Below are 57,249 nucleotides of genomic sequence, written 5' to 3'. Positions count from 1 at the left end.
CTGCAGCGAGATCGCTACCCGCGTGGCCCGGGCGTGGGCGATGGTGTTGCTGACCAGCTCGCGCAGCACGCGCGTCAGGGCCGACCACTGCACCACCGTCAGCTCCGAGTCGCGGTCGAACTGCGTGTGCCAGTCCAGCGCGACGTTGGCGATCTGCAGGCGCTGTTGCACGTCGGCCTTCCATTCGGCGGCGGCGTGGGACAGGCGGTGGCTGCTGACCGCGAGGCCGCGCGTGAGCGTCTTCAGGTCCTGCAGCGTGTGGCGGATGTAGTCCTCCTGCTCCGGGCTCTGCGCTTGGTACATCAAGGTCAGCAGCCGCGCGCCGATGTCGTCGTGCAGGTCCTGCGCCAGGCGACTGCGCTCCTCGCTGCGGCCGCGCTCGACGGCCTGGTCGAAGGCGACCGCGCGCTTGAGCTGCTCGACGATGCGGTCCGCGAGCCGCGCGTCCTCTCGCGTGAACAGGCGCCGGCCGCGTTGCGAGTAGCGCAGCACCAGCGTCTCGTCGGCGCGGCCGCTGATGCGGCTGAGGTCGGGCACCGGCACGGTCAGCGCCGAGCCGTCGCCGCTGGCGCGTGCGTGCGTGGTCGACTTCGGCGCGACCGCCGCTTCCAGCGGCTCGAACAGCTCGCGCAGCAGGCTCAGCAGCGAGATCGACGCGCGTTCGGGGTGGGCCTCGACCTCGCGTGCCATGCGGTACAGCCGTTCGAACAGGCGCTCCATCGTGACCATGCCGGTCCCGCGCAGGTGGTTCAGCAGCCACTGCCGCACGCTGACGTACAGGCCGATCGACAGGAACACCGACAGCGTGATCGACGTGAACTGGCCGAACGAGAAGGCCGTGACGAACAGCAGGTCGAGCGAGGTCGCGACGGTGCTGACGCCGGCCAGCAGCGAGAACTCGCGCAGCATCTGCTGCGACTTGGCGAGGAACGGCACCAGCAGCATCAGCGAGGTGAGGAACACCACCCAGATCATCGAGCCGACGGTGGCGATCCCCTGTTGCGTGCCCGGGGTCTGGCTGACCGCGGCGATCGCCGCCGTCAGCAGGATCCAGGTGCCGGCCGTCACGATGCCGAAGCGGCGCTGCACCAGCGCATAGGGGTGCGGCTCGATGCGGTAGGACCAGCTCAGCAGGCCGACCGCCGAGAGGCCGAGCACGGCGCCGACGATCTGCGTCCACCACCAGGCCTGGGGCAGCGCGGAGCGCGCGTCGAGCGCCAGCAGGCTGCCGACGAGGGCCCATGCCAGCAGCGCGATCGCCCGGCCGCCGGGCAGCCGCCGCGGATGCAGGCACGCAGCGTGGACGATGGCCGCGGCGGTGACCAGATCGAAGGCCGTGCGCGCATGCACTTCCAGCCCCGAGTAGCCACCGGGCAGCGCCAGGTCCGACACCGTCGCCGCGGCGATGAACAACAGGTTGCCGCACTGGCTGAGCGCCATCAGCGCGAACAGGGCATTGGCGAGCATCGGCCGCACCAGCAGCACCACCATCGCGATCAGGTAGAGCACCAGCGCCAGGCCGGCGAGCAGCCAGTACATCAGCCCCAGCCGGAAGCTGCCGCGCGGCTGTAGCCGCAGCTCGGCCGTGCCGCCTTCGGCGAAGTAGAGGCGCACGTGGCCCTGCGACAGCGCGCGTGTGAGCTGTTCGTGCAGTTCGTGATGACGGGCCCGCTCGGCGTCGCCGGGCAGCCAGCGCGGCGAACGCTGCAGGGCCAGCGCGTCGAGCACGGCGACCTGGCTGTCGCCGCCGATGACGCCCAGCAGGGCGTGGCCGATGAAGGGCCGGAGCGCCGGCTCGGTGCTGGCCGCCAGCACCAGCTGACCCTGGTCGTTGCCGCGCCAGCCGGCGTCGAGCCGCGGTTGCTGCGCGAGCTCGCGGGTCAGCAGGAACAGCGCCAGGCAACCCAGCAGCGCCAGCGCGACCAGTGCCCGCAGCCGCCAGCCGAGCCAGCGCGAGCTGCGCAGCCGCGACGGCAGCCATTGCTCGAGCACCGTCGTGTCGATGCCTGAGTCGTTATCGTCCAGCCGCGAAGAGGGCGGGCTGGCGGCGCGAGCGTCGCGCCGTGGCGGCCGCGTGGGGTGACGCTCGGCCGGCGCGTTCATCGACAGGCCAGGACGTCAGATCGCGGAACGCGGGCTCACACCAAGCCCTGCTTGCTGGCCAGCACGGCGGCCTCGGCTCGGCTGGAGACATTGAGCTTGCGGTAGATGGCCTTGATGTGGTCATTGACCGTGAACCACTTGATGCCCATCAGCCCGGCGATCTCCTTGATCGTGAAGCCCTTGCTGAGGTAAGTCAGCACCTCGGTCTCGCGCGGCGTCAGGCGCTCGTGGTCGGGCTCCGCATAGACCGGCGGGGCGGTCGGCCGGGCCGGCTGGAAGTCGCCCGGCGCGTGTGCGCTGTCGAGGGCCATCGAGCCCGAGTCGCCGAGACGGAAGTGCGACAGCAGCCGCCGGGCGATCGCCGGCGACAGCGGCGGCTGGCCGCGCACGATCTTCTGCAATTCCTCGACCAGCACCTCGAAGCGGTCTTCCTTCAGCAGGTAGCCGTCGGCGCCGCACTGCAGCGCGGGGAACAGGTGATCGTCGTCGGAGTACAGCGTGGTGACGATCTTCGTCGCGCCGTGCCCGGCCAGTTCGGTCAGCAGCTCGAGCCCGTTGCCGTCGGGCAGTTCCAGGTCGACGAGGACCAGCTTGAACGGTTCGCCGCCCGGCGGCAGCGGCGGGGCGCCACCGATGCCGAGTTGGCGGCGGGCGGATTCGAGATCGCCGGCCTCGGCGATGCCGGTCACGTCGGAAAAGCTCTCGCGCACGACGCGCGCCAGGAAGTGGCGTGCGACCGGGTTGTCTTCGACGATCAGCACCTTGACGGCCATCGGATTCTCCAGAAAGGGCGACGCTAGTCGTGGGTCTGGCGCGGCATCACCGCGGCAGGTCGGCGTCGGCCTGGACGGCGCGTGACAGGCGAGCGTAGCGCTCTCGCAGGTCGGCCAGCCGTTCGTTCTTGGCGGACTCGTCCATCTTCGCATCGAGCAGCACTTCGGAGCGCTGCTTGAAGTCGTCGACGTCGAGCACGAACTTGAGCTGCTGGTTGCTGGAGCGCTTGAAGCCGGCGAGGTCGAACATGCGCTTGAGCATCAGCTTCTCGTCGCCGCTCTTGCCCACACCGAAGATGTAGTCGGCGACGCGCTTGCGCACCGACAGTGGCAGGTCGCGGCGCCACAGCAGAGGGTCCTTCGGAATCAGCGCCGACTCCCACAGGATCCGCAGTTGCTGAGCCTGCGCTGGCGACTGCTCGCGCAGACGATGCAGTTCCTCGGTGTTGTAGGTGCCGGCATGGACCTGGCCGCCCAGCACCGCGGCGAGCGTCTGCGCATGGGTGCCACGGCGCAGCGACAGGAAGTGCTCCTCCGGCTTGATGGCACGCGGCACGAACAGCGCGTACTCCAGCATCACGGCGCCGGAGGTCGAGCTGGGCTCGCCCATCGCGAAACGCCAGGTGCGCGGCCGGTTGAGCAGGGGGTCGATCGACAGCAGCGCACTGTCGCGACGCGTGATGATGATCGAGCGATAGCCCAGCGAGCCGGCGGAATCGACCAGCTGCGCGAACACTTCGACGTTGGTGCGCTCGATGCAGTCGAGCGCGGCCTTGTTCGAGACCCAGGCCAGCTGCACCAGGTTGCTCACCACGGCGTCGACGGCTTCCTCGTAGGTCGCGTGGTAGATGCCGCGCACGTCGAGTCCGGTGCCGCGGCGCATGGCGGCGAAGAACGGTTCCCAAGCAGCGCGCGTCTCGGCGACGGTGGTGGTGGTGATCACGCCGAAGGCCAGCGAAGGCGCGTCGGCCGCAGCCGCTCTGCCGGACAGGCCGACGAGGACGAGCGGGAGCAGCTTCAGCAGCAATCGGCGCACGGGAAGACTCGCGTTGAATGGGCACGCGAATTTAGCACCGGGCTGCGTGCACCCCTGCCGATCAAGAGGGCCCCCCGACGGGGGGCCGGAGCGTCGGCCGCCGTGCGGTAGGGGCGCTTCAGTCGGTGCTGAGCACGATCTTGCCGCGCACCTGCCGGGACGCCATCAGCTCGAAGGCGCGCGGCAGGTCGCGCAGCGCATAGCGGTGCTCGATCACCGGCTTGATCCGGCCCTGCGCGTACCAGGCTGCCAGCTCGCTGAGGCCCCGCGCGTTCTGCTGCGGTTCGCGCTTGGCGAACTCGCCCCAGAACACACCGACCAGGGAGGCGCCCTTGAGCAGCGCCAGGTTCAGCGGCAGCGCCGGGATGGCCCCGGCGGCGAAGCCGATCACGAGGTAGCGACCGCGCCAGGCGATCGAGCGGAACACCGGCTCGGCCATCGCACCGCCGACCGGGTCGTAGACCACATCCGGACCCTTGCCCCCGGTAGCAGCCTTGATCTGCTCGCGCAGGTCGGCGTTCGCATAGTTGATCGTTGCGTCTGCGCCGAGCGTGCGGCACAGGGCGCACTTCTCGTCGCTCGACGCCGCGGCGATCACGCGCGCGCCCACCGCCTTGGCGATCTGGATCGCGGCGGTGCCGACGCCGCCCGCCGCGCCCAGCACCAACACGGTCTCGCCAGCCTGCAGCTGCGCGCGGTCGACCAGCGCGTGGTGGCTGGTGCCGTAGGTGCACAGGAAGGCGGCGGCGTCGTCGAACGCGAAGCCCGGCGGCAGCGGCATCACCTGCCGGGCGTCGACGCACACATGGCTGCCGAAACCACCGGTGCCGCCGAACGACGCGACCGCCATGCCGACCTGCAGCTGCGTCACGTCGGCACCGACTGCCTCGACCACGCCGGAGAACTCGGCCCCCGGCACGAAGGGCAGCGGAGGCTTCAGCTGGTACTTGTTCTGCACGATCAGCAGATCGGGGAAGTTCAGGCTGGCACAGCGCACCGCCACGCGCACTTCACCAGCTTGTGGCTCGGGGGTGGGCAGTTCCGTCCACCTCAGCGCCTCGGGGCCGATCGGGTTGTCGCAGAGCCAGGCGTGCATGTCGTCTCCTTGCTGCCGCGGTCGACCGCGGCGACCGATGATAGGTAGACGTACGCGGGAACTCCGTCGCCGAGGCGACGTGGGGCTCCCTACAATGAGTCGGATGCGCATCCTTGTTGCCAACGACGACGGTTATCTCGCGCCCGGACTGGCGGCGCTGGTCGAAGCGTGCCGCGGATTGGGCGAGCTCGACGTGGTCGCGCCCGAGCAGAACTCGAGCGGCACCTCCAACGCGCTGACGCTGCAGCGACCGTTGTCGGTCTGGACCGCGGCCAACGGTTATCGCTACCTGAACGGCACGCCGTCGGACTGCGTGCACGTGGCGCTGACCGGGTTGCTGCCGCAGCGGCCCGACCTGGTGGTCTCGGGCATCAACAACGGCGCGAACATGGGCGACGACACGCTCTACTCCGGCACCGTGGCTGCGGCGATGGAAGGCTATCTGTTCGGCATTCCGTCGATCGCCTTCTCGCTGAGCGAGAAGGGGTGGACGCACCTCGACACGGCCGCGCGCGTGGCACGCCGCCTCATCGAGCAGGTGATCGCGTTGCCGCCGGTGCCCGGCGCCTGGCTGCTCAATGTGAACATCCCGGACCGCCCCTACGAGGATTTGCGCGGCCTGCGCACCACCCGGCTCGGCCGCCGCCACGCCAGCGAGCCGGTGATCCGCCAGAGCAACCCGCGCGGCGAGCCGATCTACTGGATCGGTGCGGCCGGCGACGCTCGCGAGGCCGGCGCCGGCACCGACTTCCATGCCGTGGCGCAAGGTCATGTGTCGGTCACGCCGCTGCAGGTGGACCTGACCGATCACGCCTGTCTGCCGGCCTGGGGTTCATGGCTGGAACGTGCGGGCGAGGGCGGACGATGAGTGCCGGCCAGCGACCGGCCTCGAAGTTCCCGCTGCGGCTCGACCAGGTCAAGCCGGCAACTCGCAGTGAAGCCGTGCCGCTGCTGCGACCGCAGCGGCCGTTGCACCAGGCGGCCGCGGAGCGCGGCCGTGGCACCGCGCCCGCCGGTCTGGGGCTCGACTCGCACCTGGTGCGTGAGCGCATGCTGGCGCGCCTGCAGGCCGAAGGCGTGCGCGACGCGCGGGTGCTCGCGGCGATGCGGGCCGTGCCACGGCACAGCTTCGTCGATACCGCGCTGGCCAACCAGGCCTACGAGGACACCAGCCTGCCGATCGGACTCGGGCAGACGATCTCCAAGCCCTCGGTGGTGGCACGCATGATCGAGCTGATGCTCGCCCCGCAGCCCGCGGGCACGCGGCCGAGGCTGCTCGAGATCGGCAGCGGCTGCGGTTACCAGGCAGCCGTGCTGGCGCAGTTGGCGCGCCAGGTGGTGTCGATCGAGCGGCTGAGACCGCTGTACGACAAGGCGCGTGAGAACCTCGCGCCGCTGAACCTGGGGAACCTGCGGCTGGTCTATGGCGACGGCCGCATCGGCCATGCACCGAACGCCCCGTATGACGGCATCATCGCGGCGGCGGGCGGCGAGGACATCCCTCAGCCCTGGGTCGACCAGCTCGCACCGGGAGGGCGGCTCGTCGCGCCGATGCTCGATGCGCGCAGCGGGGGGCAGGTGCTGGTCGTGATCGACCGCCATGCCGACGGCAGCCTGGTGCGCTCGCTGCACGAGGCTGTCAGATTCGTCCCCCTAAAATCCGGCACCGATTGAACGAATGCGACGCAAGCTCATGTTTCTTCCTGTCCCCGGTCGCACGCTGTCGCGCGGTCTGACGATCGCGCTGCTGGTGTCCTTGCTCGCGGCCTGCGCGCAGGCGCCGCGCCGTGCGCCGCCGGTCGAGGATCGCAGCACGCGCAGCCCGGCCGCTGCGGTCGGTTCTACGGCGGGCGCGGCCGTGGCCTCGGCCGCCAGTGCGCCCGACGCCACCAAGCCGTTACCGGGTGCCGAGAACGCAGGCAAGCCGGGCTACTACACCGTCAAGCCCGGTGACACGATGATCCGCATCGGTCTCGAGACCGGCCAGAACTGGAAGGACATCGCGCGCTGGAACGGCATGGAGAACGTGAACGTCATTGAGGTCGGTCAGGTGCTGCGCGTGGTGCCGCCGACGGTCGATCCGACGGTGGTCGCGGCCAAGCCGGTGGCCAGCACGAAGGTCGAGGCGCGGCCGCTCGATACCAAGCCGGGTGTCGCTGCGGCGTCGGCACCGGGCGGCAGCGCGTCGGGCAGTGCCGTGGCAGCGCCACCGCAGGCACCGGTCATCACACCGACCCCCTCGGCCTCGGCGAACCGGGACGACGACGAACTCAACTGGGCCTGGCCCGCGTCGGGGGCCGTGCTGGCGGGCTACGACGAGGCTCGCAACAAGGGGCTCGCGATCGGCGGCAAGGCCGGTGATCCCGTGACGGCGGCAGCGGACGGGCGCGTGGTGTACGCCGGATCGGGGCTGCGCGGTTATGGCAATCTCGTGATCGTGAAGCACAACACCACTTACCTGACTGCCTACGCGCACAACCAGACGCTGCTGGTCAAGGAAGACCAGCCAGTCAAGCGCGGCCAGAAGATCGCCGAGATGGGCGCGACCGACGCCGAACGGGTGCAGTTGCATTTCGAGATCCGCAAGCTGGGCAAGCCGGTCGATCCGGTCAAGCTCCTGCCACCGCGCTAGCGACGCACCGACCATCATGAACAACAGGAAGCACTCTCCGTCCGGCAACGGACACGCGCTTCCTGATGCCGGTGCCCTGCCGCACGGAGCCTGGCCGGTCGAGCCGATGCACGGCGGGGGCGATCCGCCGATCGGCGCTGACGACCCGGCGGAGCCGGCGCCGGAGCACCTGCCGATCGCTGCCGGCGAAGGCGAGGTCGGCAACACGCTGCAGACCTATCTGCGCGAGATCCGGCGAGCGCCCCTGTTCACGCCCGACGAAGAGTTCGCGATGGCCACGCGCGCCCGGGCCGGCGATTTCGCGGCGCGGCAACAGATGATCGAGCGCAATCTGCGGCTCGTGGTCAGCATCGCCAAGAGCTACCTCAGCCGTGGCCTGCCGATGACCGACCTGATCGAGGAAGGCAACCTCGGCCTGATGCACGCGATCGGCAAGTTCGAGCCGGAGCGTGGCTTCCGGTTCTCGACCTACGCCTCGTGGTGGATCCGTCAGAGCATCGAGCGCGCGATCATGCACCAGGCCCGCCTGGTGCGGCTGCCGGTGCATGTGGTGCGCGAGCTCAACCAGGTGCTGAAAGCCCGCCGCGCGCTGGAAGGCGCGGCGGCGGCGAGCGCCGACGGGCGGGCCGTTCGCGTCGATGAGATCGCTGCAGCGTTGGGGCGTCCGGTGACCGAGGTGTCCGAACTGCTGCGCTTCGCCGAGCAGCCGACATCGCTCGATGCGCCGCTCGAGCGCCAGGCGGGCAACGGGGCCGAGACGCTGGGTGATATGGTGGCCGACGAGCAGGCCACCGACCCGCTGGGTCACACGCTGAGCCACGAGCTCGACGTCCTGCTGGAGCACGGATTGGGCGAACTGAGCGAACGCGAGCGCGAGGTGCTGGCCGGTCGCTATGGGCTGCACGACCGGGAACCCGAGACGCTGGAGGTGCTGGCCGAGCGGCTGGGTCTGACGCGCGAGCGCATCCGCCAGATCCAGCAGGAGGCGCTGCTCAAGCTCAAGCGCCGGATGGCACGCAACGGCGTCAATCGCGACTCGATCTTCTGAGCGGGAGGCTTGCCGGCAGCACCGGCCATGGCCCCGGATAATCCGCGGCATGACAGCAAGCGATGAATGGTTGACGGTCGAGTCGCTCGACCTCGAGGCGCAGGGCGTGGCGCACAACGCCGAAGGCAAGGTGGTGTTCGTCGAAGGCGCCTTGCCGGGTGAGCAGGTTCTGGTGGCCGTGGGGCGGCGCAAGAACAATTGGGAACAGGGCACGATGACGGCGCTGCGCCGCGAGAGCTCGCAGCGCGTCACACCGCGTTGCGAGTATTTCGGCCTCTGCGGCGGCTGCAAGATGCAGCATTTCCACGTCGGTGCGCAGGTCGCCGTGAAACAGCGAGTGCTGGAGGACAACCTCTGGCACCTGGGCAAGGTGAAGGCCGGCCAGATGCTGCGGCCCATCGAGGGGCCGACCTGGGGCTACCGCTACCGTGCACGCTTGTCGGTGCGGCATGTCGTCAAGAAGGGCAAGGTCCTGATCGGCTTCCACGAGCGCAAGTCGAGCTACGTGGCAGACATGAGCCGCTGCGAGATCCTGCCGCCGCACCTGAGCGCCATGCTGCTGCCGCTGCGCGCGCTGATCGCCGCCATGGACGGCCGCGACCGATTGCCGCAGATCGAGGTGGCGATCGGTGAGGCGCCCGAGGGGTTGGTGACGGCGCTGGTGCTGCGTCATCTGGAACCTCTGAGCGTGGCCGACCTGCAGCGGCTGCGCGCCTTCGGCGTCGAGCACCGCGTGCAGTGGTGGCTGCAACCCAAAGGGCCCGACACCGTGCAGCGGCTCGACGACAGCGGGCCGCAGCTCGCGTACACGCTGCCCGAGTACGGCGTCGTCATGCCCTTCAAGCCGACCGACTTCACTCAGGTCAATCACGCCATCAACCGGGCGCTGGTGGTGCGGGCGCTGCGGCTGTTGGACGTACAGGGCGACGAGCGGGTGATCGACTGGTTCTGCGGGCTCGGCAACTTCACGCTGCCGCTGGCGACTCAGGCAAGAGAGGTGCTGGGCGTCGAAGGCAGCAAAGCGCTGGTGGCGCGCTCGCGCGACAACGCGGCGCTCAACGGGCTGTCGCACAAGACGCGCTTCGACGCGCGCAATCTGTTCGAGCTGCTGCCGGCCGACCTGGCGGCCTACGGCAGCGCGGCGAAGTGGCTGGTCGATCCACCGCGCGAAGGCGCGTTCGCCCTGGCGAAGGCCGTGGTCGATGCGGTGCAGGACCCGGCGCTGGCGCCTGGCTGGGAGCCGCCGACGCGCATCGTGTACGTGAGCTGCAATCCGGCCACGCTGGCGCGCGACGCCGGCCTGCTGGTGCACCAGGCCGGCTACCGCTGCGTGCAGGCCGGCGCGGTGAACATGTTCCCGCACACCGCGCATGTGGAAAGCATTGCGGTCTTCGACCGCAATGCTTCGGCGTAGGCTTATGTCGCAGAGCGACGTGATGCCGTAGCCAAAGCATCAGGGTGTTGCAGCGGCCTTGAGCCGATCACAAAGAAAAAGGCCCCGCTGTGCGGGGCCTTGTCGATCCGACGAAGCGTCTTATTCGCGTTCGCCGCCGAAGATGCCGAGGAGGCTCAGCAGGCTCTGGAACACGTTGTAGACGCTCAGGTAGATCGCCAGCGTGGCCGACACGTAGTTCGTTTCGCCGCCGTCGATCACGCGCTTGATGTCATACAGCATGAAGGCCGAGAAGATCACGATGGCGAGCACCGAGATCGTCAGGAACAGCGCGGGCATCTGCAGCCAGATGTTGGCGACGCTGGCCACGATCAGGCCGATCACGCCCACCATCAGCCACTTGCCCAGTCCGGACACATCTCGCTTGATGGTGGTCGCCAGCGTGGCCATGCCGAAGAACACCAGTGCGGTGCCGCCGAAGGCCATGGCGATCAGGCTGGCACCATTGCTGTAGTTGCCGAGCACGCCGCCGACCAGGCGCGACAGCATCAGGCCCATGAAGAAGGTGAAGCCCAGCAGCAGCGCGACGCCGATGCCGGAGTTCTTGAACTTCTCGATCGCGAAGAAGAAGCCGAACGCGATGCCCATGAACAGCAGGAAGCCGATGAAGGGGCTACCGGCAAAGAAGCTGAAGCCGGTCGCGACCCCCACCCAGGCACCCAGCACGGTCGGCACCAGCGACAGCGCGAGCAGCCAGTACGTATTGCGCAGGACGCGATTGCGCTCGCCGCCGACGGCGGCCGAGCCGGGGTAGGCGGTTTGCAGGGTGTCGTTCATTCGATAACCTCCGTTGGGAAGAGTAGGCTTGCTTGGAGCTGACAGTCGCATTCTAGTTCCCTTGGGCGGCCGCTGCCGAGACCGGGCCGGTACCGAGGGGCGGCAGATGAGGATTTGGGCGCGGTCGCTTGGCTGCCAAGCCCGGAGCGCCGTAGAGTCGGGTTAACCCACATTCGGAGATTTCCATGCAGACCAAGCCCGTCCTGTCTCTCGGCGATGTCAAGCGCATCGCGGCCGCGGCCGAAGCCGAGGCGCTGGCCAACCAGTGGCCGGTGACGATCGCGATCGTCGACGACGGCGGCCACCTGCTGTGGCTGCAGCGCCTCGATGGCGCGGCTCCGGTCTCGGCGCACATCGCGCCGGCCAAGGCCCATACCGCCGCGCTGGGCCGGCGAGAAAGCCGGGTCTACGAGGAAGTCATCAACCAGGGCCGCACGTCGTTCCTGAGTGCGCCGACCATCGCCGGCATGCTCGAGGGGGGGGTGCCCATCCTGGTGCAGGGGCAGTGCGTCGGCGCGGTCGGCGTCAGCGGCGTGAAGTCGAACGAAGATGCCCAGGTGGCCAAGGCGGGGATTGCCGCGCTGGGTTGAGCTTCGTTCAAAGGGGAGGGCAGGCCCTTCCCGGTGGCCGAGGCCGGGTCACTTAGTCAGGATGAGCTTGCCTAGCCGGGTGCTGCGCAGCTGGTAGAGCGCGCCGTTGTGCTCGATGTGCACGACGTTGCGGCCCTGGAGCAGCGCCGCACTGTGAACCTGAGGCGCGGGATCGGTGGCCGCCGTAGCGCACGTCACCACAGGCAGGTGGCCGTTAGGCCGCAGGGACGGTAGATCGACGATCAGGTTGGCGATGTTCATGGAGCATCCCTCAACGTGACGAACGCAGCGCCCACCAGGCGCCCAGGACAACGACGGACAGGCTGGCCAGCCACCACATGGACTCAGGCCAGCGCCGCAGACGGGCGCGACACGTGCACGCGGGCCAGTAGCCCGCAGGTAGGCTGTTGGCGTGCTTCATCGAACACGGAACGGGCGCAGTCGCCGCAGCGGCCGCAGCCGGTGGCGACGCCGGTGTTCAGCTGCAGCTCATCGAAGCTGTCGCACGCCGTTGCATGGCGCTCGATCTCGCGATGAGAGATGCGGTGGCAGACACAGACGATCATGGTGCGACAGTTCTGGAATCAGAGTGTCGTCACTATAAATAGGAATGATTCGTAATACAAGCCCCTGTTCTCCCAAGGGCTTGTGGTTCCCCGCTCAAGCGCTCAGGAAGCGATCTCGCCCATCTGCGACTGCAGGTAGTTCTGCTGCCCGACCTGGTCGACGAGTCCGAGCTGCGTCTCGAGAAAGTCGATGTGTTCCTCGGTGTCGTCGAGGATGCCCTGCAGCAGATCGCGCGACACGTAGTCGCGCACCGTCTCGCAGTGCGCGATACCGTCCTTGATCGTGAGCTGCGCGGTCTGCTCCAGCTGCAGGTCGCTGCGCATCGCCTCGACGACATCCTCACCGATCAGCAGCTTGCCCAGGTCCTGCAGGTTCGGCAGGCCATCGAGCATCAGGATGCGGTCCATCAGCCGGTCGGCATGCTTCATCTCGCCGATCGACTCTTCGTACTCCTTCTTCGCGAGCTTGTCGAAGCCCCAGTGCTTCATCAGCCGGTAGTGCATGAAGTACTGGTTGATCGCGGTCAGCTCGTTCTTGAGCTGAGCGTTCAGGTGTTCGATGACTTTGGCGTCGCCTTTCATGGCCCTCTCCTTGGTGTGATTCGTAGCATTATCGAAGTGCCACGGCGTCTTTCCCACGCTGCGCTGGACAAGTCCCCTACGATCCGTTCTGGACGCGCATGCGAGTGACTCGCAGTCTCTGCGCTCCTGCCCGACATGGACGATGCCTCGGCTACAATCCACAGGTTTACCCGCACCCACCTGCCGCCCACCGAAACTTCCGCTGTTTCCCGCCGGACTCAGGCCCGAAGAGCCGAGCTGGGCGCGCGCAAATGACGGAGTTCCCGTGCTGCCTGATCTGCCCCTCGCTCTACTCGCTCTCGCAGACGGCACGGTCTTTCAAGGTACCTCGATCGGCGCTGCCGGTCGCACGGTCGGCGAAGTGGTGTTCAACACCGCGCTCACCGGCTACCAGGAAATCCTCACCGACCCGAGTTACTGCCGGCAGATCGTCACGCTGACGTATCCGCACATCGGCAACACCGGCGTCAACGAGGAGGATGTCGAAGCCTCGAAAGTCCATGCCGCCGGCCTGATCATCAAGGACCTGCCGGTCCTCGACTCGAATTTCCGCAAGACGCGCACGCTGTCGCAGTACCTGCGCGACGAAGGCACCGTGGCGATCGCCGACATCGACACCCGCAAGCTGACCCGCATCCTGCGCACAGGCGGAGCCCAGAACGGCTGCATCGTGGCGCTGCCGCGCGGCGAAACCTTCACCGAGATGCAGATCTCCGACGCGGTGGCCCGGGCGCGCGGTGCCGAAAGCATGGCGGGCCTGGACCTCGCCAAGGTCGTGAGCACCGCGATGCCCTATGCGTGGACCGAGACCGAGTGGTCGCTGGACACCGGCTACGGCAACCAGGCGGCGCCGAAGTTCCACGTTGTCGCCTATGACTTCGGCGTCAAGCGCAACATCCTGCGCATGCTGGCGAGCCGCGGCTGCCAGGTCACGGTGGTGCCGGCCAAGACGCCGGCCGCGGAGGCGCTGCTGCTGAAGCCGGACGGCATCTTCCTCAGCAACGGCCCCGGCGATCCCGAGCCCTGCGACTACGCGATCGAGGCGACGCGCACGCTGATCGACACCGGTCTGCCGATGTTCGGCATCTGTCTGGGCCACCAGATCATGGCGCTGGCGTCGGGGGCGAAGACCTTCAAGATGAAGTTCGGCCACCATGGCGCCAACCACCCGGTGAAGGACCTGGACGACGGCCGTGTCAGCATCACGAGCCAGAACCACGGCTTCGCGGTCGACGAGAAGTCCTTGCCCGCCACCCTGCGCTCCACCCACGTGAGCCTGTTCGACGGAACGCTGCAGGGGCTGGCACGCACCGACAAGCCTGCCTTCTGCTTCCAGGGCCACCCGGAGGCGTCTCCCGGACCGCACGACATCGGCTACCTGTTCGACCGCTTCATTGCGCTGATGGAAAAGAACTGACATGCCCAAGCGCACCGACCTTCAAAGCATTCTCATCATCGGCGCGGGCCCGATCATCATCGGCCAGGCCTGCGAGTTCGACTACTCCGGCGCCCAGGCCTGCAAGGCGCTGCGCGAGGAGGGCTACCGCGTCATCCTCGTCAACAGCAACCCGGCGACGATCATGACCGACCCGGAGATGGCCGACGCCACCTACATCGAGCCGATCACCTGGTCGGTGGTCGAGAAGATCATCGCCAAGGAGCGCCAGGCGCACCCCGACGAGAAGATGGCGATCCTGCCCACCATGGGCGGCCAGACCGCGCTGAACTGCGCCCTCGACCTGCACAAGCACGGCGTGCTCTCGAAGTACGGCGTCGAGATGATCGGCGCCAACGAGCACGCCATCGAGAAGGCCGAAGATCGCCTGAAGTTCAAGGACGCGATGACCGGCATCGGACTGCACTCGGCCAAGAGCGGCATCGCGCATTCGATGGAGGAGGCCCTGGCCGTCCAGCGCCGCATCACGAGCGACATCGGCGGCACCGGCTTCCCGATGGTGATCCGCCCGAGCTTCACGCTCGGCGGCACGGGTGGCGGCATCGCCTACAACCCCGAGGAGTTCGAGGAGATCTGCAAGCGCGGCCTCGACCTCTCGCCGACCAAGGAACTGCTGATCGAGGAGAGCCTGATCGGCTGGAAAGAGTACGAGATGGAGGTCGTCCGCGACAAGGCGGACAACTGCATCATCGTGTGCTCGATCGAGAACCTCGACCCGATGGGCATCCACACCGGCGACTCGATCACCGTGGCGCCGGCCCAGACGCTGACCGACAAGGAGTACCAGCTGCTGCGCAACGCCAGCATCGCGATCCTGCGCGAGATCGGCGTCGACACCGGCGGCTCCAACGTCCAGTTCTCGATCAATCCGGACAACGGCCGCATGGTCGTGATCGAGATGAACCCGCGCGTGTCGCGCTCGTCGGCACTGGCCTCGAAGGCGACCGGCTTCCCGATCGCCAAGGTGGCGGCCAAGCTGGCGGTCGGCTACACGCTCGACGAACTGCGCAACGACATCACCGGCGGCGCGACGCCGGCGAGCTTCGAGCCCAGCATCGACTACGTCGTCACCAAGATCCCGCGCTTCGCGTTCGAGAAGTTCCCGGCCGCCGACTCGCGCCTGACCACGCAGATGAAGTCGGTGGGCGAGGTGATGGCGATGGGCCGCACCTTCCAGGAGAGCTTTCAGAAGGCGCTGCGCGGTCTCGAGACCGGCATCGACGGCCTGTCCGAGCGCAGCACCGATCGCGAGGAGATCGTGCAGGAGATCGGCGAAGCCGGTCCGGAGCGCATCCTCTACGTCGCCGACGCCTTCCGTATCGGCTTGAGCCGCGACGAGATCTTCGAGGAAACCGCGATCGACCCGTGGTTCCTGGCCCAGATCGAGCAGCTCGTGCAGGCCGAGCAGGCGCTGAAGGGCCGCACGCTGGCCAGCCTGTCGACGGACGAACTGCGCTTCCTCAAGCGCAAGGGCTTCTCCGACAAGCGCCTGGCCAAGCTGCTCGGCACCCACCAGCACGAAGTGCGCGCCACGCGCCACGCCCAGGGCGTGCGGCCGGTCTACAAGCGCGTCGACACCTGCGCGGCCGAGTTCGCCACGCAGACCGCCTACATGTACTCCACCTACGACGAGGAGTGCGAGGCGCAGCCGACCGACCGCAAGAAGATCATGGTGCTCGGTGGCGGGCCCAACCGCATCGGCCAGGGCATCGAGTTCGACTACTGCTGCGTGCACGCCGCGCTGGCGATGCGCGAGGACGGCTACGAGACCATCATGGTCAACTGCAACCCCGAGACCGTATCGACCGACTACGACACCTCGGACCGCCTGTACTTCGAGCCGGTGACGCTGGAGGACGTGCTGGAGATCGTCGACAAGGAGAAGCCGGTCGGCGTGATCGTGCAGTACGGCGGCCAGACGCCGTTGAAGCTGGCGCTCGACCTCGAGCGTGCCGGCGTGCCGATCGTCGGCACCTCGCCGGACAGCATCGACATCGCCGAGGACCGCGAGCGCTTCCAGCAGCTGCTGCACAAGCTCGGCCTGAGGCAGCCGCCGAACCGCACCGCCCGCACCGAGGAGGCCGCGCTGCTGCTCGCGCAGGAGATCGGTTACCCGCTGGTGGTGCGCCCGAGCTACGTGCTGGGCGGCCGCGCGATGGAGATCGTGCACGGCGACAAGGACCTCGAGCGCTACATGCGCGAGGCGGTCCGCGTGTCCGAGAAGTCGCCGGTGCTGCTCGACCGCTTCCTCGACGACGCGGTGGAAGTCGACGTCGACTGCATCTCCGACGGCGAGGACGTGATGATCGGCGCGATCATGGAGCACATCGAGCAGGCCGGCGTGCACTCCGGCGACTCGGCGTGCTCGCTGCCGCCGTACGCGCTCAGCCCGGCGCTGCAGGACGAACTGCGGCGCCAGACCGCGGCGATGGCGAAGGCGCTCAAGGTCATCGGCCTGATGAACGTGCAGTTCGCCATCCAGGGCGAGGGCGACGAGGCGGTCGTCTACGTGCTCGAGGTGAACCCGCGCGCATCGCGCACCGTGCCCTTCGTGTCCAAGGCCACCGGCCAGCCGCTGGCCAAGATCGCGGCGCGCTGCATGGTCGGCCAGAAGCTCGCCGGCCAGAAGGCGCTGAACGGCGAGGCGCCGCGAGAGATCGTGCCGCCGTACTACAGCGTCAAAGAAGCGGTCTTCCCGTTCAACAAGTTCCCCGGCGTCGACCCCATCCTCGGGCCCGAGATGCGCTCGACGGGTGAGGTGATGGGAGCGGGCCGCAGCTTCGGCGAGGCCATGCTGAAGAGCCAGCTCGGTGCCGGCTCGCGCCTGCCGTCCAAGGGCACGGTGGTGATCACGGTGAAGAACGCCGACAAGGACCGCGCGGTCAAGATCGCCGGCGATCTGGTCGACCTCGGCTTCAACGTCGTTGCGACCAAAGGCACGGCAGCGGCCATCGCGGCAGCCGGCGTGCCGGTGAAGGTGGTCAACAAGGTCAAGGACGGACGACCGCACATCGCCGACATGATCAAGGCCGGCGAGATCCAGCTGGTGTTCACGACCGTCGACGAAACCCGCACTGCGATCGCGGACTCGCGCTACATCCGCACCGCGGCGATCGCCAACCGCGTGAGCTACTACACCACGATGGCCGGCTGCGAGGCCGCTGTCGAGGCGCTGAAGCACCAGGACGACCTGACCGTGCTTTCCCTGCAGGAACTGCACGCGGAACTCCACTAAACTGCGTCCTTCACACGGCCGCCCCGGAGCCCCGGGGCGGCTGAGTTTTTTGCACGCACCGATTCGACGAGACGAGATCATGGCCACCATCCCGCTGACCAAACGCGGCGCCGAGAAACTGAAGGAAGAACTTCACCGCCTGAAGTCGGTGGAGCGGCATGCCGTGATCCAGGCCATCGCCGAGGCGCGTGCCCAGGGCGACCTGTCGGAGAACGCCGAATACGAGGCCGCCAAGGACAAGCAGGGCTTCATCGAGGGCCGCATCCTCGAGATCGAAAGCAAGATGGCGGCGGCCCAGATCATCGACCCCGCGTCCCTGGACGCCGGCGGCCGCGTGGTGTTCGGCGCGACGGTCGAACTGGAGGAAGAGAGCTCGGGCGACAGCGTCACTTACCAGATCGTCGGCGACGACGAGGCCGACCTGAAGCAGGGACTGATCTCGGTCAGCTCGCCGATCGCGCGCGCGATGATCGGCAAGGAGGCCGGCGACGTGGCCGAGTTCCAGGCGCCCGGCGGCACCCGCCGCTACGAGATCGTCGAGGTCCGCTACCTGTGAGCGGCGCGAGCCTGGTGGCCGTGCCCGAACGGCTGCGACGCCTGATCCCCGGGCTGTGGTTCGGCGTGCTGCTGGCGATCGCCTTCATCGCCGCGCCCAGCCTGTTCAGCCTGCTGGACCGGCCGTCCGCCGGGCGGGTGGCGGGGCGCCTGTTCGCGCTGGAGGCCCAGCTCAGCCTCGCGTTGTGCGTGCTGCTCGGGTTGCTGGAGCGGCTGAGGGCGGGCCGCCGCGCGGCTGTCGGGCAGGGCTCGCCGGTCAGTGCCGAACTGCTGCTGGTGCTGGGCGCGCTGTTCTGCACCGTGCTCGGCCACTACGCACTGCAGCCGATGATGGAGGCCGCCCGCGCCGGGGAGGGCCGCTGGTCGTTCGGCGCGCTGCACGGCGTGTCGACCGCCTTCTATGGCGTGAAGGGCCTGCTGGTCGCTACATTGGCCTGGCGGGCGGCGCGGGGCTGACGGCCCGGTTCGGTGCTTCCGCAGCGTGCGGGGGCTGATTGTTTGCCGCCCCAAGGAGAGTCGCTCCATGACGCCCATGTCGCCGCCGCCGAAACGGACGCTGACGAGCATCTTCCTCGCCGGCCTGCTGGCGGCGCTGCCGCTGGCCGCCACACTGCTGATCATCGTGTGGGTGCTGCGCCTGTTGTTCGCCTATGTCGGGCCGGGCAGCTTCATCGGTCAGGGACTGGTGGCGCTGGGCCTGGGCGGCGGCAGCTCCGAGGTGGTGGGCTACCTGATCGGTGTGGCTCTGGTGCTGGCGGCGATCTTCGCGCTCGGCGTGGTGGTGCAGACGCGTCTGCGCTCCTGGCTGGCCCGCGGCGTCGACGCGCTGGTCCAGCGCATTCCGGTCGTGCGCAGCATCTACGGCATCACCCAGCGCTTCGTCGAACTGCTGTCGCCGCGCGGCGCCGACGGCGGAGGCCTTCAGTCGATGCGGCCGGTCTGGTGCCACTTCGGCGGCCCGGGCGGCGTGGCGGTGCTGGGTCTGCTGTCGGCCGCCGAGACGATCGACCTGGGCGGCGCGCCCTACCACGCGGTGCTGGTGCCGACCGCTCCGGTGCCGGTCGGCGGGGGGCTGCTCTACGTGCCGCAGGCCTGGGTCACGCCGGCCGAGATCGGCATCGACGCACTGACCAGCATCTACGTCTCGATGGGCGTCACCTCGGCCCAGTACCTGCCGGTCCGGGCAGCGGCAGACGGCCAGTGAGTTCTCAGTCGCCCGCCTTCTTCTTGCCCGCCAGCCGCTCCTTGGCGCGCTTGACGATGCCACCGGCGGTGATGCGCTGGTTGCCCAGCACGGTGAGCTTCTTCACCTGGGCCCGGTGGTTGCCGCTCTTGGAGAACTTCAGGATCTTCACCACGCGCGGGCCGGCCTGGCGGTGTTCGTCCGGCGTCTTTTCCTTCGGCTCGACCGGGCGCCACAGCACCAGCAGCTTGCCGATGTGCTGGACCGGGGCCGCGCCGAGCTGTTCGCACAGCGTGGCGAAGATCGTTTCGCGGGTCTCGCGTTCGTCGGAGAACACACGCACCTTGATCAGGCCGTGGGCCTTCAGCGCGGCGTCTGCCTCCTTGGTGACGGCGGGGGTCAGGCCCTCGCCGCCGATCATCACGACCGGATCGAGGTGGTGCGCATCGGCACGGTGGGCCTTGCGCTCGGCAGGCGTGAGTTGAATGGCAGGCATCCCCGTATTATCGACGCGACATGAAAGTCAAAACCAAAAGCAAGAAGGTCAACAAGGCGTGGCTCAACGATCACATCAACGATCCCTACGTCAAGCTGGCCCAGAAGGAGGGCTATCGCGCCCGCGCCGCCTACAAGCTCAAGGAGATCGATGAGGCGCTGGGTCTGATCAAGCCGGGCCAGGTCGTCGTCGACCTCGGCGCGGCGCCGGGTGCCTGGAGCCAGTACCTGCGGCGCAAGTTCGCCCCGAAGGAAGCCGGCGCCGGAGGCGCCGCGGCCGGCGCCCTGAACGGCAGCATCATCGCGCTGGATCTGCTGGATTTCGAGCCGATCGAGGGCGTGCAGTTCATCCAGGGCGACTTTCACGACGAGGCCGTGCTGGCGCAGCTGACCACCGCGCTGGGCGGGCGGGCCGTCGACGTGGTGGTGTCCGACCTGGCGCCCAACCTGTCGGGTATCGCGTCCTCCGACTCCGCGCGCATCGCGCTGCTGGTCGAACTGGCGGTGGAGTTCGCCGAAAACCACCTCCATCCGCACGGGGCGCTGGTGTGCAAGGTCTTCCATGGCAGCGGCCACAGCCAGCTGGTCGAGCTGTTCAAGAAGCGCTTTCGGGTGGTCAAACCGATCAAGCCCAAGGCGTCTCGTGACAAATCGTCTGAAACCTTTCTGGTCGGCATCGGTCTGAAATCCAGGTGAAATCGACCAAAAGAACTGTGAATCCTGGGCTTGACCTATCGCAGTCGATGACAAAGCCGATCGGCGCCAGGGGTTGACTGGACTAAACTCGACCCCATATCCCGCGAGAGTGAGACATATCCCGTGCAGCAAGTGAGTGACGCCCGATTGGGGCTGGATTCGGAGAAGGAGCCGCGGTGAACAATCAATGGTTCTCGAAGGTCGCTGTTTGGCTGGTGATCGCCCTGGTGCTTTTCACCGTGTTCAAGCAGTTCGACCGCACAGCGGCCGCGGGCGGGCAGATCGGGTATTCCGATTTCCTCGAGGAAGTGCGCAGCAAGCGCATTTCGACGGTCACGCTGCAGGAAAGCGGTAACGGCGCCACCGAGATCCGGGCGGCCACCACCGACGGAAAGACTTTGCGCACGACCGCCACCTACCTGGATCGCGGGCTGGTCGGAGACCTGATCAACAACAACGTCAAGTTCGACGTCAAGCCGCGCGAGGAGCCGTCGATCCTGATGAGCATCCTGCTCAGCTGGGGCCCGATGCTGCTGCTGATCGGCGTGTGGATCTATTTCATGCGCCAGATGCAGGGCGGCGGCAAGGGCGGCGCCTTCAGTTTCGGCAAGTCCAAGGCGAGAATGCTCGACGAGGCCAACAACTCGACGACCTTCGCCGACGTGGCCGGCTGCGACGAGGCCAAGGAGGAAGTCAAGGAACTGGTCGACTTCCTGAAGGATCCGCAGAAATTCCAGAAGCTGGGCGGCCGCATCCCGCGTGGCGTGCTGCTCGTCGGCCCGCCGGGGACCGGCAAGACCTTGCTGGCCAAGGCGATCGCCGGCGAGGCGAAGGTGCCGTTCTTCAGCATCTCGGGCTCCGACTTCGTGGAGATGTTCGTCGGTGTCGGCGCCGCCCGCGTGCGCGACATGTTCGAGCAGGCCAAGAAGAGCGCTCCCTGCATCATCTTCGTCGACGAGATCGACGCGGTGGGTCGCCACCGCGGTGCCGGGCTGGGCGGCGGCAACGACGAGCGCGAGCAGACCCTCAACCAGATGCTGGTCGAGATGGACGGCTTCGAGACCAACCTCGGCGTCATCGTGATGGCGGCCACCAACCGGCCGGACATCCTGGACCCGGCGCTGCTGCGCCCGGGCCGCTTCGACCGCCAGGTCTACGTGACGCTGCCCGACGTGCGGGGCCGCGAGCAGATCCTCAACGTGCACATGCGCAAGGTGCCGATCGGACAGGACATCCGCGCCGACATCCTGGCGCGCGGCACACCGGGCTTCTCAGGCGCCGATTTGGCCAACCTGGTCAACGAGGCGGCCCTGTTCGCCGCGCGGCGCAGCGCGCGCGTGGTCGAGATGGCCGACTTCGAGAAGGCCAAGGACAAGATCATGATGGGGCCCGAGCGCAAGTCCATGGTCATGCCCGAAGAGGAGCGCCGCAACACCGCCTACCACGAGGCCGGCCACGCGCTGGTGGCGCGCCTGATGCCCAAGACCGATCCGGTGCACAAGGTCACCGTGATCCCGCGCGGCCGTGCGCTGGGCGTCACGATGCAGTTGCCGGAGACCGACCGCTACAGCATGGACAAGGAACGCATGCTGAGCACGATCTCGGTGCTGTTCGGCGGCCGCATCGCCGAAGAGGTGTTCATGAACCAGATGACCACCGGCGCCAGCAACGACTTCGAGCGTGCGACGCAGATCGCCCGTGACATGGTGATGCGCTATGGCATGACCGACGAACTGGGCCCGATGGTCTATTCCGAGAACGAAGGCGAGGTCTTCCTCGGCCGTTCGGTCACGAAGACGACCAACATGTCGGAAGAGACGATGCGCAAGGTCGACTCGGTGATCCGCCGCATCATCGACGAGCAGTACACCACGGCCCGCAAGCTCATCGAGGACAACCAGGACAAGATGCACGCGATGGCGAAGGCGCTGCTCGAATGGGAAACCATCGACGCGGAGCAGATCGAAGACATCATGGGCGGCAAGCCGCCGCGGCCGCCGAAGGACTGGACGCCCAGCAGCGCCGCCGGCGTGAACGGCGGCAGCGGCAACGGCGGTACGCCGGCCGTCAGCACCGACGGTGCCCCGGCCACGGTCTGACGTTCCGCTCGTTTCTCGATCGCGCAACGGGGCTTCGGCCCCGTTTGCTTTGAGCGACCCACTTGTCCACTGGCCCCACGATGTTCTGGCAGACCACGCGATTCCGCATCGATCTCGGCGCCCCGCGCGTCATGGGCATTGTCAATGTCACGCCGGACTCCTTCTCCGATGGCGGGCTGTACGACGGGGCCACCGGTGCGCTGGCCCACTGCGAGCAGTTGCTGAAGGACGGCGCCGACATCCTCGACATCGGTGGCGAGTCGACCCGCCCGGGTTCCGAGCCGGTGCCGCTGCAGGACGAACTGGCGCGCGTGCTGCCGGTGCTGCGCGGCGCGATCGCGCTTGGCGTGCCGGTGTCGCTGGACAGCTACAAGCCCGAGGTGATGCGCGCCGCGCTCGATCTCGGCGTGGACATCGTCAACGACATCAAGGCGCTGCGCGAGCCGGGGGCGCTGGACGTGGTGGCCGCCCACGCGAACTGCGGCGTCTGCCTGATGCACATGCGTGGCGACCAGCCGAAGACCATGCAGGACGGCGACCCGCAGTACGGCGACGTGGTGGCCGAGGTGCGGGCTTTCCTCCTGGCGCGCGCCGACGCACTGCGGGCGCGGGGCATCGACGACGCCCGCATCACGCTTGATCCGGGCATCGGCTTCGGCAAGCGCACCGAGCACAACGTGGCGCTGCTGGTCCGGCAGGACGAGCTGCTGAGCCTGGGGCTGCCGCTGCTCGCCGGCTGGTCGCGCAAGGGCGTGCTGGGGCGCTTGACCGGACGGGAGCTCGGCGACCGTCTGGTGCCCAGCGTCGCGGCGGCGCTTGCGTCGGTGCAGCGCGGCGCGCGCATCGTGCGGGTGCACGACGTGGCGGCCACCGTCGATGCACTGAAAGTGTGGCGGGCTGCCGGTCTTTGCCCTTGAACGCAGGGGCCGTCCCACCGGGCGCCCGGCACAATGGCGCCCCATGAGCAGAACCTATTTCGGGACCGACGGCATCCGCGGCGCCGTCGGCCAGGCGCCGATCACGCCCGACTTCGTGCTGCGCCTCGGCCATGCGGTGGGGCGGGTGCTGAAGTCGCAGCAGACCTCGCCGCAATCGCGGCCCACGGTGCTGATCGGCAAGGACACCCGCATCTCGGGCTACATGCTGGAGTCCGCGCTGGAAGCGGGCTTCGCCTCGGCGGGCGTGGACGTGCTGTTGACCGGCCCGCTACCCACGCCCGGCGTGGCCTATCTCACGCGGGCGCTGCGACTCAGCCTGGGCGTCGTCATCAGCGCCTCGCACAACCCCTATGCCGACAACGGCATCAAGTTCTTCTCCGCGAAGGGCGAGAAGCTGCCCGACAGCTGGGAGCAGCAGGTCGAGGCGACCGTCGAGGAGCCGGCGCAGTGGGTCGACTCCAGCGGGCTGGGCAAGGCGCGCCGGCTCGACGATGCTCAGGGCCGCTACATCGAGTTCTGCAAGAGCACGGTGGCCGGTGAACTGAGCTTGAAGGGCCTGAAGCTCGTGGTCGACGGCGCCCATGGCGCGGCTTACCAAGTGGCGCCCGCGGTGTTCCACGAACTCGGCGCGGAGGTGATTTCCATCGGCTGCAGCCCCAACGGCCTCAACATCAACGACGGATTTGGCGCCACGCATCCCGAGGCGCTGGTGAGCGCCGTGCAGGCCCACCGGGCCGACTACGGTATCGCGCTCGACGGCGACGCCGACCGGCTGCAACTGGTCGATGCCGCAGGGCGCCTCTACAACGGCGACGAACTGCTGTACCTGATGACGCTCGACCGGCTGGCGGCCGAGCCGTCGGACGATGGCTCGACGTCCCGCGGCGGCGTGCCCGGCGTGGTCGGAACGCTGATGACCAATCTCGCGGTGGAACAGGCCCTCGGGGCGCGAGGCGTCGCCTTCGTGCGCGCCAAGGTCGGCGACCGTTACGTGCTCGAGGAATTGCTGGCGCGCGGCTGGCAGCTCGGCGGCGAGGGCTCGGGGCACCTGATTGCGCTCGACAAGCACACCACCGGCGACGGGCTCGTCAGCGCGCTGCAGGTGCTGCAGGCGGTGGTGCGCAGCGGCCGCACGCTGGCACAGCTGCTGGAAGGGCTGTCGCTGTTTCCGCAGGTGCTGCTCAACGTCCGCATGCAGCCGGGGCAGGACTGGAAGACTAGCGCCGCCCTCGCCGAGGCACAGCGCGAGTCGCTGGCCGAACTGGGCGACTGCGGCCGCATCCTGATCCGGCCTTCCGGCACCGAGCCGCTGCTGCGCGTGATGGTGGAGGCCAGCGACGCAGCCCTGGCGCAGCGCTGCGCTCAGCGCATGGCCGACGCGGTGCGCCGAGCCTGATCCGCCGTGCGCGGGCCGCCTTGGCCTGCGCACGTCACTTCTTGACCGGCGGGATCAGCACCTTGTCGATCACGTGCACCACGCCATTGCTGGCGACCACGTCGGTCTGGGTCACCAGCGCCTCGTCCACGGTCACGAAGCTGCCGGCCTTCGCCACCGCCAGGTTGGCGCCCTGCGCGGTCTTCAGGCTGCCCGGCTGCACGTCAGCGGCCAGCACCTTGCCCGGGGCCACGTGGTACAGCAGCACGGCCTTGAGCTGTTCCTTGTCCTTGCTCAGGGCGTCCAGGGTCTTGGCCGGGACGGCCTTGAAGGCGTCGTCGGTCGGTGCGAACACGGTGTAGGGGCCGGCGCCTTTCAGCGTCTCGGTCAGGCCGGCATCGGCGATCAGCTTGTTCAGGGTCGACAGCGAGGGCGTCGCGGCCGCGGTGTCGGCGATCGTCTTCGGCGCCGGGGTCGAGGCGCAGCCGGCCAGGGCCAGCCAGGCGGCCGAGGTAGCGAGCAGCAGAGTACGTTTGTTCATTGAAGCTCCTTTGTCCGTGAAGGGACGGCGGTGGCGGCGGCGTACCCGCCCATCACGCCGATCGCCGAGAAGCATAGGAGCGGTCCGTGACATTCCGGTGACGGATCGGTGAGGGGGCTGTCACAGGAGAATTCCTCTCCGGCGGCATCTGCGGAGGGTCACGGCCCTGTCACAAAGCGCCCCTAGAGTGCAGTCCATCGATCCTCATGCTTCGAAAGGGCTGCTCATGAACGTTTCTTTCCTCCGCTCCACTCTCGCGGCGGTCGCGATGGTTGCCGTGGCCGGCACGGCCTCGGCGCAGGACATCACCGGCGCCGGCGCCTCCTTCCCGGCCCCGGTCTATTCGAAGTGGGCCGACGCCTACAACAAGGCCACCGGCGCGCGCCTCAACTACCAGTCCATCGGCTCGGGCGGCGGGATCAAGCAGATCAAGGCCAAGACGGTCGACTTCGGTGCGTCCGACGCGCCGTTGAAGGACGAAGAGCTGGCCAAGGACGGCATGGTGCAGTTCCCGACCGTGATCGGCGGCGTGGTGCCCGTCGTCAACATCAAGGGCATCGCCCCGGGCCAGATGAAGCTGACCGGCCAGGTGCTGGGCGACATCTACCTGGGCAAGATCACCAAGTGGAACGATCCTGCGATCGCCGCGCTCAATGCCGGCGTCACACTGCCGGATGCAACGATCGCTGCCGTGCGCCGCGCCGACGGATCGGGCACGACCTTCCTGTTCACGAACTACCTGTCCAAGGTCAATGCCGACTGGAAAGCCAAGGTCGGTGAAGGCACTGCGGTCAACTGGCCGACCGGCGCCGGCGGCAAGGGCAACGAGGGCGTGTCGGCCTTCGTGCAGCGCCTGCCGAACTCGATCGGCTACGTTGAGTACGCGTATGCGAAGCAGAACAAGATGTCGCACGTGATGCTGAAGAACAAGGACGGCCAGTTCGTCGGTCCTGACGAGGACAACTTCAAGGCCGCTGCCGCCGGTGCGGAATGGGCCAAGAGCTTCTACCAAGTGCTGACCGAGCAGCCTGGCAAGGAAGCCTGGCCGATCACCGGTGCGACCTTCATCCTGATGCACAAGTCGCAGGACAAGCCGGAGAGCGCCGCCAACGCGCTGAAGTTCTTCGAGTGGGCCTACAGCAGCGGCGACAAGATGGCGGCGGACCTCGACTACGTGCCGATGCCTGACACCGTCAAGACGATGATCCGCAAGCTGTGGGCGGACAACATCAAGGACGCCTCCGGCAAGGCCGTCGCCTACAAGTGATCTGCCATACCGGCCCTGGGAAGGGGCCGGTTCGAGGGGAGGCGCGCGTGCGCCGCCCCGCTGCTGCAACGAAGGAGGAGGCGACGTGGCCGCTACACTGCCTGCAACCCCGTATCCCGATCAAAACAAGATGGAACGATCCGACCCGCAGGATCGGCCGCCGGTCGTGCGCAAGGCGGCGCCCTGGGCCGACACCGTGTTCTCGGTGCTCGCGCACGCGGCAGCCATCCTGACCCTCGGCCTGCTGGTCGGCATCATCGTGTCGCTGATCATCGGCGCCGGGCCGGCCATTCAGGAATACGGACTGAGCTTCCTGTGGCGCAGCGAGTGGGATCCGGTCCAGAACCAGTACGGTGGTCTGGTGATGATCTACGGCACCGTGATGACCTCGTTCATCGCGCTGCTGATCGGCGTGCCGGTGAGCTTCGGCATCGCGCTGTTCCTGACCGAACTCTCGCCCGGCTGGCTGAAGCGGCCGCTCGGCGTGGCGATCGAACTGCTGGCTGCCGTGCCGTCCATCGTCTACGGCATGTGGGGGCTGCTGGTGTTCGCCCCCATCCTGTCCACCTACGTGCAGCAGCCGCTCCAGGGCGCATTCGAAGGCGTGCCGGTGCTGGGCTCGCTGTTCAGCGGTCCGCCGGTGGGCATCGGGATCCTGTCGGCCGGGATCATCCTGGCGATCATGATCATTCCCTTCATCGCCTCGGTGATGCGCGACGTGTTCGAGGTCACGCCGCCGATGCTCAAGGAGTCGGCCTACGGCCTCGGCTCCACCACCTGGGAGGTGGTTTCCAAGGTGGTGCTGCCCTACACCAAGACCGGCGTCATCGGCGGCATCATGCTGGGGCTGGGCCGTGCGCTGGGTGAAACGATGGCGGTCACCTTCGTCATCGGCAACTTCAACCAGCTCAACTCGCTGTCGCTGTTCGAAGCGGCGAACAGCATCACGTCGGCCCTGGCCAACGAGTTCGCCGAAGCTGGCGAGGGCCTGCACCAGGCCTCGTTGATCTACCTCGGCCTGGTCCTGTTCTTCATCACCTTCGTCGTGCTAGCCTGCTCGAAGCTGCTGCTGGCGCAATTGAAGAAGGGCGAGGGGAGCCGCTCATGAGCAGCATCGCAAATTCCGGGGTGTCCGCCCTGCAGGCCTCGCGACTGAGCAAGCATGCCAGCCGCAAGCGCATCAACGCCATCGCGCTGGTCATGTCGCTGGCCGCCATGGCCTTCGGCGTGTTCTGGCTGATCTGGATCCTGATCGAGACGGTGCGCCTGGGCGTGGGCGGGCTCGCGCTGTCGCTGTTCACCGAGATGACGCCGCCGCCGCAGGCCGAGACCGGTGGTCTGGCGAACGCGATCTTCGGCTCGCTGCTGATGGTGTCGCTCGCGACGGCCATCGGCACGCCGGTCGGCGTGCTGGCCGGGGTCTACCTGGCCGAGTACGGCCAGAAGACCTGGCTCGGCAGCGTCACGCGCTTCATCAACGACATCCTGCTGTCGGCGCCGTCGATCGTGATCGGCCTGTTCATCTACTCGGTCGTCGTGGCCCAGCTGAAGAGTTTCTCGGGTTGGGCCGGTGTGCTGGCGCTGGCGCTGATCGTGATCCCGGTGGTGATCCGCACGACCGAGAACATGCTCAGCCTGATACCGAACTCGCTGCGCGAGGCGGCCTATGCGCTGGGCACGCCGAAGTGGAAGGTCATCATGACCGTGACGCTGAAGTCGGCCCGCGCCGGCGTGATGACGGGCGTGCTGCTCGCCATCGCCCGCATCGCCGGTGAGACTGCTCCGCTGCTGTTCACCGCGCTGTCCAACCAGTTCTGGACCACCGACCTGAACCAGCCGATGGCCAGCCTGCCGGTCACGATTTTCAAGTTCGCGCTGAGCCCGTACGAGAACTGGCAGAAGCTGGCGTGGGCGGGGGTCTTCCTGATCACGATCGGCGTGCTGGTGCTCAACATCCTGGCACGCGTGCTGTTCCGCAACAAACACTGACCAAGGACTCGACATGGACGTCAAAGTCGAACTGCCCGTGACCGAGAAGCCCAAGCTCGCGGTGCGCAACCTGAATTTCTACTACGGCCACTTCCACGCGCTGAAGAACATCCACCTCGACATCCCCGAGAACAAGGTCACGGCCTTCATCGGGCCGTCGGGCTGCGGCAAGTCGACGCTGCTGCGCACCTTCAACCGCATGTTCGAGCTCTATCCCGAGCAGCGCGCGGAGGGGCAGATCCTGCTCGACGGTGACAACATCCTGACCTCGAAGGACGATGTCTCGCTGATCCGCGCCAAGATCGGCATGGTGTTCCAGAAGCCCACGCCGTTCCCGATGTCGATCTACGACAACATCGCCTTCGGCGTGAAGCTGTTCGAGACCCTGCCGCGCGTGGAGATGGACGAGCGCGTAGAGTGGGCGCTGAAGAAGGCTGCGCTGTGGAACGAGGTCAAGGACAAGCTGGGCCAGAGCGGCTCCGGCCTGTCGGGCGGTCAGCAGCAGCGCCTGTGCATCGCTCGCGGCATCGCGATCAAGCCGGAAGTGCTGTTGCTCGACGAACCCTGCTCGGCGCTCGACCCCATCTCCACCGGCAAGATCGAGGAGCTGATCCACGAACTGAAGTCGGACTACACGGTCGTGATCGTCACGCACAACATGCAGCAGGCCGCACGCTGCTCGGACTACACCGCCTACATGTACCTGGGCGACCTGATCGAGTTCGGCCCGACCTCGGAGCTCTTCATGAAGCCCAAGAAGAAGGACACCGAGGACTACATCACCGGCCGCTTCGGCTGAGCCAGGGAGCAAGAACATGAGCGACAAGCATCTTTCGACGCAGTTCGACAGCGAGCTCAGCGGCATCTCCACCCGTGTGCTCGAGATGGGTGGTCTGGTCGAGTCGCAGGTGGCGCAGGCGATGTACGCCTTGACCAACTTCAGCAGCGAGACGGCCAGCCAGGTCCTGCTGCAGGAGGAGAAGGTCAACCAGATGGAACTCGACATCGACCGCGACCTCTCCAGCATCATCGCGCGGCGCCAGCCGACGGCGCGTGACCTGCGCCTGCTGACTGCCGTGAGCAAGACCATCGGCAACCTCGAGCGCGTCGGCGACGAGGCGGCGCGCGTGGCGCGCACCGTGCAGCGGCTGGTGAACACCGGCGTGTCGAGCCGTCTGCGGCTGCCGGTCTCCGATGTGTCCTTCGAGGCCACGCTGGCGATTGCGCTGCTGCGCAAGTCGCTCGATGCCTTCGCGCGCCTCGACGTGGAGAAGGCAATCGAGGTGATCAAGCAGGACGACCAGATCGACCAGGAGTTCGAGGGCCTGATGCGCAAGCTCATCACCTTCATGATGGAAGATCCGCGCACCATCTCGTCGAGCATCGACCTGGTGTTCGTCGCCAAGGCGATCGAGCGCGTGGGCGACCATGCCAAGAACCTGGCCGAACAGATCATCTACATCGTCAAGGGCACCGACGTGCGGCACAACCCCGTCGAGACCGTGGAGTCGATGGTCAAGTGACCCTCACAAGGAGCGAACGATGAGCCGAGTGCTGGTGGTGGAAGACGAGTCGGCGATCGCCGAGCTGATTTCGATCAACCTGCGGCATGCCGGCTACGAAGTGACGATCGCGGCCACCGCCGACCAGGCCCAGCTCGCGATCGACAGCGTGCTGCCCGATCTGGTGATCCTGGACTGGATGCTGCCGGGGCAGTCGGGCCTGGCGCTCGCGAAGCGCTGGCGCGGCGAGAGCCGCACCAAGGAGCTGCCGGTCATCATGCTGACGGCACGCGCGGAAGAGGGCGACAAGGTGGCCGGCCTCGACGCCGGTGCCGACGACTACCTGACCAAGCCCTTCTCGACCCACGAACTGATGGCACGCATCCGCGCGGTGCTGCGCCGCAAGGCGCCGGAGGCGCTCGACAGTGCCGTCGAGCTGGGCGTGCTGCGACTGGATCCATCGACGCGCCGGGTGGCGCGCGGCGAGCAGGAAGTCAAGATCGGCCCCACCGAATTCCGCCTGCTGCATTTCCTGATGACGCATCCTGAGCGCGTGCACAGCCGCGCCCAACTGCTCGACCGCGTGTGGGGCGACCACGTCTTCATCGAGGAGCGCACGGTCGACGTGCACGTGAAGCGCCTGCGCGAGGCCCTGGCGCCGGTGGCCTGCTCGTCGATGATCGAGACGGTGCGGGGCGCCGGCTATCGCCTGACGCAGCAGGTGGCCGCGGCGGCCTGAGCTGCCGGTGGCGAGCGGGGTGAGTCCACTTGACCTGGCTGCTTCCGCGCCTCTTCTCCTGCCTGGTCGCCTTGCTGCTGGGCGGGACGACCGGTTACGTGGCCGGAGCGGCGGTGCGTGCGCCGATCCTCGGCGCCTTGCTGGGCGGTGCGCTGGCGATCGGCCTGATCGCGGCCGTCGACACCTTGCGCGGCGCGCGGCTCATCGCCTGGCTGCGCGGCTCGCAGGACACCGACGCGCCGCGTGACGCCGGCTTCTGGGGCGAGATCGCTTACCGCGTCGAGCGCGGCATGCGTGCGCGCGAGCGCAGCACGGTGCAGGAGAAGGCGCGGCTCGGACAGTTCCTCGAGGCGATCGAGGCCTCGCCGAACGGCGTGCTGATGCTCGATGTCAACGGGCAGATCGACTGGTGCAATTCGGTTGCCGCCTCGCATTTCGGTCTCGATCCGCAGCGCGACCGACTCCAGCGCATCACCAACCTCGTTCGCGCACCGGCCTTCGTGGCCTACCTGCAGGCCGGCGTTTACAGGGAAGCGGTGGTCTTCCCCAGTCCGAACGGGCTGGGCACGCTGTCGGTCCTGGTGCGCGACTATGGCGAGGGCATGAAGCTGGTGCTGTCGCAGGACATCACCGAGCGCGAGCGGGCCGATGCGATGCGCCGCGATTTCGTGGCCAACGTGTCGCACGAGATCCGCACGCCGCTGACGGTGCTGTCGGGGTTCATCGAGACCATGAGCACGCTGCCGCTGACCGAAGTCGAGTCGCGTCGCGTGCTCGTGCTGATGGGCCAGCAGGCCCAGCGCATGCAGACGCTGGTGAGCGACCTGCTGACCCTGGCTCAGCTCGAAGGCAGCCCGCGGCCGGCGGCCGATCGCTGGATCGCGGTATCGAGACTGCTGCAACTGGTCGAGGCCGATGCCCGTACGCTGTCTCGGGGCCGGCACACGCTGACGCTCGCCGGCGACGACAGCGCGCAGATTGCCGGTGCGGAAACGGAGTTGCTGAGCGCGCTCACCAATCTGGCCAACAACGCGGTGCGCTACACCCCCGAGGGCGGGCGCATCGACATCGGTTGGCGCCGGCTGGCCGATGGCAGCGGCGAGTTCGCTGTCAGGGATACGGGCCCGGGCATCGAGCGCGAGCACCTCCCGCGCCTCACCGAGCGCTTCTACCGGGTCGACGGCAGCCGCTCGCGCGACACCGGCGGCACCGGGCTGGGCCTGTCGATCGTGAAGCACGTCGCGCAGCGCCATGGCGGCGAGCTCGACGTGCAGAGCGAGCCCGGCAAGGGTTCGACCTTCCGCCTCGTCTTCCCGGCCGCACGTTTGCGTCTCGTGGCGACGGGGACGCCGCTTCAGGTGGCCGTCGACGCAGCGGCTTCCGCGCGCGACGTGACGGCCGACACGCGCTGAAGCAAGGCCAGCAGCAGTGCGCTGACGCTGCCGAGGGCTACCACATTGGCCAGCCAGAACGCAGCCGGCCCTGACAGGACGGGTGGCCAGTTCGGCGGCGGGCTGAAGGCAAGGAAGGCGCCGCCGGCCAGGCCGATCCCCCACAGTCCGACCGCATAGCTCAGCGCCGGCAGCAGCGCGACGCGGTAGGCGCGCAGCGCGAAGGATGCGATGCATTGCGTGGCGTCGGCGACCTGACTCGCTGCGACGAACAGCAGCAACTGCGCGGCCATGGCCTGCACGGCGACGTCCGGGCTGTAGGCGCGCGCGAGCGGGCCGCGCAGCACGACCAGCAGCGCACCGAGCAGCGCCACCAGCGCCAGTGCAAGCACCAGTCCCTGCCGGCAGATCCGCCGCGCCTGCGCGCGATCGCCGGCGCCGAGTGCCTGCGAGGCCTGAGCGCCGGTGGCGATGCCGATCGACAGCGGCAGCATGTACAGCACCGCCGCCACGTTGGCGGCAATCTGGTGCCCGGCCAGCGGCGTGGTGCCCAGGCGGGCGATGAACACGGCCATCAGCGCGAAGCCCGTCACCTCGAAGAACAGCGCCGCACCACTGGGCAGGCCGAGCCGCAGGAGTTCGCGCTGCGTGGCCCAGCGCGGGCGCGACCAGCCGGCGAACAACTGCAGTTCGCGATAGGCTGGATGGCGCAACAGCATCAGCGCGGCCACGCCCGCCAGCGTGCACTGCACGATCAGCGTGGCGATCGCGCAGCCGGCCACACCAAGCGCTGGCACACCGGCGCCGCCGAAGATCAACCAGGCATTGAGTGGCAGCTTGAGGCCCAGCGCCATCAACTGGAGCAAGGTGACCAGCAACGGTCGTGACAGGCCCTGGTTGAGTCCGCTGTAGACGCGGAACAGCAGGCCCGCCGGCAACGACCAGGCCAGCCAGCCGAGGTAGGACTGCACGCGCTCCAGCACCGCGGCATCGGTCTGGGCCCAGGACAGCGCGAAACCGGGGAACAGCAGCAGCGCCATGCCCGGCAGCGCGATCGACAGCGCCAGCCACACGCCCTGCTGGAAGCTGCGGCGGATTCCTTCGCGGTCGCCCGCGCCGTGGTGGTGGCCTACCACCGGGATCAGCGCCTGCAGCACGCCGGTCAGCGCGATGTAGACGCAGATGTAGACCGCGGCCCCGATCGACAGTGCCGCGAGGTCGGTGCTGTCGTGTCGGCCGGTCATCACCGTGTCGGCCACGGTGTAGCCGATCGCCGCCACCTGACCGACCAGGATCGACGAGGCGTGGCGTGCGATGCGGCCGGTCGCGCCCGCGCCGCTCACTGAGCGGAACTCGCGAGATCGCGCCGGTAGACGACGGTCTGCTCCGCGCGATCGGTCGGTCGGCGTTCGCGCGCCAGCAGCTTCCAGCCGGGTCGCGCCAGCGTCGAGGTCACGGCGTTGGCGCGGGCCGTGGTCAGCAGGAATTCGCAGCCGCCCTGCGGCGCGATCGCATGCGCCTCGACGCGCCAGCCGCCGTGGTACTCCAGCGCCGCCAACTGGGCCCGTGGCAGGCCGACCGTGGCGATGCAGGCGTCGCTCGGGACATGCTGCGCGATGCGCTCGACCAGCGGGCGGTCGCTGCGCGCGTAGTCCAGCACCGGCAACAGCAGGGTCATGGCCAGCAGCCAGCACAGGCTCAGACCCCCCGCCGGCAGCACCAGGCTCTTCCAGAGCACGGGGCGATGGCGGCCGGTGCGCCAGCGCACGAGCAGCATCCACGCCAGCGTGCCGGCAACGGCGGTCAGCAGTGCGAACGACGAGAAGCTGCTTTGGTACCCAGGCACCAGGCGGGCGATGTTGGAGGCGGTCTTCGCCGGCACGCCGGTCTGCAGCGCAGCGTAGACGACCCACACCGCGATGGCGGCGATGCTGAAGAACGCGACCGAGAACCAGTCGATCGCGGCCGACACGCTGCGCTGCAGGGTCGGCAGGGCAAAGGCCGACAGCGCGGCGAGCGGCGGCAAGGCCAGCATCAGCGCCCGGTCGGAGCCGCCCATGCCGATGCACGCGACCAGCGCCACGGCCGCTGCGGTAGCGGGTACCGCGATGTGCCGGTGCATCAGGTGCGCCCGCCAGCGCCACAGCGTCCAGCCCGCCATCGCCCAGGCCGGCCAGGCGAACCAGGCCAGCAACTGCACGAGCTGGCTGGCATCCGGCGTGTCGAGCCGCCATGCCCAGGCGCCGATCGCCAGGGCGATGGCGGCCGCCAAAGCAGCGGCCACGGCGATCCAGAGCGCGAACGGCCGGGCCAGCGGATAGCTCGAGCGCAGACACACGGCGACGCCGACCAGCGCGAAGCCCAGCCCGATCGCGGGTGCCCCGCTGGCGGCCAGCACCGGCAGGGCCAGCAGCAGGGCCACGCGCGATTGCCAGCGGCGCGAGACGCTGGCCGCCATCGCATAGAAGAACAGCGCCGCGGCGAACAACTGCATCAACTCCGGCGTGGTTTCATGCCCCAGTTGCAGCAGACCGAGGGTGGCCATCAAGGCGAGCAGGGCGCCGTCGGCGATGGCACGCGCGTAGTCGACCGGGTTGGCCTCGCCGCCGAAGGCGAAGGGCAGCGGCTGGGCGTTGTCGGTGCGTGCCAGGTGGTAGGTGCCGTACCAGGTGAAGACCAGCACGCCGACCAGCAGCAGCGCGAACGGCAGCCGGGCCGCGAGTGCCGGGTCGAGTAGCCCGCCGAACAGATGGATGGCCGATGCGCCGAGCCAGTAGGGCAGCAGCGCGCCATCGGCCGGCAGGCCGGCGATGGAGGGCGTCAGCAGGTCGGCACCGCCCTGCGCCAGACTGAGCATGTAGCCGAAGGCGGTGATGTCGGCGTTGCGCCAGGGGTCGCGTCCGAACAGGCCGGGCAACACATAGGCGGCACAGAACAGCAGCAGCGCGCTGCGTGGCAGGCGCTCGGCGGCACGCTGCGAGACGAGGGCAGGGGTGGGGGTGCTCAAGACGGCAAGGGCGGTGACAGCGACGACGCCGCATCTTGCAGCAAAAGCCGCGGGCGCGAACGTAAAGCGGGGGCACCGAAGGCGGCTGCGTCCGGCCGGGCCGCGAGCGGGGGTCTCGAGCCGGCAACAAAAAAGGCAGCCGAGGCTGCCTTTGCGCGTGTGCGAACCGCCGTCACTTCTTGGCGCCGAGGTGCGCGAACTTGTTGCGGAACTTCTCGACGCGACCGCCCAGGGAGTCGACGCTCTTCTGGGTGCCGGTGTAGAACGGATGCGATTCGCTGGTGGTCTCGAGCTTGAACAGCGGCAGCTCGCGGCCGTCGTCCATCTTGACGGTTTCGCGGGTCTGGGCGCAGGAGCGCGTCACGAACTTGAAGCCGTTGGAGAGGTCCACGAAGCACACGTCGCGGTAGCTGGGGTGAATGCCGTCTTTCATCTCGAATCCTCGCAGGGTCTGGGTGCGGGAGCCACGCTGCGTTGCCACTGTGGCGACGCGACGCACTTTCCGCCATGGCGAAAGCCTGAAATTATGCCACGCATCAACGACTTAAGCCAGGGGCTCAGCCGCCGCGGCGCATCATGTCGAAGAAGTCGAGGTTGGTCTTCGTGGCCTTCATCTTGTCGAGGATGAATTCCATCGCCTCGATCTCGTCCATCGAATAGAGCAGCTTGCGCAGGATCCAGGTCTTCTGAAGGATCTCGGGCTTGAGCAGCAGTTCCTCGCGACGGGTGCCCGACTTGTTCAGCAGGATCGACGGGTAGACGCGCTTCTCGGCCATGCGGCGGTCCAGGTGGATCTCGCAGTTGCCGGTGCCCTTGAACTCCTCGTAGATCACCTCGTCCATCCGGCTGCCAGTGTCGACCAGCGCGGTGCCGATGATGGTCAGCGAGCCGCCTTCCTCGATGTTGCGCGCGGCGCCGAAGAAGCGCTTCGGGCGCTGCAGCGCATTGGCATCGACGCCGCCGGTCAGCACCTTGCCGGAGGAGGGCAGCACGTTGTTGTAGGCGCGCGCCAGGCGAGTGATCGAATCGAGCAGGATCACCACGTCCTTCTTCAGTTCGACCAGGCGCTTGGCGCGTTCGATCACCATCTCGGCGACCTGCACGTGGCGCGCCGCGGGCTCGTCGAACGTGGAGCTGATGACCTCGCCGCGGATGGTGCGCTGCATCTCGGTCACTTCCTCGGGCCGCTCGTCGACCAGCAGCACGATCAGGTGCACTTCCGGGTAGTTGGCGGTGATGGCGTGCGCGAGGTTCTGCATCATCACCGTCTTGCCGCTCTTCGGGGCCGACACCAGCAGCGCCCGCTGGCCCTTGCCCAGCGGGGCGATCAGGTCGACGATGCGGCTGGTGATGTTCTCTTCGGCCTTGATGTCACGCTCGAGCTTGAACTGCTCCTTGGGGAACAAGGGTGTCAGGTTCTCGAACATGATCTTCTGCTTGTTCTCCTCCGGCGTGATGCCGTTGACGATGTCCACCTTCACCAGTGCGAAGTAGCGCTCGCCGTCCTTGGGGACGCGCACCTCGCCCTCGATCATGTCGCCGGTGTGCAGGTTGAAGCGGCGGATCTGGCTGGGGCTGAGGTAGATGTCGTCGGTGCTCGCGAGGTAGCTGGCCTCGGGCGAGCGCAGGAAGCCGAAGCCGTCAGGCAGCACCTCGAGCACACCGTCGCCGAACACCTGCTCGCCCTGCTTGGCGCGCTTCTTCATGATCGCGAACATCAGCTCCTGCTTGCGCATGCGGGCGCTGTTCTCGATCTCCAAGGTTTCGGCGACCTTGATCAGTTCGGATATGTGCTGGGCTTTGAGTTCGGATAGATGCATGAAGCGCACCTCTGGGGCAAGCGTGACCACCCGGAAAACGGGCGCCACCGGAGTCGGGCGATCGCAGGCGCTAGGTAGGGCCCGGACCGCTCGCGGTCGGTGTCGATCGCCATGCGATCGACGGTAAGACTGGTGTTCTGGGAGGGGGTGCCGGCTCCACGCGCTGGATGCAGCGTGGCGGCAATCTCGCTGGTGCTCGGGGCAGGCGGGTGGCCTCACCCCGGCACGTTTGCAGCGATTATAGGTGGCCGTCGAGGAATGCGGTCAACTGCGACTTGTTCAGGGCACCGACCTTGGTGGCGGCCAGTTGCCCGTCCTTGAACAGCATCAGCGTCGGAATGCCGCGAATGCCGAACTTCGCCGGCACGTCGCGGTTCTCGTCGACGTTCATCTTCGCGATCTGCAGCTTGCTGCCGTAGTCCTTTGCGACCTCGTCGAGGATGGGGGCAATCATCTTGCAAGGGCCGCACCACTCGGCCCAGTAATCGACCAGCACGGGGGTACCGGACTTGAGCACGTCGTCGTCGAACGACGCGTCGGAGACGTGTTTGATCAGTTCGCTGGCCATCATGGGTCCTTCAGCTGCCGCCTGTCGTGCGCAGTTCGCACGAGCTTCCAGGGCACAATGATTTTGACACAAGGCCCCCTGGCGCGCCGCGCGGCGCCGGCCCTGCACGCTATGGGGGCGATAGAAGGATCCCGCCCCTGAATCCGACACCGGACCCTGCCGCCGAGGACACGCCGCCCGACGCCGGCCTGGCGGTCGCCGCGTGCTGGACGCGCCTGGTGCGCGAGATCGCGGCGTTTTCGCGCTGCGAGGCCCTCGCATCGCGGGATGTCGTCGTGCTGCTGCCCTTTGCCCAGCACCTTCCGCTGGCGCGGGCCGCCTGGCTGGCGCTCGACCACGCGCCCTGGATGCCGCGTTTCGAAACGACGCAGACCCTGCTGCGCTCGCTCGGCCCTCCGCAGCCGGCCGCATCGGGCGAGTTGGCTTTCGATCCGGTGGCCGATCCGCTGCAGGCCACACACCTGCTGCGCGAGCAGGTTCCGGATTGGCCGCGTCGCGATCCGCGTGGCTTCGCGCTCGCCGTCGCGCGCCTGAACGACACCGCGCAGGCCCTGGCGCGCGCGCGACTGGCGCTGCCGCCGGCCCATCGCGCGGCCTGGCTCGAGCGGGCGCGTGCGCTGCTGGCCGCTCTCACCGGGCCAGCCCAGCAGGAACGCGCGCTGGCGCGGCTCGCGCTCGAATGGTCGAACACGGCGTCCACGACGGGCGCCGATGCGCTCCACGCCTTGAGGCCGGCGGCCTGGGTCGCGTTGCGGGTCGGCGCCTCCGATCCGCTGGTCGAATCCTTGTTGGCCGCGTCGTTGGTCCCGGTGCTGTGGCTCGATGCCGATCTGCGCGTCCCCGGTCTCCGCGGCGCGCCCGGCACGGTGCATGTAAGCGAGTGCGACGACTTCGAGGACGAGGCGCAGCGCGCGGCGGCGCAGGTGCTGGCTCACCTGGCGCAGGGCGAGCAGCCGGTGGCCCTGGTGGCGCTCGACCGCGTGCTGCTGCGGCGCGTGCGCGCGCTGCTCGAGCGGCAGCAGGTGCCGGTGAACGACGAGACGGGCTGGAAGCTGTCGACCACCCGGGCCGGTGCCGGCGTCATGGGTCTGCTGCGCGCGGTGCATCCGCGTGCCGCGACCGACGACCTGCTCGACTGGCTGGCCTCGGCGCCGGTGCCGGTGGACGGCGCTGCGGCGCTCGATGCCGCGTGGCGCCGCGACGGCATCACCGCGTTGCGGCAGGTCGACGAGGCGCGTCTCGAGCCCGCCGCGCTTGCGCTCTGGCAGCAGTGGCTCGCGATCGGCGAACCCTTGCGCGCGACCCGCCGCCTGGCGCTGGGCGAGTGGCTGTCCCGTCTGCGCGAGGCGCTGCTGCGCGCCGGGCTGTGGGCCACCCTGCTGGACGACGCCGCAGGGCGACAGGTCATCGATGCGCTGCGGTGCCGCGCCGAGCCCGCAGCCGGCAGCGCCTGGGCAGAGCAGTCGGCACGAGTGCGCTTCGATGCCGACGGTTTGCGCGACTGGGTCGACGGCGTGCTGGAGTCGGTTTCGTTCGAACCGCCTTCGCCCAGCCTCGGCGGCGCGGCGCCGGTGATCCTCACGCCGCTGGCGCGCGCGATGCTGCGTCCGTTCGCGGCGGTGGTGTGCCCGGGTGCCGACGCGGCGCATCTCGGCGCGGTGCCGCCGCCGCAGGCCTTGCTGGGCGACTTGCTGGCGGCGGAACTCGGCCTGCCGTCGAGCACGCAGCGTCGCGAACACGAGCGACGGGCGTTCGCGCAGCTGCTGCGGGTGCCTCGACTCACACTGCTGCACCGCCGCCGCGACGGGGCCGAGCCGCTGCAGGCCAGCCCGCTGCTGCTGCAGCTGCAGTTCGACGGACGGGATGCCATTCGATCCGTCCCTGAGCCGAGGACATCGCTCACCGTCATGTGCCGCCCACTGGCGCGCCCCTTGCCGGTCGCTCCGGCGCTGTTGCCCGACTCGCTCAACGCCACGGCCTACGAGGCGCTGCGCGCCTGCCCTTATCGCTTCTTCGCGCAGCGCCTGCTGGGCCTGGCCGAGGCCGAGGAACTCGATGACGCCGTCGACAAGCGCGACTACGGCACCTGGCTGCATGCGGTGCTGCAGGACTTCCACCGCCAGCGGCTGCCCGGCGCGCCGCAGGACGATGCCGCCTTGCTGCTGGGCATCGCCCGCGCGCAGCAGGCGCTGCTGGCACGCGACGATGCCGATTTCCTGCCGTTCGCCGTGTGGTTCGAGGATCTGTTGCCGCGCTACCTCGCCTGGTGGCATGCCGAAGAGGCGCTGGGCGCGAACGTGATCGATACCGAACTCGAACTGCGCGCGCAGCTGCCGGCGCCGGCGTCTACCGGCGTGCGCCTGCGCGGCACGCTGGACCGCGTCGATGCCGTGCCGGGCGAGGGCGGCCAGGGTGCGCATCGCATCCTCGACTACAAGACCACCAGCGAGACCACGCTGCGCGAGCGCCTGCGGCAGCCGCTCGAGGACACCCAGCTGCCGTTCTACGTCGCGCTGCTGGACGCGTCGCGCGGCATCCCGTCAGGCGGCGTGCAGGCCGCCTACCTGTCGCTCGATGGGCGCGAGGGCGTGAAGCTGCTGGCGCATCCCGACGTGGCCGCCAGCGCCGCGCTCCTGCTCGAAGGCATCGCGGCTGACTTCGCGCGCCTGCAGGCCGGCGCGCCGATGCCGGCGCTGGGCGAGGGCAGCGCCTGCGAGCATTGCAGCGCGCGCGGCCTGTGCCGGCGCGACCACTGGCGCGAGGACCGGGCATGACGGCGGCGGCGTTCGCCTACCGCATCGACGGCGCGCTGGTGGCACCGCCGGCGTTCTACCGCGTGGCCTGCGACCCGCGCCGCAGCGTCGTCGTCGAGGCCTGCGCCGGTGCCGGCAAGACCTGGATGCTGGTGTCGCGCATCCTGCGTGCGCTGCTCGACGGCGCGGCGCCGCAGGAGATCCTGGCCATCACCTTCACCCGCAAGGCCGCGGGCGAGATGCGTGAGCGCCTGCAGGACTGGCTGCACGAGTTCGCACTGTGCGACGACGCGCAGCGCGAGCAGGCACTGGTCGATCGCGGCTGCACGCGGCAGGAGGCTGGCGTGCTCGTGCCTCGGCTGGCTGCGCTGTACGGGGAGCTGCTGTCCGGTGGGCGGCTGGTCGAGATTCGCACCTTCCACGGCTGGTTCAGCCAGTTGTTGCGCGCCGCGCCGCTGGCGCTGCTGCAGCCGCTGGGCCTGCAGTCCGAGGTCGACCTGCTCGAGGACCGCAGCGATTTGCAGCCGCACTACTGGCGGCGTTTCCTGTCGGCCGTATCGGGCGATGCGGCCCTGCGCGAGGATTTCGCGGCGCTGGTGCATGACCGCGGGCGCCACGTGGCGCAGCAGTGGCTCGAGGCCGCGCTCGACCAGCGGGTCGAGATCGAGCGGGCCGACGCCGCGGGCGTGCTGGAAACCAGCGTGCCATCGGCCGCGGCGCTGTGGCCGCAGTTCGATGGACTGACCCATCCCGCCGACTGGCTGGCGCAGCCGGACATCCGGATGTCGCTGTCCGCCGTGGCGGCGGCGCTGGGGGCGGCCGGGGGCAAGAAGTCGCGAGATGCGGGCAGCGCCCTCGAGCAGGCGCTGGCTGGCATCGAAGCCGATCCGTCGGCGGCCTTCGGCGCGGCCTGGCAGGCCTTGTTCACCAAGACCGGCGAGTTGCGCAAGCAGACCGACGCGCCGGGCCTGAACGATGTGGCCGACGTGCTGCGGCGCATCGCCGAGGCCGCCGCCCAGCAGGCGGCGCATCTTGCGCATGCGCGCATGGTCCGGCTGGCTCGTGTCTTGCTCACCAGCTACCGAGAGCTCAAGCGCGACCGCGGCCTCGCCGACATGGCCGATCTCGAGGCCTGTGCAGAGCACCTGCTGGCCGATGCCGAGCTGGCGGGCTGGGTCCAGGAGCGCCTGGACGCGCGCGTGCGCCACCTGCTGATCGACGAGTTCCAGGACACCAGTCCGCTGCAATGGCGCACGCTCGATGCCTGGCTCAGCGGCTACGCTGGCGCGGGCGGCGGCGGCAGCGGCCAGCGGCCCTTGTCGGTCTTCATCGTCGGCGATCCGAAGCAGAGCATCTACCGCTTCCGTCGGGCCGACCCGCGTGTCTTCGCGCAGGCGCGCGACTTCGTCGTCGCCGCGCTGGATGGCGCCCACCTGGCCTGCGATCACACCCGCCGTAACGCGCCGCGGGTGCTGGCAGTGCTGAATGCGGTGTTCGATCGTGCGCAGGATGGCGGACAGTTCGACGACTTCCGCCCACACACCACCGACGTGAGCGAGCCGCCCGGCGCGGTGCTGTTGTTGCCGGCGGTGCCGCGGCCGGAGAAGGGTGGCCCGGCGGTCGCCGCCGGGGGCTGGCGCGACAGCCTCACCACGCCGCGCACTGAACCCGAAGAAGTGCTGCGGCGAGTCGAGGCGGAGCAGGTGGCGGCCGGCATTGCCGGCCTGCTGGGCGAAGGGCTGGCGCCGGGCGACATCCAGGTGCTGTGCCGCAAGCGGGCCCCGCTGGCGCTGGTGGCGCAGGCGCTGCGAGAACGCGGCATTCCCCACGCCACGCCAGAGAAGCGCGAGCTGATGGGGGCACCCGAGGTGCGCGATCTGGTCGCGCTGCTCGATGCGCTGGCGTCACCGTCGCACGACCTGTCGTTCGCGCAGGCGCTGAAAAGCCCGGTGTTCGGTGCGAGCGACGACGACCTGGTGGTGCTCGCGCAGGCGGCGCGGACCGAGCGGCTCGCGTGGAGCGAGGTGCTGCTGCGCGGCGCGGGCGCGGGCAGCACCGCCCTCGACCGTGCCCGTGCGCTGTGGCCCGGCTGGATGGCGGCCGCGGCGGCGCTGCCGCCGCACGACCTGCTCGACCGCATCGTCGCCGAGGGCGAGGTGCGCGAGCGCTATGCCGCCGTCGTGCCGCCCGCGGGGCGCTCGCTGGCGCTCGCGGCCATCGATGCGCTGCTGGCGCAGTCGCTGCTGCTCGACGGTGCGCGCCATGCCACGCCCTACAACTTCGTGCGCGCGCTCAGGCGCCGGCGCGTGCTGCTGCCGCCGCAGAGCGCGGCCGACGCGGTGCAGTTGCTGACGATCCATGGCGCCAAGGGCCTGGAGGCGCGCGCGGTGTTCGTGATCGACACCATGCCGGAGGCGCCGAAGGCGGAGACCGCGACCCTGCTGATCGACTGGCCGGCCGATGCGGCGTACCCCCATTGCTGTGCCTTCGTCGCCAGTGAGTCGCGTTGCCCGCCGTCGCTGCGCGCCCTGATGTCGGCCGAGCAGGAGGGGCGCGCGCGCGAGGAGCTCAATGCGCTCTACGTGGCGATGACCCGGGCCCGCGAGCGGCTCGCCTTCAGCGCGACCGCCCCGTTCCGCGCGGCGCCTGGACAGAACGCCTGGCAGCGACTTGCCGAAGCCGGCGCGGACGTCGTCCCTCCGGTGGGCGATGCCGGTGGTGCGGCAGGGCCCGCCGGGTCTGTCGAGAGCCCGGTGGTGCTGCTTGCGCTGCCGCGCGTCCACCTCGTCGCCGAGCGTGCCGATCCGTCGGCGGCAGACGCGGACGGCGAAGCCGCGCAACTCGGCCGCGCGGTGCACCGCGTGCTCGAATGGTTGCCGGTCGCCGGCGCGCTCGACGGCGCCGCGGCGGCCGCGGCCACCGAGTTCGCGTTGCCGGCCGATGCCGCGCCGCGCGTGGCCGCGCTGGCGCGGGCAGTGTTGGGCAGTGCGGCCTGCGCGCGCTTCTTCGATCGAGAGGCCCTGCACTGGTCGGGCAACGAGGTGGCGATCGCGTGGCACGGCGCCGCGCTGCGCATCGACCGGCTGGTGGCGTTGCACACGCCCGCAGGCCCGGAGTGGTGGGTGCTCGACTACAAGCTGCAGCACGCACCGCAGGCGATCGAAGCCTACCGGGAGCAACTGGCCGGTTACCGCGAGGCCGTGCAGTCCCTGCAGCCGGGCGATCGCGTGCGTGCGGCCTTCATCACCGCGGCCGGCGAGGTGATCGAACTCTAGGGCCCGCTGCGCGAGGCCGTCGGCATGCCCGCAGGCTTCGATCGCGACAGCGCATGTGCCGCAGCCTGGCCGGCGCGCATCGCGCCCTCGAGCGTGGCGGGGTAGGGCCCGTCGACATAGTCGCCCGCGGCGAGCAGCCCCGCGGCGATGCTACCGCCAGGGCGCCGCAGAGCGGGCGTGCAGAGGAAAGTGGCGCGCTTCTCACTGAGCACTCGCAGCAGCCGGGGCTCGCACGGCAGCAAGACGCCGAGCTGCGCCGTAGCCTGCATGCGCACTGCTTCGGCCGTCTCGTCCAGCCCGCGCGCGATGGCGTCGGCCGCGCCGCTGATGACGAAGGCCAGCGTGCCCGGTGCGCCCGGCTCGCGCGCGGCGTCGCGCAACTGGCCGAGATCGAACACGTACTGCGCCGGCGACGCCGCGTCGCGGGCGTCCAGCGCCAGCATCGGCGCCGGCAGGCAGACCCCGGGTGCCTGCAGCAGCACCGTGACGATTGGCTCATAGCGCAGCGCGGCCGCCTGCTCGGCCCACGCCGGCGCGTGCGGCGCGGCGAGTCGTGCGGCCTCGACCGCGCTGCAAGCCAGCACCACGCGATCGAACGGCGCGCCATCGACCTGCCAGCCACCGGCGACGGGCTCGATCGCGTTCACGCGCCGCCCGGTGTGCAGCGCGGCCCCGCGGGTGCTCAACCAGGCGGCAGCGGCGTCCGGCCACAGTGCGCCGAGGTCCACGCGCGGCAGCAGCAGGTCCGAAGCGCCGGAGCCGGCGAACAGCGCGTCGTGCAGCACGCGCAGGAACACCTGCGCGCTGGCCTGTTGCGCTGGCGTGTTGAGCGCGGCGACGCACAGCGGCTCGATCAGCGAGCGGCGCAGCGCGACGGGCAGCGAGTCCGTGAGGGTCGCGACCGTCAGGTGCTCATCGCAACGGAAGCCGCGCAGCAGCCAGCCTCCGGCCGCGCGCAGCAACGCGAGCCGTTCGCCCAGCGACCAACCCTGGGCTGAGAGCACGCCGCGCACGAAGCCCGGCAGCGCCGGGCCGGGCGGCAACGACAGGCCGCGGCCTTGCGCATCGATCAAGGTCAGGGGCAGGCGCCGGAGCACCGCGCGCTCGTCGATTCCTACCGTTCGCAGCAGCGACAGCGTCGCGCTGTACGCGCCGATCAGGATGTGCTGGCCGTTGTCGAGCGCCAGACCGTCGACCGACGGCGGCAGCCGCCGTGCGCGACCTCCGAGCGTCGGCGCCATCTCGGCCACCATGACCTGGTGGCCGAGCGAGCGCGCCTCCACGGCCGCAGCCAACCCGGCCCAACCGCCCCCGACGATCGCGACGCGCAGCGCCGTCGTCATGCGCGCACGTCGGCAATGGGGCCTGACCGTCCGCCCTCCGGCAGGACACCGAGGCCATCGCGCAGACGCCGCGGATCCGGCTCCGCCGGTCCGCCAGCGGCGTCCCCCTCGGGGGGGAGCGGCGCAGCCGCAACGGGGGGGGTCAACGTTCTTTCCAGTTGGTCTTCCACGCCAGCCACAGCTTGCGCAGCGGTGTCAACGCGACGCGCTGGTGCAGCACCTGGAAGCCCTCGGTCTCGATCTCCCGCAGCAGCGTGCGGTAGATCTCCGCCATCATCAGTCCCGGCCGCTGCGCGCGGCGCTCGCCGTCGGGCAGTGCCGCGAAGGCCTCGTCGTAGAGCCGGTGCGCGCGTTCGGCCTGGAACTTCATCAGCGCCGTGAAGCGCTCGCTGTAGCCCCAGGGCGCCTCGCGCTTGAGCAGTTCGTGCGCCTTCACGTCGAAGCGCTGCAGTTCGCTCACCGGCAAATAAATGCGGCCGCGGCGCGCGTCGTCGCCGACGTCGCGGATGATGTTGGTGAGCTGGAAGGCCCGGCCCAGCGTGTGGGCGTAGCGCCGCGTGCCGTCGCTCAGCGGCCGCCCGGGCTCGCAGCCGAAGATGCTGGCGGCGACCTCGCCGACCACGCCGGCCACCAGGTGGCAATAGCGTTGCAGCGCCGCGTCGTCGAGGTAGCGGGTCTGCGTGAGGTCCATCTCGCAGCCGTCGATCACGGCGTTCAGGTGCTCGGCACGGATGCCGTAGTCGGCCACGTGCGGCATCAGCGCCTGCAACACCGGGTGGTGCGGCTGCCCGATGAAGGCCTCGGCCACCTCCTTGCGCCACCAGGCCAGCTTGGTGGCCGCGACGCCGGGGTCGGAGACCTCGTCGACGACGTCGTCGACCTCGCGGCAGAACGCGTAGAAGGCGGTGATGGCGGCGCGGCGCGGCGGCGGCAGGAACAGGAAGGCGTAGTAGAAGCTCGACCCGCTCGCAGCGGCCTTGTCCTGCACGTACTGTTGGGGCGTCATGGGGCGAGGGCGGGGCAGGCAGGGCGGAGCGGCAGTTCAGCGGATTGTCACATCGGCCGCCGGCCGCGCCGGTGGCCCTCAGCCGCGTGAACGCATGCAGCAGGCACGCCAGACGATGAGCGGTCCGTCGATCGTCCCGAGCCGCGGCCGCTGGCGCAATGTTTCGAACCGAAGGGCCTCGATCTTGTCGAGGATCCGCAGGCCGCCCTGCACCACGCCACGGAGCTCCCAGCCGGCCCGCCCCGGCAGGCGGTGGACCAGCGGCGCACCGCCCAGCATCAGCGCTCGCGCCCACTGGCACTGCGATTGCACGAGCGCCCGGCTCGCGACGCTGTCGTGCTGCATGAACAGCGCGGCCTCGTCGACGCCGTGGGCCGCGCACTGGTCGAGCGGGAGGTAGAGCCGGCCGCGCGGCAGGTCGACGCTGAGGTCCTGCCAGAAGTTGATCAGTTGCAGCGCGCTGCAGATCGCATCGGAGCGCTGCAGGCTGTCGGCATCGTGAACGCCATACAGGTGCAGCAGCAGTCGGCCCACCGGGTTGGCCGAGCGGCGGCAATAGTCCAGCAGCTCGGCGCGGTCCGTGTAGCGGGTCTGCACCACGTCCTGCGCGAAGGCACTGAGCAGGGCTTCCAGCAGCGGCAGTGGCAGGGCGTGTCGCGCGATCGCTTCGGCCAGCGGTCCGAACACCGCGGCCCAGCGCGGTGAGGGCGCCGCGCCGGAGGCGACGGCGTGCAGGTCGGCGCGATAGGCCGCGAGGTCGGCGAGTCTTTGCGCAGCGGGCGCATCGCCCTCGTCGGCCAGGTCGTCCGCCGTGCGGGCGTAGTGGTAGATCGCCGTCACGGCCGGCCGCAGGGCCGGGGGGCAAAGCATGGAGGCGACAGGGAAGTTCTCGTAGTGATCGACGCTCATCGGGGCCTGCATGCTGCCGTGCGGCCGCATTGTCCACGCTGGCACCGGGCATGACACCTTCGGCGTTCGCAGGCTGCGTTGACATGCCCACAAGCCTGCTCGTATATTACTGACCAGTCAGTCATTAATGACCGCGGAGCCAGGTTTTCAGGGTTCCAGAGGCCTTACTCCTGTCTCGTCCAGCTGCCGTTCAAGGGTTCGACATGCGCCTGCCGTTTTCTCGTCGCGCTCTCTTTGCCGGGGTGCCCCTGTGTGTCCTGGTCCTGGTGGCCTGTTCGAGGCACGAGCCAGCGCCCGAGCCAGTGCGCGCCGTCCGCACGCTGAAGGTTGCGGGCGACGTGGCCGGCGGCCGCTACGAATTCGCGGCCGAGGTGAAGGCGCGCGTCGAGTCACGGCTGGGCTTTCGCGTCGGCGGCAAGATCCTTCAGCGCGACGTCGATCTCGGCGACAGCGTGAAGGCCGGCCAGGTGCTGGCCCGGCTCGATCCCCGGGATCTGAGGCTCGGTGAGGACAGCGCGCGGGCCGCCCTGTCCTCGGCCCAGGCCAGCCACGACCTGGCCGCGGCCGATTACAAGCGCTACCAGGAATTGCTGGCGCAGGGCTTCATCAGTGCGGCCGAGCTCGAGCGCCGCGATGCCACGCTGAAAGCCGCGCGCGCCACGCTCGATCAGGCCCACGCACAGTCGGCCGTGCAGGGCAACCAGGCCGGCTATGCCTCGCTGCGGGCTGATGCGGCCGGCGTCATCACGGCGGTGGAGGCCGAGCCCGGCCAGGTGGTGGCCGCCGGTGCTCCGGTGCTGCGGCTGGCGCAGGACGGTCCGCGCGACGCGGTGTTCTCGGTGCCCGAGGACAAGCTCGCGCTCGTGCGAGCGCTGGAGGGACAGGCGGGCGCGGTGAAGGTGCAGCCCTGGGGCTCGAGCGAACTGTTGCCGGCGACGGTGCGCGAGATCGCCGCGGCCACCGACGCTGCGACGCGCACTTTCCTGGTCAAGGCGGACGTGGGGGGCGCGGAGGTCAAGCTCGGCCAGACGGCGGCCGTGATCGTCGAGACGCCCCGAATCGCCGGGGTCATCAAGCTGCCGCTCGGCGCCTTGGTGGAACTGCAGGGCAAGACCTCGGTGTGGCTGCTCGATGCGCAGACCATGACGGTCCAGGCCCAGCCGGTGCAGGCCAGCGGGGCCGAAGGCAATGCGGTGATCGTGACGGCCGGCCTGATGCCGGGCCAGGAGGTGGTGACCGCTGGCGTTCATGTGCTGACGCCGGGGCAGAAGGTGAGGCGCTACGCCGAGCCGAGCGCCGCCGCTGCGTCGGCGGCCACCGCGGTGACGCACTGAATCCGGGGCCGCGATGGACGCCCCTGCTGCGGATCGATTCAACGTCTCGCGCTGGGCGCTCGAGCACGCCCCGCTGACTCGCTACCTGATGGTGGTGCTGATGGTGCTGGGCTTCGTGGCCTACTTTCAGCTCGGTCAGGACGAGGATCCGCCGTTCACCTTCCGCGTGATGGTGGTGCAGGCGTTCTGGCCCGGTGCGACCGCACAGCAGATGGCCGAGCAGGTGACCGACAAGATCGAGCGCACGCTGCAGGAGGTCCCCTATGCCGACAAGATCCGCAGCTACACCAAGCCCGGCGAGTCGTTGACGCTGCTGCAGATCAAGGACTCGTCGCCGGCCCGCGAGGTGCCCAACGTCTGGTACCAGGCGCGCAAGAAGCTGGGTGACACGCGCGGCCAGCTGCCCTCGGGCGTGCAGGGCCCGTACTTCAACGACGAGTTCGGCGATGTCTACGGCTCGATCTACGCGCTGTCGGCCGATGGCTTCAGCGACGAAGAGCTGCGCCAGCACGCCGAGTCGCTGCGCACGCGTCTGCTGCGGGTCCCGGACGTGGCGAAGGTCGAGCTGTTCGGCGTGCAGGCCGAGAAGGTGTTCGTCGAGATCCCGCAGAAGCGGCTGGTGCAGCTGGGCATCGACCTGAACGCGGTGCTGGCGCAGCTGGGCGCGCAGAACGCGGTGGAGGGTGCGGGCGCCTTCCACGTCTCGGGGCAGACGGTCCAGGTGCGCATCGGCGGCCAGTTCAATTCGATCGACGAGCTGCGAGCCTTCCCGATCCGTGCGGTCAACGCAGGCACCGGCGCGGCGAGCAGCCTGCGGCTCGGCGACATCGCGACGATCCTGCGTGCCTACGTGGACCCACCGAGCGTCAAGGTGCGCCATCAGGGCCGCCCGGTGATCGCGCTCGGTATCTCGATGTCGCGCGGCGGCGACATCATCGCGCTCGGCAAGAACCTGCAGGCGGTTACCGCGCAGCTCCAGGCCGACCTGCCAGTCGGCGTGGAGCTGTCGCAGATCCAGGACCAGCCACGCGCGGTGTCGCGCTCGGTGGGTGAATTCGTGCGGGTGCTGCTGGAGGCCGTGGTGGTGGTGCTGGCGGTGAGCTTCATCGCGCTGGGCCTGCACACCCGGCCGCTGCGCATCGACGTGCGGCCCGGGCTGGTGGTGGCGATCACGATCCCGCTGGTGCTGGCGATCACCTTCGTCACGATGTTCTACTGGGGCGTCGGCCTGCACAAGATCTCGCTGGGCGCGCTGATCATCGCGCTGGGCCTGCTGGTCGACGACGCCATCATCGCCGTCGAAATGATGGTGCGCAAGCTCGAGGAGGGCTACGACAAGGTCCGTGCCGCCACATTCGCCTACGAACTGACCGCGATGCCGATGCTGACCGGCACGCTCATCACCGCCGCCGGCTTCCTGCCGATCGGGCTGGCGAAATCGGTGACCGGCGAATACACCTTCGCGATCTTCGCGGTGACCACCGCCGCGCTGTTGATCTCCTGGGCCGTGTCGGTCTATTTCGTGCCCTACCTCGGGCTGTTGCTGCTCAAAGTCAAGCCGCACGCGGCGGGCGAAGCCGTGCATGAGCTGTTCGACACGCCGTTCTACAACCGCTTTCGCGCGCTGCTGGACTGGTGCGTGGCGCATCGCTGGCTGACCATCGGCGCGACGCTGCTGGTGTTCGCGCTCGGCATCGTCGGCATGGGGCGGGTGCAGCAGCAGTTCTTCCCCGACTCGAGCCGCCCGGAGATCCTGGTCGACCTGTGGCTGCCCGAGGGCGCCTCGTACGCGGCCAGCGAGACGGTGGCCAAGCGCTTCGAGGCTCGCCTGATGCGCGAGCCGGGGGTCGACGCCGTGACCACCTGGGTCGGCTCCGGCGTGCCGCGCTTCTACCTGCCGCTCGATCAGGTGTTCCCGCAGACCAATGTCTCGCAGTTCATCCTTCTGCCCAAGGATCTGGCGGTCCGCGAGGCGCTGCGCCAGAAGCTGCCGGCGCTGCTGGCCGAGGAGTTCCCGGAGGTGCGCGGGCGCGTCAAGCTGCTGCCCAACGGGCCGCCGGTGCCCTATCCGGTGCAGTTCCGGGTGATCGGCGACGACGTGCACGCGGTGCGGCAGTGGGCCGACGAAGCCAAGGCCATCTTGCGCGGCAATGCCAGCATGCGAGGCGTCAACGACAACTGGAACGAGTCGGTCAAGGTGCTGCGGCTCGAAGTGGACCAGGACAAGGCCCGTGCGCTCGGCGTCACCAGCCAGGCCATCGCCCAGGCTTCGCGCACGGTGCTGACCGGCAGCACGGTGGGCCAGTACCGCGAGGGCGACCGCCTGATCGACATCGTGCTGCGTCAACCGGCCGACGAACGCAACGCGCTCACCGACCTGGCCAACGGCTATGTGCCGACGGCCGGCGGGCGTTCGATCCCGCTGACGCAGATCGCCCGGGTCGGCTTCACCTGGGAGCCGGGTGTGCTGTGGCGCGAGGGGCGCCAGTACGCCATCACCGTGCAGGGCGACGTGGCCGAAGGCCTGCAGGGCGCCACCGTGACGGCGCAGCTGTGGCCGCAGCTCGAACAGTTGAGCCGGCGGATGCCGCCGGGCTACACGATCGAGGTCGCCGGCGCGGTGGAGGAGAGCAGCAAGGGCCAGGGTTCGATCGCCGCCGGTGCGCCGCTGATGCTGTTCATCATGTTCACGCTGCTGATGCTGCAACTGCACAGCTTCAGTCGTGCGGTGCTGGTGTTCCTGACCGGCCCGCTGGGCATCGCCGGCGTGGCGGCGGCGCTGCTGCTGCTGGGCCGGCCGTTCGGCTTCGTCGCCCTGCTGGGCGTGATCGCTCTGAGCGGCATGATCATGCGCAATTCGGTGATCCTGATCGACCAGATCGAGCAGGATCGCGCCCGCGGTGTCCCGACGTGGACGGCGATCGTCGAGTCGGCAGTGCGGCGCTTCCGTCCGATCGTGCTGACGGCCGCCGCCGCGGTGCTGGCGATGATCCCGTTGACGCGCAGCGTGTTCTGGGGGCCGATGGCGGTGGCGATCATGGGCGGCCTGATCGTCGCGACGGCGCTCACGCTGTTGGCCTTGCCGGCGATGTATGCGGCGTGGTTCAGGGTCCGGAGGCCCGATCAGGAAGCCAGCTAAAATCGCAGGCCGACCGAATCGGACGCATCGGCAGATCGATGCGCCGGACTCGACCGAACTCGACGAAAAAGGGCCGGCGGGCCCTTGTTCAATTTCCAGCGCGGGTGGCGAAATTGGTAGACGCACCAGGTTTAGGTCCTGACGCCCGCAAGGGTGTGCGGGTTCGAGTCCCGCCCCGCGCACCACACGCATCCTTCAGTCCAGCGAGAGAGTACAGATCATGGCTGTCACCGTCGAAACCCTCGAGAAGCTCGAGCGCCGCATCACCCTCACCCTGTCGGCCGACACGATCAAGAACGAGGTCGAAACGCGCCTGAAGCGCCTGGCCAAGACGGTCAAGGCCGACGGCTTCCGTCCCGGCAAGGTGCCGATGAGCGTGGTCGCGCAACGCTATGGCTACTCGGTCCAGTACGAGGTGATGAACGACAAGGTCGGCGAGGCCTTCAGCAAGGCCGCCAATGAGGCGCAGCTGCGCGTCGCCGGCGCGCCGCGCATCTCCGAGAAGGACGGCGCACCCGAAGGCGAGTTGGCCTTCGATGCGACCTTCGAGGTCTATCCGGAAGTGAAGATCGGCGACCTGGCGGCCACCGAGATCGACCGCGTGAGCACCGAGGTGACCGACGCCGCGATCGACAAGACGCTCGACATCCTGCGCAAGCAACGCCGCACCTTCGCCCAGCGCGCGGCGAGCGAAGGCGCGGTCGACGACGATCGCGTGACGATCGACTTCGAGGGCAAGATCGACGGCGTGCCGTTCGATGGGGGCAAGGCCGAGGCCTTCCAGTTCATCCTCGGTGAGGGCCGCATGCTCGAGGCCTTCGAGAAGGCCGTGCGCGGCATGAAGACCGGCGAGTCCAAGACCTTCCCGCTGCAGTTCCCCGAGGACTACCAGGGCAAGGAAGTGGCCGGCAAGGAAGCCGACTTCCTGGTGACGCTGACGAAGATCGAGGCGCAGCATCTGCCCGAGGTCGACGAGGCCTTTGCGCAGTCGCTGGGCATCAAGGATCCGACCCTCGAGGGCCTGCGTGCCGACATCCGCAAGAACCTCGAGCGCGAGGTCAAGAACCGCCTGATCGCCCGCAACAAGTCGTCGGTGATGGAAGCCCTGATCAAGGTGGCCGACCTCGACCTGCCGAAGGCGCTGGTGCAGAACGAGACCGACCGGATGATCGAGGGGGCGCGCGCCGACCTGAAGCAGCGTGGCATCAAGGACGCCGAGAAGGCGCCGATCCCGGCCGAGATCTTCCAGGAGCAGGCCGAGCGCCGCGTGCGCCTGGGCCTGGTGGTGGCGGAGCTGGTGCGTGCGAACCAGTTGCAGGCCAAGGGCGAGCAGATCGGTGCGCACATCGAGGAGATGGCGCTGAGCTACGAGAAGCCCGAGGAAGTGCGTCGCTGGTACTTCGGCGACCGGCAGCGCCTGGCCGAGGTCGAGGCCCTGGTGGTCGAGAACAACGTCACCGAGTTCGTGCTGTCGAAGGCGAAGGTCAGCGACAAGCAGCTGCCGTTCGACGAGCTGATGGTCTGAGCGGGCGACACCGTTGTCGCAGGCGCCGCGCCGCGAGGCCGGCGCCTTTTCGCCATCTCGTGAGCCCCGCTCTTGACGCGACATAATCAAGCCGCATCTGGAGCAGGTCGTCGAATTCAAGGAGTGCCATGAGCGCGCTGGAAACACAGAGTCTGGGCATGGTGCCCATCGTCATCGAACAGTCGGGCCGCGGCGAACGCGCTTACGACATCTACAGCCGCCTGCTGCGCGAGCGCGTGATCTTCCTGGTCGGCCCGGTCAACGACCAGACGGCCAACCTGGTGGTGGCGCAACTGTTGTTCCTGGAAAGCGAGAACCCCGACAAGGACATCTCGCTGTACATCAATTCGCCGGGCGGCTCGGTCAGCGCCGGCCTGTCGATCTTCGACACGATGCAGTTCATCAAGCCCGACGTGTCCACGCTGTGCATGGGCATCGCGGCGAGCATGGGCGCCTTCCTGCTGGCGGCCGGCGCCAAGGGCAAGCGTTTCGCGCTGCCGAACTCGCGCGTGATGATCCACCAGCCCTCGGGCGGGGCCCAGGGCCAGGCGACCGACATCGAGATCCAGGCGCGCGAGATCCTGAAGCTGCGCGAAAGCCTCAACGGCATCCTGGCCGAGCGCACCGGCCAGCCGCTGGAGAAGATCCGTGCGGACTCGGAGCGCGATTACTTCATGTCCGCCGAGGAAGCCACCGGCTACGGCTTGATCGACAAGGTGATTTCGCAGCGCGCCTGACCCGAAAGTCCGGGTAACTGGGTGGGCAACGGGGCCTTTTTCGACACCAAGGCCCCGTTTTCTTTTCCCTTATCATTCTTGTCACTCCCCAGACGGCTCGTCCCATGCCCGAGAAAAAAGGCTCCTCCAGCGAAAAAGTGCTGTATTGCTCGTTCTGCGGGAAGAGTCAGCACGAGGTGAAGAAGCTCATCGCCGGCCCGTCGGTCTTCATCTGCGACGAGTGCATCGAGCTGTGCAACGACATCATCCGTGACGAAGTTCCTGCGGAAAGCCCTGACGCGAAGGCAGCCAAGAGCGATCTGCCGGTGCCGGGCGAGATCAAGGCCAGCCTGGATCAGTACGTGATCGGGCAGGAGCCGGCCAAGCGCACGCTCGCCGTCGCGGTCTACAACCACTACAAGCGCCTCAAGCACGTGCAGGGCGTGGGCAAGAAGGAGGACGTGGAGCTCGCGAAGAGCAACATCCTGCTGATCGGCCCCACCGGCTCGGGCAAGACGTTGCTGGCGCAGACGCTAGCGCGGCTGCTCAACGTGCCGTTCGTGATCGCCGACGCCACCACGCTGACCGAGGCCGGCTACGTGGGCGAGGACGTCGAGAACATCATCCAGAAGCTGCTGCAGAACTGCAACTACGAGGTCGAGCGCGCGCAGCGCGGCATCGTCTACATCGACGAGATCGACAAGATCTCTCGCAAGGCCGACAACCCTTCGATCACGCGCGACGTGTCGGGCGAGGGCGTGCAGCAGGCCTTGCTCAAGCTCGTCGAAGGCACGATGGCCAGCGTGCCGCCGCAGGGCGGGCGCAAGCACCCGAACCAGGACTTCCTGCAGATCGACACGACCAACATCCTGTTCATCTGCGGCGGCGCGTTCGACGGGCTGGAGAAGGTAATCCAGAACCGCTCCGAAAAGTCGGGCATCGGCTTCGGCGCCAGCGTGAAGAGCAAGACCGAGCGCAAGGTGAGCGAGGTGTTCCGCGAGGTGGAGCCCGAAGACCTGATCAAGTTCGGCCTGATCCCGGAACTGGTGGGTCGCCTACCGGTGGTCGCCACGCTGGGCGAGCTGACCGAGGACGCGATGGTGCAGATCCTGACCGAGCCGAAGAACGCGCTGGTCAAACAGTACCAGAAGCTGTTCGCGATGGACGGCGTCGAACTCGAGATCCGGCCGTCGGCCCTGACCGCCATCGCCCAGAAGGCGCTGGCCCGCAAGACCGGCGCCCGCGGGCTGCGCTCGATCATGGAGCAGTCCCTGATGGACACCATGTTCGACCTGCCGACGATGGACGGCGTCCAGAAGGTCGTGCTCGACGAGCACACGATCGAAGAAAACACCAAGCCGCTGCTGGTCTACCGCGAACAGAAGGCCAGCGCCTGAAGCGGGAGGCGCGTCCGATGCCGGCCCGTCACCCCACCGCCTGCCGTCATCGCTGCCCCCCAGGCTTCCTTCTTGCAATCCCCCGCTCGGGCTCCATCTGGGCCTGAGAAAGAGAGGCCTCCATGTCCGGACATCCCGTTCTTCCCGCCGACCCGATCACGCTGCCGCTGTTGCCGCTGCGCGATGTGGTCGTGTTCCCCCACATGGTGATTCCGCTGTTCGTCGGCCGTCCCAAGTCCATCAAGGCGCTGGAAGCCGCGATGGAAGCCGGCCGCCAGATCATGCTGGTCGCCCAGAAGGCCGCCGGCAAGGACGAGCCCAAGGCCGACGACATGTTCGACATCGGCTGCGTCTCGAGCATCCTGCAGATGCTGAAGCTGCCCGACGGCACCGTGAAGGTGCTGGTCGAGGGCATGCAGCGCGCCACCACCATCAGCATCGACGACAGCGGCGAGTACTTCACTGCCGAAGTGGCCCCGATTCCGCCCGAGCAGGGCGCCTCGCCGGAAGTCGAGGCGCTGCGCCGTGCCGTGACGCAGCAGTTCGACCAGTACGTCAAGCTCAACAAGAAGATCCCACCCGAGATCCTGACCTCGATCGCCGGCATCGACGACGCCGGGCGCCTGGCCGACACGATCGCCGCGCACCTGCCGCTCAAGCTCGAGAACAAGCAGGCCATCCTGGACCTCGACTCCGTGAACGCGCGTCTCGAGAAGCTGCTCGAGCAGCTCGAGCACGAGGTCGACATCCTGCAGGTGGAGAAGCGCATCCGTGGCCGCGTCAAGCGCCAGATGGAGAAGAGCCAGCGCGAGTACTACCTGAACGAGCAGGTCAAGGCGATCCAGAAGGAGCTTGGCGAAGGCGAAGAGGGCGCGGACCTCGAAGAGCTCGAGAAGAAGATCATCGCGGCCAAGATGCCCAAGGAGGCGCGCAAGAAGGCCGACGCCGAGCTGAAGAAGCTCAAGCTGATGTCGCCGATGTCGGCCGAGGCGACGGTGGTGCGCAACTACATCGACACCCTCGTCAATCTGCCCTGGGCGAAGAAGACCAAGATCAAGCACGACCTCGTCAACGCCGAGGATGTGCTCAACGAGGACCACTACGGCCTCGACAAGGTCAAGGATCGCATCCTCGAGTACCTCGCGGTGCAAGGCCGTGTCGACAAGGTCAAGGCGCCGATCCTGTGCCTGGTCGGCCCTCCGGGGGTCGGCAAGACCTCGCTCGGACAGAGCGTGGCGCGTGCCACCGGTCGCAAGTTCGTGCGCATGGCGCTCGGCGGCGTGCGCGACGAGGCCGAGATCCGCGGTCACCGCCGCACCTATATCGGCTCGATGCCGGGCAAGGTGCTGCAGAGCCTGACCAAGGTGGGCACGCGCAATCCGCTGTTCCTGCTCGACGAGATCGACAAGCTGGGCATGGACTTCCGCGGCGATCCGTCGTCGGCCTTGCTGGAAGTGCTCGACCCCGAGCAGAACCACACCTTCAGCGACCACTACATCGAGCTCGATTTCGACCTGAGCGACGTGATGTTCATCGCCACGTCGAACTCGATGAACATCCCGCCGGCGTTGCTGGACCGGATGGAAGTGATCCGCCTGTCCGGCTACACCGAGGACGAGAAGCTCAACATCGCGCAGAAGTACCTGCTGCCCAAGCAGTGCAAGAACAACGGCGTGAAGGACGAGGAGCTCGACATCACCGAGAGCGCGCTGCGCGGCATCATTCGCTACTACACGCGCGAAGCGGGCGTGCGCTCGCTCGAGCGCGAGATCAGCAAGATCTGCCGCAAGGTGGTCAAGGGCCTGTCGCTGAAGAAGTACGAGGGCCAGGTCGTCGTCACCGACGAGAACCTCAACGACTTCCTCGGTGTGCGCAAGTTCGACTACGGCCGCGCCGAGAAGGAAGACCAGGTCGGTCAGGTCGTCGGCCTGGCGTGGACCGAGGTCGGCGGCGACCTGCTGACCATCGAGGCGGCGGTGATGCCCGGCAAGGGCAACATCATCCGCACCGGTTCACTCGGCGACGTGATGAAGGAATCGGTCGAGGCGGCCCGTTCGGTGGTGCGCTCGCGCGCCCGCCGCCTGGGCATCAAGGACGAGTTGTTCGAGAAGCGGGACATCCACATCCATGTGCCCGACGGCGCGACGCCCAAGGACGGTCCGAGCGCCGGCGCGGCGATGACGACGGCCTTTGTGTCGGCGCTGACCGGCATCCCGGTGCGCTCCGATGTGGCGATGACCGGCGAGATCACGTTGCGCGGCGAGGTCACGGCGATCGGCGGACTCAAGGAGAAGTTGCTCGCGGCGCACCGCGGTGGCATCAAGACCGTGATGATCCCGG

The 57,249-nt window shown here is 68.6% G+C and carries 48 protein-coding genes and 1 tRNA gene (2 of these 49 only partly in view); 31 read left to right on the top strand and 18 right to left on the bottom strand.

Annotation, left to right across the window (positions count from 1 at the left end):
- The 4 genes from ASC67_RS14735 to ASC67_RS14720 all read right to left on the bottom strand — a co-directional run.
- Window positions 1-2,103: the 5' portion of an ATP-binding protein gene (locus tag ASC67_RS14735; protein ID WP_056322541.1), read on the bottom strand. Its footprint begins 204 nt before the window's first position; the window shows 2,103 of its 2,307 coding nt (coding positions 1-2,103); the start codon lies at window positions 2,101-2,103; its stop codon lies off the left edge, out of view.
- Window positions 2,104-2,138: 35 nt separating this feature from the next.
- Window positions 2,139-2,876, bottom strand: a complete 738-nt coding sequence (locus ASC67_RS14730; protein ID WP_056322538.1) for a response regulator transcription factor — start codon at window positions 2,874-2,876, stop codon at window positions 2,139-2,141.
- A gap of 46 nt (window positions 2,877-2,922) precedes the next feature.
- Window positions 2,923-3,912 carry a phosphate/phosphite/phosphonate ABC transporter substrate-binding protein gene (phnD, locus tag ASC67_RS14725; protein ID WP_082536039.1) on the bottom strand — a complete coding sequence of 330 codons (990 nt, stop codon included), beginning with the start codon at window positions 3,910-3,912 and terminating at the stop codon, window positions 2,923-2,925.
- A gap of 118 nt (window positions 3,913-4,030) precedes the next feature.
- A complete protein-coding gene (locus ASC67_RS14720; RefSeq protein WP_056322532.1) occupies window positions 4,031-5,008 on the bottom strand; it encodes an NADPH:quinone oxidoreductase family protein in 978 nt (325 codons plus the stop codon).
- Window positions 5,009-5,111: 103 nt separating this feature from the next.
- On the opposite strand from ASC67_RS14720, the gene surE reads away from it, so the two are divergent.
- Genes surE through rlmD form a run of 5 tightly spaced genes read left to right on the top strand, consistent with a single transcriptional unit; the run spans window position 5,112 to window position 10,102 of the window.
- Window positions 5,112-5,876, top strand: coding sequence for a 5'/3'-nucleotidase SurE (gene surE / locus ASC67_RS14715; protein ID WP_056322529.1), 765 nt, complete (start codon window positions 5,112-5,114; stop codon window positions 5,874-5,876).
- Window positions 5,873-6,682 carry a protein-L-isoaspartate(D-aspartate) O-methyltransferase gene (locus ASC67_RS14710; RefSeq protein ID WP_056322526.1) on the top strand — a complete coding sequence of 270 codons (810 nt, stop codon included), beginning with the start codon at window positions 5,873-5,875 and terminating at the stop codon, window positions 6,680-6,682. The genes surE and ASC67_RS14710 overlap by 4 nt, the downstream gene beginning before the upstream one ends.
- A 19-nt stretch (window positions 6,683-6,701) precedes the next feature.
- Window positions 6,702-7,640, top strand: a complete 939-nt coding sequence (locus ASC67_RS14705; RefSeq protein ID WP_056323166.1) for a peptidoglycan DD-metalloendopeptidase family protein — start codon at window positions 6,702-6,704, stop codon at window positions 7,638-7,640.
- A gap of 16 nt (window positions 7,641-7,656) precedes the next feature.
- Window positions 7,657-8,688, top strand: coding sequence for an RNA polymerase sigma factor RpoS (gene rpoS / locus ASC67_RS14700; RefSeq protein ID WP_082536037.1), 1,032 nt, complete (start codon window positions 7,657-7,659; stop codon window positions 8,686-8,688).
- Between the two features lie 49 nt (window positions 8,689-8,737).
- Entirely contained in the window at window positions 8,738-10,102 is a 1,365-nt protein-coding gene (rlmD, locus tag ASC67_RS14695) for a 23S rRNA (uracil(1939)-C(5))-methyltransferase RlmD (RefSeq protein ID WP_056322520.1), read from the top strand.
- A gap of 120 nt (window positions 10,103-10,222) precedes the next feature.
- Here the strand turns inward: rlmD and ASC67_RS14690 are convergent, their stop codons facing one another.
- Window positions 10,223-10,918, bottom strand: a complete 696-nt coding sequence (locus ASC67_RS14690) for a Bax inhibitor-1/YccA family protein (RefSeq protein WP_056322517.1) — start codon at window positions 10,916-10,918, stop codon at window positions 10,223-10,225.
- Between the two features lie 185 nt (window positions 10,919-11,103).
- Here ASC67_RS14690 and ASC67_RS14685 point away from each other — a divergent pair, with 185 nt between their 5' ends.
- A complete protein-coding gene (locus ASC67_RS14685; protein WP_056322514.1) occupies window positions 11,104-11,508 on the top strand; it encodes a heme-binding protein in 405 nt (134 codons plus the stop codon).
- 48 nt (window positions 11,509-11,556) lie between these two features.
- Here the strand turns inward: ASC67_RS14685 and hemP are convergent, their stop codons facing one another.
- The 3 genes from hemP to bfr all read right to left on the bottom strand — a co-directional run bounded on the left by hemP (window position 11,557) and on the right by bfr (window position 12,656).
- Complete coding sequence (hemP, locus tag ASC67_RS14680; RefSeq protein WP_056322510.1) at window positions 11,557-11,769, bottom strand: hemin uptake protein HemP; 213 nt, start codon at window positions 11,767-11,769, stop codon at window positions 11,557-11,559.
- A gap of 83 nt (window positions 11,770-11,852) precedes the next feature.
- Window positions 11,853-12,074 (bottom strand): bacterioferritin-associated ferredoxin, encoded by a 222-nt coding sequence (locus tag ASC67_RS20340; protein WP_082536036.1) that lies wholly within the window; start codon window positions 12,072-12,074, stop codon window positions 11,853-11,855.
- 102 nt (window positions 12,075-12,176) lie between these two features.
- A complete protein-coding gene (gene bfr / locus ASC67_RS14670) occupies window positions 12,177-12,656 on the bottom strand; it encodes a bacterioferritin (RefSeq protein ID WP_056322506.1) in 480 nt (159 codons plus the stop codon).
- 265 nt (window positions 12,657-12,921) lie between these two features.
- On the opposite strand from bfr, the gene carA reads away from it, so the two are divergent.
- From carA to ASC67_RS14645, 5 genes are all read left to right on the top strand, one after another.
- On the top strand, window positions 12,922-14,073 hold the full coding sequence (carA, locus tag ASC67_RS14665; protein ID WP_056322503.1) for a glutamine-hydrolyzing carbamoyl-phosphate synthase small subunit: 1,152 nt from the start codon (window positions 12,922-12,924) through the stop codon (window positions 14,071-14,073).
- Window position 14,074: 1 nt separating this feature from the next.
- A complete protein-coding gene (gene carB, locus ASC67_RS14660) occupies window positions 14,075-17,347 on the top strand; it encodes a carbamoyl-phosphate synthase large subunit (RefSeq protein ID WP_056322500.1) in 3,273 nt (1,090 codons plus the stop codon).
- A gap of 79 nt (window positions 17,348-17,426) precedes the next feature.
- The gene (greA, locus tag ASC67_RS14655; protein ID WP_056322496.1) at window positions 17,427-17,903 is read left to right on the top strand and encodes a transcription elongation factor GreA; all 477 of its coding nucleotides are present in this window, start codon (window positions 17,427-17,429) and stop codon (window positions 17,901-17,903) included.
- Window positions 17,900-18,358 (top strand): DUF4149 domain-containing protein, encoded by a 459-nt coding sequence (locus ASC67_RS14650; protein ID WP_056322492.1) that lies wholly within the window; start codon window positions 17,900-17,902, stop codon window positions 18,356-18,358. Before greA ends, ASC67_RS14650 begins: the two co-directional genes overlap by 4 nt.
- Window positions 18,359-18,425: 67 nt before the next feature.
- Window positions 18,426-19,106 carry a DUF502 domain-containing protein gene (locus tag ASC67_RS14645; protein WP_056322489.1) on the top strand — a complete coding sequence of 227 codons (681 nt, stop codon included), beginning with the start codon at window positions 18,426-18,428 and terminating at the stop codon, window positions 19,104-19,106.
- 4 nt (window positions 19,107-19,110) lie between these two features.
- Here ASC67_RS14645 and ASC67_RS14640 read toward each other — a convergent pair whose 3' ends face one another.
- On the bottom strand, window positions 19,111-19,581 hold the full coding sequence (locus tag ASC67_RS14640; RefSeq protein ID WP_056322486.1) for a YhbY family RNA-binding protein: 471 nt from the start codon (window positions 19,579-19,581) through the stop codon (window positions 19,111-19,113).
- A 20-nt stretch (window positions 19,582-19,601) separates the two neighbouring features.
- Here ASC67_RS14640 and ASC67_RS14635 point away from each other — a divergent pair, with 20 nt between their 5' ends.
- The 4 genes from ASC67_RS14635 to glmM all read left to right on the top strand — a co-directional run bounded on the left by ASC67_RS14635 (window position 19,602) and on the right by glmM (window position 24,709).
- The gene (locus ASC67_RS14635) at window positions 19,602-20,276 is read left to right on the top strand and encodes an RlmE family RNA methyltransferase (protein WP_056322483.1); all 675 of its coding nucleotides are present in this window, start codon (window positions 19,602-19,604) and stop codon (window positions 20,274-20,276) included.
- Window positions 20,277-20,452: 176 nt separating this feature from the next.
- Window positions 20,453-22,375, top strand: coding sequence for an ATP-dependent zinc metalloprotease FtsH (gene ftsH, locus ASC67_RS14630; RefSeq protein WP_056322480.1), 1,923 nt, complete (start codon window positions 20,453-20,455; stop codon window positions 22,373-22,375).
- 80 nt (window positions 22,376-22,455) lie between these two features.
- Window positions 22,456-23,292: a dihydropteroate synthase gene (gene folP, locus ASC67_RS14625; protein WP_056322476.1), complete on the top strand. Its 837-nt coding sequence runs from the start codon at window positions 22,456-22,458 to the stop codon at window positions 23,290-23,292.
- A gap of 43 nt (window positions 23,293-23,335) precedes the next feature.
- Entirely contained in the window at window positions 23,336-24,709 is a 1,374-nt protein-coding gene (gene glmM / locus ASC67_RS14620) for a phosphoglucosamine mutase (RefSeq protein ID WP_056322473.1), read from the top strand.
- Between the two features lie 34 nt (window positions 24,710-24,743).
- On the opposite strand, the gene ASC67_RS14615 is transcribed toward glmM, so the two are convergent.
- Window positions 24,744-25,229 carry a fasciclin domain-containing protein gene (locus tag ASC67_RS14615; protein ID WP_056322468.1) on the bottom strand — a complete coding sequence of 162 codons (486 nt, stop codon included), beginning with the start codon at window positions 25,227-25,229 and terminating at the stop codon, window positions 24,744-24,746.
- Window positions 25,230-25,455: 226 nt separating this feature from the next.
- Between ASC67_RS14615 and pstS the strand changes: the two genes are divergently transcribed.
- From pstS to phoR, 7 genes are all read left to right on the top strand, one after another.
- The gene (gene pstS, locus ASC67_RS14610) at window positions 25,456-26,496 is read left to right on the top strand and encodes a phosphate ABC transporter substrate-binding protein PstS (protein ID WP_056322464.1); all 1,041 of its coding nucleotides are present in this window, start codon (window positions 25,456-25,458) and stop codon (window positions 26,494-26,496) included.
- Between the two features lie 130 nt (window positions 26,497-26,626).
- Entirely contained in the window at window positions 26,627-27,604 is a 978-nt protein-coding gene (gene pstC / locus ASC67_RS14605; protein WP_056322461.1) for a phosphate ABC transporter permease PstC, read from the top strand.
- Window positions 27,601-28,485, top strand: a complete 885-nt coding sequence (gene pstA / locus ASC67_RS14600; protein WP_056322458.1) for a phosphate ABC transporter permease PstA — start codon at window positions 27,601-27,603, stop codon at window positions 28,483-28,485. The genes pstC and pstA overlap by 4 nt, the downstream gene beginning before the upstream one ends.
- Window positions 28,486-28,498: 13 nt before the next feature.
- Window positions 28,499-29,284: a phosphate ABC transporter ATP-binding protein PstB gene (gene pstB, locus ASC67_RS14595; protein ID WP_011828874.1), complete on the top strand. Its 786-nt coding sequence runs from the start codon at window positions 28,499-28,501 to the stop codon at window positions 29,282-29,284.
- A gap of 16 nt (window positions 29,285-29,300) precedes the next feature.
- A complete protein-coding gene (gene phoU, locus ASC67_RS14590; protein WP_056322455.1) occupies window positions 29,301-30,008 on the top strand; it encodes a phosphate signaling complex protein PhoU in 708 nt (235 codons plus the stop codon).
- A gap of 19 nt (window positions 30,009-30,027) precedes the next feature.
- Window positions 30,028-30,726: a phosphate regulon transcriptional regulator PhoB gene (gene phoB / locus ASC67_RS14585; protein ID WP_056322450.1), complete on the top strand. Its 699-nt coding sequence runs from the start codon at window positions 30,028-30,030 to the stop codon at window positions 30,724-30,726.
- 29 nt (window positions 30,727-30,755) lie between these two features.
- Entirely contained in the window at window positions 30,756-32,138 is a 1,383-nt protein-coding gene (gene phoR / locus ASC67_RS14580; RefSeq protein ID WP_056322446.1) for a phosphate regulon sensor histidine kinase PhoR, read from the top strand.
- On the opposite strand, the gene ASC67_RS14575 is transcribed toward phoR, so the two are convergent.
- The 5 genes from ASC67_RS14575 to trxA all read right to left on the bottom strand — a co-directional run bounded on the left by ASC67_RS14575 (window position 32,081) and on the right by trxA (window position 37,512).
- Window positions 32,081-33,460: an MATE family efflux transporter gene (locus tag ASC67_RS14575; RefSeq protein ID WP_056322443.1), complete on the bottom strand. Its 1,380-nt coding sequence runs from the start codon at window positions 33,458-33,460 to the stop codon at window positions 32,081-32,083. The two genes, phoR and ASC67_RS14575, sit on opposite strands and share 58 nt — an antisense overlap.
- On the bottom strand, window positions 33,457-35,124 hold the full coding sequence (locus ASC67_RS14570; protein ID WP_056322440.1) for a glycosyltransferase family 39 protein: 1,668 nt from the start codon (window positions 35,122-35,124) through the stop codon (window positions 33,457-33,459). The genes ASC67_RS14575 and ASC67_RS14570 overlap by 4 nt, the downstream gene beginning before the upstream one ends.
- Window positions 35,125-35,296: 172 nt before the next feature.
- A complete protein-coding gene (locus tag ASC67_RS14565) occupies window positions 35,297-35,557 on the bottom strand; it encodes a type B 50S ribosomal protein L31 (protein WP_036229732.1) in 261 nt (86 codons plus the stop codon).
- A 124-nt stretch (window positions 35,558-35,681) separates the two neighbouring features.
- Window positions 35,682-36,944 (bottom strand): transcription termination factor Rho, encoded by a 1,263-nt coding sequence (gene rho / locus ASC67_RS14560; RefSeq protein WP_036229752.1) that lies wholly within the window; start codon window positions 36,942-36,944, stop codon window positions 35,682-35,684.
- A gap of 238 nt (window positions 36,945-37,182) precedes the next feature.
- Window positions 37,183-37,512, bottom strand: a complete 330-nt coding sequence (gene trxA, locus ASC67_RS14555; RefSeq protein WP_056323163.1) for a thioredoxin TrxA — start codon at window positions 37,510-37,512, stop codon at window positions 37,183-37,185.
- A gap of 275 nt (window positions 37,513-37,787) precedes the next feature.
- On the opposite strand from trxA, the gene ASC67_RS14550 reads away from it, so the two are divergent.
- Together ASC67_RS14550 and ASC67_RS14545 are read left to right on the top strand one after the other, a co-directional pair.
- Window positions 37,788-40,286, top strand: coding sequence for a PD-(D/E)XK nuclease family protein (locus ASC67_RS14550; protein ID WP_156466784.1), 2,499 nt, complete (start codon window positions 37,788-37,790; stop codon window positions 40,284-40,286).
- Window positions 40,283-43,540, top strand: a complete 3,258-nt coding sequence (locus tag ASC67_RS14545; RefSeq protein ID WP_056322434.1) for an exodeoxyribonuclease V subunit beta — start codon at window positions 40,283-40,285, stop codon at window positions 43,538-43,540. The genes ASC67_RS14550 and ASC67_RS14545 overlap by 4 nt, the downstream gene beginning before the upstream one ends.
- On the opposite strand, the gene hpnE is transcribed toward ASC67_RS14545, so the two are convergent.
- The 3 genes from hpnE to hpnC form a co-directional block, all read right to left on the bottom strand.
- Entirely contained in the window at window positions 43,537-44,883 is a 1,347-nt protein-coding gene (gene hpnE / locus ASC67_RS14540) for a hydroxysqualene dehydroxylase HpnE (RefSeq protein ID WP_056322431.1), read from the bottom strand. The genes ASC67_RS14545 and hpnE overlap by 4 nt on opposite strands.
- A gap of 142 nt (window positions 44,884-45,025) precedes the next feature.
- The gene (hpnD, locus tag ASC67_RS14535; protein ID WP_056322426.1) at window positions 45,026-45,889 is read right to left on the bottom strand and encodes a presqualene diphosphate synthase HpnD; all 864 of its coding nucleotides are present in this window, start codon (window positions 45,887-45,889) and stop codon (window positions 45,026-45,028) included.
- 78 nt (window positions 45,890-45,967) lie between these two features.
- Entirely contained in the window at window positions 45,968-46,798 is an 831-nt protein-coding gene (gene hpnC / locus ASC67_RS14530) for a squalene synthase HpnC (RefSeq protein WP_156466783.1), read from the bottom strand.
- Window positions 46,799-47,001: 203 nt separating this feature from the next.
- Between hpnC and ASC67_RS14525 the strand changes: the two genes are divergently transcribed.
- From ASC67_RS14525 to lon, 7 genes are all read left to right on the top strand, one after another.
- Entirely contained in the window at window positions 47,002-48,132 is a 1,131-nt protein-coding gene (locus ASC67_RS14525; RefSeq protein WP_056322420.1) for an efflux RND transporter periplasmic adaptor subunit, read from the top strand.
- Window positions 48,133-48,145: 13 nt separating this feature from the next.
- Window positions 48,146-51,271, top strand: coding sequence for an efflux RND transporter permease subunit (locus ASC67_RS14520; RefSeq protein WP_056322417.1), 3,126 nt, complete (start codon window positions 48,146-48,148; stop codon window positions 51,269-51,271).
- Window positions 51,272-51,369: 98 nt separating this feature from the next.
- Window positions 51,370-51,456, top strand: a tRNA-Leu gene (locus tag ASC67_RS14515).
- A 35-nt stretch (window positions 51,457-51,491) separates the two neighbouring features.
- Entirely contained in the window at window positions 51,492-52,796 is a 1,305-nt protein-coding gene (gene tig, locus ASC67_RS14510; protein WP_056322413.1) for a trigger factor, read from the top strand.
- Between the two features lie 128 nt (window positions 52,797-52,924).
- Window positions 52,925-53,533: an ATP-dependent Clp endopeptidase proteolytic subunit ClpP gene (gene clpP / locus ASC67_RS14505; RefSeq protein WP_056322411.1), complete on the top strand. Its 609-nt coding sequence runs from the start codon at window positions 52,925-52,927 to the stop codon at window positions 53,531-53,533.
- 104 nt (window positions 53,534-53,637) lie between these two features.
- Window positions 53,638-54,909, top strand: a complete 1,272-nt coding sequence (gene clpX / locus ASC67_RS14500; RefSeq protein ID WP_056322408.1) for an ATP-dependent Clp protease ATP-binding subunit ClpX — start codon at window positions 53,638-53,640, stop codon at window positions 54,907-54,909.
- Window positions 54,910-55,031: 122 nt separating this feature from the next.
- A protein-coding gene (gene lon / locus ASC67_RS14495) for an endopeptidase La (RefSeq protein WP_056322405.1) crosses the window boundary here: on the top strand, window positions 55,032-57,249 show its 5' portion. Its footprint extends 200 nt past the window's final position; the window shows 2,218 of its 2,418 coding nt (coding positions 1-2,218); the start codon lies at window positions 55,032-55,034; its stop codon lies beyond the right edge, outside the window.

The sequence above is a fragment of the Methylibium sp. Root1272 genome (assembly GCF_001425905.1).
Taxonomy (GTDB): Bacteria; Pseudomonadota; Gammaproteobacteria; order Burkholderiales; family Burkholderiaceae_C; genus Methylibium.
The sequence above is the reverse complement of the archived record's forward strand: the minus strand, read 5'-3'. Positions and strand labels throughout refer to the sequence as shown.

Excerpts from the sequence above, each read along its gene's own strand:
- ASC67_RS14635 (WP_056322483.1), top strand. The coding sequence starts at position 19,602 with ATGAAAGTCAAAACCAAAAGCAAGAAGGTCAACAAGGCGTGGCTCAAC.
- trxA (WP_056323163.1), bottom strand. The coding sequence starts at position 37,512 with ATGGCCAGCGAACTGATCAAACACGTCTCCGACGCGTCGTTCGACGAC.
- ASC67_RS14645 (WP_056322489.1), top strand. The coding sequence starts at position 18,426 with ATGACGCCCATGTCGCCGCCGCCGAAACGGACGCTGACGAGCATCTTC.
- ASC67_RS14730 (WP_056322538.1), bottom strand. The coding sequence starts at position 2,876 with ATGGCCGTCAAGGTGCTGATCGTCGAAGACAACCCGGTCGCACGCCAC.
- rpoS (WP_082536037.1), top strand. The coding sequence starts at position 7,657 with ATGAACAACAGGAAGCACTCTCCGTCCGGCAACGGACACGCGCTTCCT.
- clpX (WP_056322408.1), top strand. The coding sequence starts at position 53,638 with ATGCCCGAGAAAAAAGGCTCCTCCAGCGAAAAAGTGCTGTATTGCTCG.
- ASC67_RS14520 (WP_056322417.1), top strand. The coding sequence starts at position 48,146 with ATGGACGCCCCTGCTGCGGATCGATTCAACGTCTCGCGCTGGGCGCTC.
- ASC67_RS14690 (WP_056322517.1), bottom strand. The coding sequence starts at position 10,918 with ATGAACGACACCCTGCAAACCGCCTACCCCGGCTCGGCCGCCGTCGGC.
- phoB (WP_056322450.1), top strand. The coding sequence starts at position 30,028 with ATGAGCCGAGTGCTGGTGGTGGAAGACGAGTCGGCGATCGCCGAGCTG.
- ASC67_RS14525 (WP_056322420.1), top strand. The coding sequence starts at position 47,002 with ATGCGCCTGCCGTTTTCTCGTCGCGCTCTCTTTGCCGGGGTGCCCCTG.
- greA (WP_056322496.1), top strand. The coding sequence starts at position 17,427 with ATGGCCACCATCCCGCTGACCAAACGCGGCGCCGAGAAACTGAAGGAA.
- tig (WP_056322413.1), top strand. The coding sequence starts at position 51,492 with ATGGCTGTCACCGTCGAAACCCTCGAGAAGCTCGAGCGCCGCATCACC.
- ASC67_RS14705 (WP_056323166.1), top strand. The coding sequence starts at position 6,702 with ATGTTTCTTCCTGTCCCCGGTCGCACGCTGTCGCGCGGTCTGACGATC.
- glmM (WP_056322473.1), top strand. The coding sequence starts at position 23,336 with ATGAGCAGAACCTATTTCGGGACCGACGGCATCCGCGGCGCCGTCGGC.
- ASC67_RS14565 (WP_036229732.1), bottom strand. The coding sequence starts at position 35,557 with ATGAAAGACGGCATTCACCCCAGCTACCGCGACGTGTGCTTCGTGGAC.
- carB (WP_056322500.1), top strand. The coding sequence starts at position 14,075 with ATGCCCAAGCGCACCGACCTTCAAAGCATTCTCATCATCGGCGCGGGC.
- rho (WP_036229752.1), bottom strand. The coding sequence starts at position 36,944 with ATGCATCTATCCGAACTCAAAGCCCAGCACATATCCGAACTGATCAAG.
- hpnC (WP_156466783.1), bottom strand. The coding sequence starts at position 46,798 with ATGAGCGTCGATCACTACGAGAACTTCCCTGTCGCCTCCATGCTTTGC.
- ASC67_RS14685 (WP_056322514.1), top strand. The coding sequence starts at position 11,104 with ATGCAGACCAAGCCCGTCCTGTCTCTCGGCGATGTCAAGCGCATCGCG.
- surE (WP_056322529.1), top strand. The coding sequence starts at position 5,112 with ATGCGCATCCTTGTTGCCAACGACGACGGTTATCTCGCGCCCGGACTG.
- hpnE (WP_056322431.1), bottom strand. The coding sequence starts at position 44,883 with ATGACGACGGCGCTGCGCGTCGCGATCGTCGGGGGCGGTTGGGCCGGG.
- clpP (WP_056322411.1), top strand. The coding sequence starts at position 52,925 with ATGAGCGCGCTGGAAACACAGAGTCTGGGCATGGTGCCCATCGTCATC.
- ASC67_RS14615 (WP_056322468.1), bottom strand. The coding sequence starts at position 25,229 with ATGAACAAACGTACTCTGCTGCTCGCTACCTCGGCCGCCTGGCTGGCC.
- pstA (WP_056322458.1), top strand. The coding sequence starts at position 27,601 with ATGAGCAGCATCGCAAATTCCGGGGTGTCCGCCCTGCAGGCCTCGCGA.
- ASC67_RS14710 (WP_056322526.1), top strand. The coding sequence starts at position 5,873 with ATGAGTGCCGGCCAGCGACCGGCCTCGAAGTTCCCGCTGCGGCTCGAC.
- ASC67_RS14640 (WP_056322486.1), bottom strand. The coding sequence starts at position 19,581 with ATGCCTGCCATTCAACTCACGCCTGCCGAGCGCAAGGCCCACCGTGCC.
- ASC67_RS14720 (WP_056322532.1), bottom strand. The coding sequence starts at position 5,008 with ATGCACGCCTGGCTCTGCGACAACCCGATCGGCCCCGAGGCGCTGAGG.
- pstS (WP_056322464.1), top strand. The coding sequence starts at position 25,456 with ATGAACGTTTCTTTCCTCCGCTCCACTCTCGCGGCGGTCGCGATGGTT.
- hpnD (WP_056322426.1), bottom strand. The coding sequence starts at position 45,889 with ATGACGCCCCAACAGTACGTGCAGGACAAGGCCGCTGCGAGCGGGTCG.
- pstC (WP_056322461.1), top strand. The coding sequence starts at position 26,627 with ATGGAACGATCCGACCCGCAGGATCGGCCGCCGGTCGTGCGCAAGGCG.
- ASC67_RS14545 (WP_056322434.1), top strand. The coding sequence starts at position 40,283 with ATGACGGCGGCGGCGTTCGCCTACCGCATCGACGGCGCGCTGGTGGCA.
- phoU (WP_056322455.1), top strand. The coding sequence starts at position 29,301 with ATGAGCGACAAGCATCTTTCGACGCAGTTCGACAGCGAGCTCAGCGGC.
- bfr (WP_056322506.1), bottom strand. The coding sequence starts at position 12,656 with ATGAAAGGCGACGCCAAAGTCATCGAACACCTGAACGCTCAGCTCAAG.
- rlmD (WP_056322520.1), top strand. The coding sequence starts at position 8,738 with ATGACAGCAAGCGATGAATGGTTGACGGTCGAGTCGCTCGACCTCGAG.
- ASC67_RS20340 (WP_082536036.1), bottom strand. The coding sequence starts at position 12,074 with ATGATCGTCTGTGTCTGCCACCGCATCTCTCATCGCGAGATCGAGCGC.
- folP (WP_056322476.1), top strand. The coding sequence starts at position 22,456 with ATGTTCTGGCAGACCACGCGATTCCGCATCGATCTCGGCGCCCCGCGC.
- pstB (WP_011828874.1), top strand. The coding sequence starts at position 28,499 with ATGGACGTCAAAGTCGAACTGCCCGTGACCGAGAAGCCCAAGCTCGCG.
- hemP (WP_056322510.1), bottom strand. The coding sequence starts at position 11,769 with ATGAACATCGCCAACCTGATCGTCGATCTACCGTCCCTGCGGCCTAAC.